Below are 43586 nucleotides of genomic sequence, written 5' to 3'. Positions count from 1 at the left end.
CCCGCTTCATGTTCGTATTGAGGAGAAATGGGGATGGCGGGTCGCCTCCGACACCCCCTCCGGTTCGCTACGCTCACCTACGGGGGTGTCGCCACTTCTCTCCTGCTTCATCCGACAACTACTCTGACACAGGGGGTAACTTAGATTTCCATATTCTGCTGTAATACCCATGTTCGGCTTTCGCAGTTTCAGCTTCCATCTCGATGCCGAGGGGGAAAATCAAGAAAAGCCCTTCAATCAGTGTGTCCCCGGGAATACGACTATCGATAGGACGTTGTGCTGTTTTGTCGGGGTCAAAACTCAGTACTCTCGAGTTCGGGCGGTAGAAAATTCCATGGGCTTCAGTAACTTGAAGGAATGTTGCAGTCCGCCTTAACTCTCTCTTGGCGATTTGTCTGAAAAGATATAACTCATCCTGATCTGCTTCTTCTCCAGTAAAACAGCTCAAATCTTCCCCGGATCGGAAAATCTGTCTATTCAATTTGACGGAACTGAGCAGATGGACTGATCTTCCCAGCGACGGCACCTCAGGTTCTTCAGAAATCCCTATATCGGAGACACACGGATCGTAACCAAAATCATCCTCATCCTTGCAGCCTGACCATACAATTTGTACAAGTTTCTTGAAAACCGGCGCTGTTAGGATAGCATCTGGAACAGAACCCCAACCCCTTGCTCTAAGCGCACCAACCTTGATCAGCACATCAAACGGTTCAATCCTGCGGTAGTCCCGTAAGTTATGCAGAAATATGTCATCATCTATAGATAAGTCCCCCTCCAGTTCAAATAGAGGTTCAAAATGTGGTCTTGCCATGCGATGACAGTGGATTCTAACCAATAACCCTTGATCACAGGCCTCGTTAATGATAGCTTTAAGTTTTTCCCGTACAGGATTTTCTGCAAGTGTCAAGTCCTTGGCACAATTCAAAGCAGAATTATAAAGGTGCAGGATATCATTGCCCCACTGTCTACCAACTCTCTCAGGTTCACCAAACAGGGAAAAAATAGCATGGCCTATTGATTGGTCAAAAGGCACTGGAACCGTAAGCCATTCACTCAGTAGCGTACGGAGTCGGCAGGAAATATCAGTTGCGTCTTCCGCATCCGAATCACTGAGGGCGAATATAATACCCCGCAAAAAGCGCCGAAGTGAGCTGAATGCCGTGGACGCTATCTCGTGCCTGTCGATAGAGACATCTTCATTGCGCTCAAGAAATTCAAAAACCGTAGAAGCGGATTTTGCCATCAGTTCCTTTTACGTCTTAAGATCCTTACGCTAATCCCCCGGGGTACTGGGGAAAATCTGTGATTTGCATTTTGATCGTCTTCGTACCATTGGTACAATCCCTGGATTCTATGCCCCACAGACTCTAAGTCATTTCTTTCTAAGACGCGACTAAATATACCGATTACGTCACTCCGCTGAAAACTTGGCAACCCCAATACCTTGACAAAAGACTTGTCTCCATCGACAACGACTGTAGATGTTACGTGTGCCTTACGGTCAAGGCTTTCGGTTTTGGAGTTAAAAAAGGACATCCGGGAAATTGAGCCGAGATGGGACCAACCTTTAATGGTGAGCAATGTTGGAAGAGGATATTCAACTGAATTAATACGAAATCGGATTGAGTCAATGGATCTGTATGTGGGGATTTTGCCACCAACACGGCCGGCAAGGCAAAGTCCAGAGAACGATTGCCGAAGATTGTCTGGAATCAATTGGGCTGATTCTATGATATTGGTATATATTTCCCTTTTTAAGACGCCTTCTTGCTCATCCAATTGAGGAGGAGGTTCACCTTCTATTTGCCAGTCGAGTGAATATGTGCGATTCTGCCACCACGTACCATCTTCAATGGAATAGAAAAGCTCATTCTTTGCTATGTTACTCCTTTCAGAAATCATATAACGTTTAGCAGGCGTATTACGCCAATTTCGAACCCAACCTGTTGCCCTTTCTGAATATCCACATCTCGCTTTTTTGGGATTGCAGGGCTGGGGACAATTGCGGCAGCTTTGCAGATACTGTTGAGCATATCTTAGTAGTGCATCATAATGGCCATCGACGTTATTAGCCTTCGGATTTCCTAAATCCCTTATGAGAGCGCCAAGTGCAATCAAACCGGCTGCTGCTGAGTCACACGGCATCGAAACAAGTGCGATTCTCCTATAACCCAGCCCAACCTCCTGCCATTGAAAGCCAAAATTGATAAGGAATTGAGCCCACTTGGGAATTGGTTGCCATTTCTCTTTATTCTCGGAAAACATCAACATTACTTACTTTCCAAAATCCGCATTTTCAATTCTTGAGTGGGCCGCAAAAACACAAAGCCCCGTTCTCCTTTGATGGAGTAACGGGGTTTCCCGGCGTTCAGGGATCATTTCCAATTTTCTTTCCTCTCACAGGGTTGAAAGGAGAATAAGAGCGATTGGCATGATTACCACCTATCGTTTATAAAAAAACCTAATGAAAGTCAACATGTTCTGGTTGCTGAATACTCGATACTGGATACCCGATACTGGTCCCCGGTTTGTTGGGTTTCGCTCCGCTCTACCCAACCTACCCTCCGCCATCTGTCCTCGGTTCTCTGACCTCCGACCCCTGACTCCTGATCCCCGACTCCCTGCCTCCTGGTTAGAATACCTTAACATGGGCGATTGTCATATACGGTCACAGCGCAGGAACTTTTTTTCAGAAAAATGCGTTTTTCGTCCCCTAAAGGCGCCAAAATCACGAAGCTGGAAAAGTCCGCCACTTGGGCCTTGCGGGTGAAATAGCGGATCAGGCCGAAGCGCACTCGGCCGGCCACCAGGTTGCCGAAAGAAAGGGCTTCCTCAGAGATATAACTGTTCACTCTTTACCTTTTTTGCCATATCTCGCTTTCGGCTCATCGACTTCAAAACCTATCCGTTTTCTCGGGGGATCGGGCGGCGCCATGAGTTGCCGGATGGCATCGAAAATCATCTGAATCTGTTCATCGTGATCTTTGAGATGAGACTCAAGTTGATTAAGTTTGACGGCGAGTTCTTTGTGCCCTGCCAGCATTTCACGCAGCCTCACGAATGCGCGAACAACATAAACACTCGCCTGGATGGCCCTGGGGGTGTTGAGGACACTGGCTGCCATGATTGCCCCGTGCTCTGTAAATGCATCAGGCAAAACAGCCGAGAATTTGATCCTCGAAAGGTGGTCGCAATTTGCGACCACCTCTGCCTTTTCCTCAGGGGCCAAACGGAATATAAAATCCTCGGGAAATCGATCCCGGTTTCGCCTCACCTGTTCATTGAGCCTTTTTGTGGTCACGCCATAGAGGGCCGCGAGATCCGCATCGAGAATCACCCTCTGGCCGCGCAGAGAGAGAATCGACTTCTCAAGGCGGCTCTATCACCCTGTCGGGGTGGTCCCATGTCACTCTTCACCTTTGCGTGTTTTCCAGACCTCTCTTCACGAGCCCCTTGGCCCCATAATGTGTCTATGGTGATTTTCCTGACGTTGTTGACCGATGGCGGACCTGCAAGCGACGTCCATGCCTTTATGCCTTTCACCACTATAAATGAATTTCCTGGGCCTAACCTTTTCTGCCTGCGCTGTTCTGACCTGGATCATGGCGGGCGGCCCCTGGCTCATAAAGGCCAGGAGACTCCTGGACTTCGCCCTGAGGATCAGGGATTTTCCAGACCACACGGCCGTCTTTCCAGATGGCCACCGGTTTGCCCCGGCGCCGATGATCTTCCATCACCCTGGCCACAGCCTGGCGCAGGGCCGTGAGGGCCATATCTCCGAGCTTCTCAATAGGGAATTCATGAGATGTCATGGCATAGCCCCTCCCAGCATCTCTCGATAACGGCTCTCATCGAACACTTCTATATCTCCTTCTTCTTCCTTAAAGATCATGATGGGTGCCTCGCCGGAATTGTCAAAGAAATACAAGCTGCTTGTCAACTGCCGATACATGTGGAACAGGTTGTCAAGGCTCCTTTTGTAGCGACGTCGAACATCTATTTCCGGAACAGGATGCCCCCCGGCCTCAACCCTCCCATGTATGCGCGAGAGCGCCAGTTCTACATTTGGCACCCAGAGGTAAAATATTCGTATTTCATATCCACTTTCCTTCATCCCGTTGATTTGCCGATAATAGGTGCGGCCTGCCAGGGTTGTCTCAAATGCGAAATCTTCGCGACGGGACACATTGCGTCGAATCTCTTCCAAGACCAGCCGGCCGGCCCTTGTCATGGAACGAGATGGATCGAGAGGCGAGATGCCCTGAGCAATGAGGTCAGGGTTGATGAAGTTGAGGCATCGGACAAACCGCGGCAAAAATTCAAGGGCAAACGTTGTTTTTCCTGCGCCGTTGGGTCCTGCAATGATATAACATTGTGGCCTCATGCCTGTCCCCCCGATCTGGGGGCCAGCATTCCCCACAAACCCCTGAAGCAGAGGAGCTGTTTTTTCATATTGTCAAATATCTGTGGCATACGACTCCTTGTTTCTTAACACATGCAGACGGGTTGCAATATATCCTACGCGTTGCGCCAGCGGTCGAATTCGCTGGGCAGCAATTGAAGGATCTGGTCGCCGGTCATACTGTAAAGATATTCCTTTTTTCGTTTTCATTCAGGTCGCCGAACTGATAGATGTCGCCTTGAAGCGCCCGCGTACCGAAATCCTCGATCAAGATAGAGTCAGGTGCCTCGTCAGGAGACGGAAGGTTCTGCAGGCCCGAGTGCTTGGCCTCAAGATGCGTCCCGAGGCTAGACAGGTAACGGTGCTTATTCTTTTCCGCAGCTTTTTCGGTCCCGGACTTGAAGCTGAATCGCACCGTCACCGGGCCTCTTCCAACGAGGCATCCAGGCAATTCTGAATCGCTTCCCGCACCAACGCATCGCTTATGCTGGCGATCGCCTCTGTGTTGAAAAACTCGCCTTCAATGGGATCCACATTTATCTCACCCCCCGGCCCACAAAATAAAACACCCCGTACTCCACAGTTTTGGAATAACGGGGGTTTAGAATATCTGATGATCATGTTGATCCTCTTTCTTTTTGGGGTTGAAAGGAGGATGCCGGATAAGAAAGCTTGTCTCAAGATTTCATATTCGGTCAGGTCGAACATGTCAACAGAAACATCTCCGGACCCTGGTCGAATACCGTTGAAAAGAGGGGTGATAAACCGTGAAGTCGAGGCTTGGAAGCTAAGCCTCTTTCACGGATGTCATGTAACCGACGCGCCATGGTGAAGAGGTTAAAAAGAGGTGATCGGGCGGCACACTTACGTTTCAGGGTTTCCGGATGGATTGGTAGATCTCGATGTATCTCCTTGCTGAGCGGTCCCATGAAAAGTCCGCCTGCATCCCGTTGGCCATGAGTATTTTCCAATCCTCCGGATCCGTGTACAGATCGATGGCCGTTCGAATGGCGCTCAAGAAAGCAGCGGCCTTGTAAAGGCCGAACTTGACCCCGTTTCCATGTTTGGACGACCTGTCAAAAGAGACGATGGTATCCTCCAGCCCGCCGGTTGCGCGCACCACCGGTGCGGTCCCGTATTTCAGGGCATACATCTGGGTGAGGCCGCAGGGCTCGTACCGGGACGGGATCAGAAATATGTCGGCTCCGGCCATGATCCGGTGTGCGAGGGGTTCGTTGAATCCCATTTCGAGTCCCACCCGCCCGGGATGACGTCCGGCCGCTTCCAGGATGGCCTCTTGAATGTCCTTATCGCCTGAACCCAAGATCACCAGCCCGACGTTCAGGCGGAGGAGATCGTCCAGGATCTCCACCAGTAGGTCGAGTCCCTTCTGGGCATCCAGGCGGGAGATCATCCCCAGGAGGGGGGCGTCTGCCAGAGACGGTTCCAGACCCATCTCCTTTATCAGGGCGTTCTTGCAGAGACGTTTTCCGGCCATTTCCTGAGGGCTGTAGTTGACGGGGAGGTGCTGATCATGGGACGGGTCCCAGATGCGGTAGTCGATCCCGTTGAGAACCCCGTGGAGGGCGTGGCCGCGGTCGCGAAGGATTCCCTCCATCCCCATCCCATATTCCTTTGTCTGGATTTCGCCGGCATAGGTGGGGCTCACCGTGGTCACGGCCTCGGAATACATAATGCCCGCCTTGAGCAGGCTGATGTTCCCCCAGAATTCCAGTCCTCCCATATGGAAAAAATCCGTTCCGGAGAGCATGGTCATCGGGAGCTTTCCGGGGGGAAAGATCCCCTGGTATCCCATATTGTGGATGGTGAACACGGAAGGAATGCCCGAGAACATCGGGTGGTCCCAGTAGGGTCCCTTAACCAGGGCCGGGACAAGCCCTGTCTGCCAGTCGTGGCAATGGATCACGTCGGGTTTGAAGGAGAGGGCTTCAGCGGTTCCCAAAGCGGCATGGGAAAAAAAGGCGAATCGCTCCAGGTTGTCGTAATAATCCCCTGAGGCGTTTCCGTACAGATTCGGCCGGTCATAGAGGTCTTCCCGTTCGATGAGGTAGACCGGAACCTCATTTCCCATTTCCACTTGTTTTACAGAGGCCTTGAGTATGTCCGGCCCGAGGGGCACCTCCAGGGTATCCAGGGCCGGGACAAGGGGAAAACGGCCCTCTCTGACTTTGCGGTACAGCGGCATGGCCACCCTCACGTCCACCCCGTGGCGTTTCAGGGCCAGGGGGAGGGCGCCGGCCACATCGGCCAGGCCCCCGGTTTTGGCAAAGGGGACCACTTCAGAGGAAAGAAACAGAACCTTTAACGATGTATCCATTAGGTTTTGCCGTATCCCGGCCAAGTTCAGGCATTGTCGGCTTCGACCGCTTCCAGCAGGATGCGATCGATTTCCGGAAGACTGTAAAAAACCCTGTTCCAGGAGGGGAGGAGGGTACTCTCCCGCGGCCCTCTGCTCTGCTCCCAGGCGGTCCACAGGAAACCTCTGAAATATTGCGCCGTGAGTTCTTCCTGGTGACGATCGAAATGGAGGTCGTTTACTTCGGCATCGTCGCTGTAGTTCTTTATAAACACAAGGACGTTCTGATAATAGGTATGCAATATCATATCCACAAAGGCATCATCCAGGGAAACGCCGTGGGAACGCATGTAATTCAAATAGAATTTGGCGATGTCCACGACCATCCGGTGAAGTCCCCGGCTGGTATCGTCAGGAGAAAGATCCTGGTGCTTGTGCTCATAGTTTCGGGCCAGATCGATCTGGGCGATTTTGCTGGGGATAAGCCGGTGATAGACCTCTGACAATGTCGCGACTTCCAATCCCCAGTCATAGGCGATGTTGATGCCCCGCGCCAGCTGGGCGGTAAAGCTGAACTCACCGGCCAGAGGGTAATTGAAGGTCCGGTGGTAGCTGAAAAAACGCCATAGCTCATCCATCCCCCGCTCGCGCATGACCCGGGCCATGGCGTCCACGAAAGGGGTCACAAACAGCCTTGTTACCCGACCGTTCATGATCTGTTCCGTGGGAGAAATACGGGGATAATAGCCTTTGCAGAATTCAAAGTCGCTGTTGGGGTTGGCGGTGGGTTCAATCAGTCGACCCAGGAGCATCCGATTATAGGTGACAATATCGCAGTCGTGGAGGGCGATCACGTCGGAATCCCCCCGGGCTATGAGATAGCCGAGGGTGACCCAGACCGACTGCCCCTTTCCCTCGATTCCGGTCGAGATTTCTTTTTGCTGGAGATCCCGGAAAATCTGCTGGATGCGGGGCCCGTCCACCCAGATGATTTTGACATCCCTCCCGGGTGTTCGAAGTCTTCCGAAATACTCCTTTGCCCTCTGGAACCGGGATTCCTCGGATGCACCCCCCAGTGCGACCACAACATTGTGGAGATAGCGGACCTCTTGAATCTCGTCGAGGATCCGGTCCAGCACCTCGGGATTCTCTATCTCGGCGTAGAGGGAGGGCAGCAGGAGGCTGATCCTGGTATGCCGGGCGTATCGCTCCAGTTTTCTTTCAAGGTTTTCCAGATAGATGTCCGGATCAAAGGCCTCATAGAGGCTGTGTAAGGTGGTGATGATGCCTTCCTGATGAAAATCTCCCATCGGCTTCTCCTTTCTATTCCAAAGAGGGTTGGCCCCACAGGATTTCGGCGCAGGGGGAAAGCGGACGCCTCTATTGTATTACCTGGCCAATTCGTTGGCAATAGGCGATTTTCAATCTTTCCTGATTTCAGGGATGTTTCTTTTCCGCGGATTTCCGATCGAGGGGGGGCCTCACCATCCGGTCCAGAACGAAGACCACCAGAAATCCTGCGACCATCAGACCGAAGGCCGCAAAGACCTCTCCGTTGAGTTGAGGGGGGAATATGTTGGCGTCAACAATGGGAACCCTGTTTCCGTGACTGTCCATTATACTTTCGACGGTCTCCTTCCAGGGCCAGATCTTGCGCAGCGAGCCCAGCATGAGCCCGGTCAGAAACGCGACCATCATATCATGATATCTGAGGAGGAGCCATGACAGGAGGCGGGAGAAGGCCGCAATCCCCGCACAGGCCCCTGCGGCCACAATGAAGAGGACGAGAACATCCCTCTGGTTGACCGCCTCGAGGATATATTGATACTTGCCCATGAGGACCAGAATAAATGACCCGGAGATGCCGGGGAGGATCATGGCGCAGATGGCCACGGCCCCGGAGAGAAAGAGGAACCAGGGGGCATCGGGGGTGGTGCCGGGCACCAGACCCACCAGAAGATAGATGCCCACCATGCCTGTTGTGAGCGAAACCGATGTACGGAAATGCCAGGTGCGGATGCGGCGGCTGACGGTCACCACAGAGGCCAGGATCAGTCCCAAAAAAAAGGACCAGATGAGCACCGGGGTGTTGTGGAGAAGCCAGGCCAGGAGCCTGGCAAGGGTAAAGATGGCAGTGAGGATCCCGAAACCCAGGGCCAGGAGAAATTTCCACGAGATGCTCTCAAAAAACGCCTTCACCTTGAAGGTCAGGAGGAGCCTCAGGCTTCGAAGGTCAAACGATTTAATGGCATGGAGGAGTTCCTCGTAGATCCCGAGGATGAAGGCCATGGTGCCCCCTGAGACGCCGGGCACCACATCCGCGGCCCCCATGCAGAAGCCCTTGGATGCCAGGATCACATAATCAAAGGAAGATCGCTCTCTGGGGAGGGTCATTGATCCGTTCTCACGCAAACACTATTGTCAATATCCCTATGGCCCAGCAATAGGGGGCAAAATAGTAAAAATGGCCCCTTCTGACCATCCCCATAAGGAGTTTCAACGCCAGAAAACCGACCACGGCCGAAACCAGAAATCCCACCATGAGCGGGACGGCTCCCACCCGGGTGACGGCAGCCATGTCCAACTGGAGGAGGAGCGCCCCTGTAATCGCCGGTAAGCAGAGGAGGAAGGAAAAGCGGCCGGCCAGGTCTCTGTTCAGCCCCAGGAGGAGGGCACATACGATGGTTGCCCCTGAACGGGAGATCCCCGGCACGATGGCCAGGCCCTGGGCCAGGCCGATGGCCAGGGCAATGAGAACGCTTACGCGATCCCGTTTTCCATGGGCCTCGGGAATGAAACGGGTAATGGCCACAATGATTCCTGTGACCACCAGCATCACCCCGACGGTTGTCACCGACCCGAAGAGGCGTTCGAGGGGGTCCTTGAATACAAGGCCTATGATGGCGGTGGGAATCGATCCGACGATCACCATAAGGGCGAGATTGGCGTGAAGACCGGATCCGGAGCGGGGAGGTTCCCTTCTGAAGATCCATTGCCACACCGCTTGGATCATCTGCCGGAGGTCCGAACGAAAATAGATGCACACGGCCACCAGTGTCCCGAAATGGAGGGCGGTGTCCAGCAGGAGTTCGGGCTCCCTGAATCCAAGGAGATTCTTGCCTACCACCAGGTGCCCCGAACTGCTGACAGGCAGAAATTCGGTCAGACCCTGGATAATGCCTAAGAATATGGTTTCAATCGTTGTCATGGGATGGATCGCATGGTGAAGACGGATGACGACGGATAATGGCTTCCCTTAAATACCCGCGATTACTGCCAGGGAATTCACCCCTGTTTCCAGCCCCAAAACAACCGGGGACCTGATCCAGGGTATTGTCTCGAACAATCTGTTCACCTTGTGCGGCCAGATCGTGGATCTCCATCAGGCCGAGATTGCCCGCAGCCCCTTTTATGGAATGAGGCCAGCCCGCTATGTCACCTGCATTCCTGTCTCTTGCGGCAGATTCAATTCTCGTTAGGTCCGATCTGCAGGTTTGAATGAGGCGCCGGGCCAACTCCAGATATTCATCCTCTTCCAGTCCGAGATTCTCAGCGAGTTGTTTAAAATTCATTTTTACTCCCAAGCCCCCAATCCCAAAATTTCACAATCCCCATATTCCAGCCTTCGGTCAATCCTCAACCCCTCATTGTCCCATGGCCGGTCATAAAACGCCTTATGGGGGCTTCAAGGGCCTCCACGGCCCTGTACCCCATGTCGATGGTCCGGTTGATCTTGTTCCTGTCGCGTGTAATGAATCTTGCCGGGGGCATCGTCTCCGGGGAGATGATGAGGGCCCCGGGCGGGTCCTGCGCAATGAGGTCCCGCAGAAAGGACACCTCTTCAGTGTAGGCCCGGCCCGCCTCGCATATCTTGGTCATCAGCCAATCGTATTTTCTGAAATACCGCCAGAAAAGGGCCCTCTCCAACAGGTTCGGCGGATAGCACACAAAATCGAGAGGCTTTGACAGGATGACCAAGACCCTGTCGAATCCCTGCCCCAGCATGGCCCTGACCGGAAGCGGATGGGCCATGCCGCCGTCTACGTAATCGCCCGTATCCATTGGGACCGCATCGGAATAGCAGCCCGGCACTGCCAGACAGGCTTTAAAAAGCGTGTAGATATCCCCGACCATGGGGTTAAAAAGTCTCAAGTCGCATTCAGGCACCCGCGCTGCAGCAAAGTGGCAGGACATCCTGTTGGAGAGCACCGCATCCAGGTTCAGGGGAAATCTATGCCTGAAGATCTCATACACCAGGTAGTCGATATCCAGAATCGGCCTTTTGACAGAGGGTGAAAAAGGGGCGGTCGGTATGTTTCGGTAACAGACCAGTCTTGGGGTGTTGAGTTCGTTCCGCCATACCTTCTCCATATCTTCGCGCTGGCCCGCAGCAAAATATGCCAGGGTGGGCACGCTGGCTGAAACGGCCAGGGCCGCGTCAAAGCCGGTAAGGCGCTTGTCCATCAGGGCCATGAGCGCACCTGCGACAAACCCGGCGCGCATTCCGCCCCCTTCCAGGACCAGCAGCAACATGTTCAGGACCTCTGCCCATTAACATCGTCTTACTGAATCGATCGCCTTTTACGGATCTCAATCTTCTTTATCCGCCATTCATGCATTCATTAGAATCAGCGTCTTTCCCGAAAGCCCCGCCCGCAAGGGATCTTTCTCCATGGGGGAATCGATTGAAGCGGCCGGCAGCTTTACTTTTCGGAAAGACGACGCCCTCTCCTCCATAGATGGGCCGAGATGCCCGGTTTCAAAAAGCTCTGCTGCATAATTGAAAACGTCGGGGGTCATGGTCAGGAGGATGCCGTCTTGCGGAACAACGCGACCGAACAGGCCGAACCAGGCGATCAGCACCTGTTTGAGGTGGCGCTCCTCTATGGAGGGGAGCGAATCGGAAAGGGCGAGATCGTCGAAAAAACCGTTTAGGGCGGTCGCCTCGCCGAGGGCCTCTGCCAGCGGGGATTTTTCCGCCTTCACTTGAAGCAGCATCTCATCTGCCGACGTCCGGTTTGCTTCCAGTTCCCGCTCCAGGTGGAGAATGAGATGCCATTTGAGGGCCTGTGCTTCGACCGATTCGCGGACATCCTTTCCCTTATGACGAAGGGTATGTCTGATCTCCCATGTAGCATCCTCGCCCACCCCAACAGGCCGGGGGGTATATCCCCTGTTCTGGCTCATCCAGACCCGGTACTCGGCAAGGAGTTTCATGAAATCCTTCGGGGGCTTCAGATCTTCAGGGGGATGTAGGATGTCGATACGACCGTCGTGGTCTTCCGCGTCGCCGGCGGCTTCCATATACCATGGCCGGCAAACAATCAAAGTTTGAAAAGAAGACAATATCGCGTCTTTGGCAGCCAGTGGCAGCCGAGAGTGGGGGAACAGAAATACGCTATCGGTTTTCATCTTCTCAGTATCGCCCGTTGTCATGGTTCAGCATCCTTTAATCCCTTAATTCCCAAATTCCTTAATTCCCAAATTCCTAATTCCTTAAATCCCAACTCCCTCTATAGCCCCTCCTCCCGGTACTGCCGGGCGAGTTCGGCATATTCCTTGTACCCCTCCTGCACCCACCAGAGTTGCTGCTCCGTCGGGGCACCCTTGATCTTGCCTGGAACGCCGACCACAAAAGACCTGTTCGGGATCTTCATCCCCTGGCCGACCAGGCAGCCTGCGCCGATAATGCAAAAGTCTCCGATCTCAGCGTCGTGAAGAATCGTTGCGTTCATGCCGATGAGGACGTTGTTCCCGATTTTCCGGCAGTTCAGGACAGCGCCGTGACCGATAAGAACCCTGTCGCCGATCTCCACGTCGCCCAGGGCAGGGGAGGGGGTGCCCGAATGAATCACGCAGTTATCTTCAACAGAGGTGTTCCGGCCGATCGAAATCCTCCCGAAATCGCCTCGTATCACCGCTCCCGGGAAGACGTTGGAGTCTTCTCCGATCTCCACATCGCCCACGATATAGGCGGCCTCGCTGATAAACGCGGATGCCGCAATCCCGGGCGTCTTGTTGTTAAAGCCTCTTATCATCCGTGTGACCTCGCTCATTTTTTTGCGCACTATACGCCCGGCAACGGTGTTCGTCAAGCCTGCTGAGGGGTGACATCCCGTCCCCCCCTATGCGGGGGGCTCCCCGATGGAACTCCTTGCGTCATCGATAATTTTTGTGATAGGTATTCTCCTGACTCCCGCTGTCAGCGGAAAACAGAATAATCACCTGCACTGGAAAAAACCGCGATGTCCGGAATAACGGAAATCCTCTTGATTGTTGCGATCCTCCTGGGCATCTTCATGCTTCCCAGGCTCATGTCCAGGAAGCCGGATCAGGTCTCACAAGAACGCCACGGGAGCCCGCCGCTTTCAGGACGGATGCGGTTTGCCATCCTGGCGTCGCTGTTGTGGCCGGTGCTTGCGGCATTTTTTCTAAAGCCCTGGAACAGCCACTGGATTGTTTTTCTCTATATCGCCGTGGGCCCTGTGGCCTTGATCTGGGGAATCTACTGGGTATTCTCAGGATTCAGGAAAGAGGGGAAGTGAGGGCTTTCTTCAGGCAATTTCTGAATCCTGGAACCTGTTTTTATAATAGATGTTCATGGCAAAGGGTCGTCGCCCCTGGGGATGAAGACGGGAGAGTTATCCGTTATCAGTTAATGGTTACCAGGGAAAATTACAAACAGCCCCCCGATAACAGATAACCCATAACCGTCACCGGGTGTATTTTCATGTCAATGATTCAGATAACAGAAGATATCGCCATTGACGAAAAGGAGATCCAGGAGGCCTTTATCCGGGCCTCGGGCCCGGGGGGGCAGAATGTCAACAAAGTCGCCACCGCGGTTCAACTCCGGTTTGATGCGGCCAATTCCCCTTCGCTTTCCCAAGATGTTCGCAGGCGTCTCGCTGTGGTGGCGGGAAAACGGATGACGGATGCCGGGGTCCTGATCATTCAGGCCCGTCGATTTCGGACCCAGGAGCAGAACCGTCAGGATGCCCTGGAGCGATTGATCCGCCTCATCCAGGAGGCGGCCCTCCCCCCAAAACGCCGGCGAAAGACCGCACCGACCCTCGCCTCGAGGGAGCGCCGGCTGACTTCAAAACGCCGCCGGGCCCAGACCAAAAAGATCCGTCAGGACACGCCGAAATCCGAGGAGTAAACCCTTTAAGAATCGATGTCCGCAAGGGCCCGGGACAGCCGGCTGCACCCATCCGCCATCTCTTCCTGTGTGACCGTCAGGTGCGGCGCGATCCGGATGACGTTGTTACAGAGCCCCCCTTTTCCGACAAGGAGACCGTTTTTGCGGGCGGCATTAATGAGGTCAACGGTCCGGACCGGGTCCGGCCGTTTGCTCCCGCTGCAGCGGGATTCAACGATCTCCATGGCCTGCATAAGGCCCATCCCGCGGACATCCCCCACAAAAGAATGTTTCATCCGGAGGGCGTTCAGACAGTCTCGAAGACGCCGGCCCTGAACCTCGGCATTTTCAGTGAGACGATGCCTTTCGATATAATCGATGGTGGCGAGTGCGGCCGTCATGGTCACGGGATTCCCCCCGAAGGTGGCGAAGGTAAGCCCCTTTACCGCATCAGCGATTTCGGGCGTGGCAATGGTGACGCCGATGGGGGACCCGTTGGCCGTTCCCTTGGCAAAGGTGATGATGTCCGGATCGACCCCCCAGTGTTCAATGCCGCAGAAGTATTTTCCGGTCCGGCCCCATCCGGTCTGGACCTCGTCGCAGATGAAAACGCCCCCCGCCTCCCGCACCAGGGGGAGGATCTGTTTGAAATAGTCCCGGGGCATGACGATGAACCCGCCCACGCCCTGTATGGGCTCGGCCATGAATGCGGCGATCCTGCCGTCGGTGGTGGTGGCCAGTGTCTCCTCCAGATCCTGCACGCAGAGATCCACAAGTCCCTTCTCATCCAGTCCCACCGGGGCCCGGTAGGTGTAAGGGGCGCGCACATGCCGGATATGGCTGTCAAAGACCCCGCCCAAACGCCATGCGCCGTGTCCGCTAAGACTCATGGTGGTCATGGTGCGGCCTGCATAGGCGTGCCTGAGGGTAATCACCTCTCTGTTGCCGGTGTACATCCTGGCGGCCATGATGGCGGTCTCATTGGCCTCGCTGCCGCTGTTGGTAAACAGGCACTTCTGAAGCCTCCCCGGCGTCAGATCGGCAATCTTGCGCGCGACCCGGACCATCGCCTCATTGATATAGAGGGTGGAGGTATGCTGGACCCTTCTCATCTGCCGGATGGTGCGCTCGGTCACCTCCTCATTGCAGTGTCCCACCGAGACCGTGAGTACGCCGCCGAAAAAATCCAGATAGCAATTGCCTTCGGTGTCCCAGATGACGCTGCCCTTGGCCCGGTCCACGATCAGGGGGTGATCCCCGTAAAAGGGGGTGACGGCGGGAAAGATATACTGCCGGTAATCACCGAGGATTGTTTGGGTGGCATCCGTGGTATTTTGTCCTTCCATCAATGGTTCTCCAGGTTGGGGATGGATGATTCTTCTTTTCCCTGACGGCTATTGAACCAGTTCCTGATACAGCTCAGGCCGTCTGTCTTCAAAGAGGTGGTTCCTGGGGGTGATCCTCTTTTCTCTGGCCAGGGCAGGATCGATCTCGATGATTGATTTCTCTTCCCCTGTCCCTGATCCCTCTATCAGAACCTCTCCTTTGGGATCGGCAATCACCGAATGTCCCGTGAATGTGAGGTCCCTTTCCGTGCCGATCCGGTTGGCAGTGACAATGTAGACCCGGTTGGTCATGGCATGGAGCGGGATCGCTCTCTGCGCCAATCCCGGCAGCACCAGGTTGGAGGGATGGCAGATGATGTCAGCCCCTTTCAGGGCCAGAATCCGCCATACCTCCGGGAAGATCCAGTCAAAACAGACGAGCATTCCGATCCGGAACTTCCCTGTATCAAATACCGGAAGCCCTTCGTCACCAGGAAGAAAATAGTCTTTTTCATTCATGAAGAGATGGGCCTTCCGATATCTCCCCACATAGCCCTCAGGCCCCACCAGCACGGCAGAGTTGTAGAGATGATTCCCTGATCTTTCATTAAATCCCGACACAATGAAAAGATCGGCCTCTTTGCATTTGGATGTCAGATAGGTGATGAAAGGGCTCTGTTCCACCTCTTCGGAGGTGTCCCAGGCCTGATCCCGATCTGCAAAATGATACCCCGAGTTGCAGAGTTCGGGGAGAACGATCATATCCGCCCTCTCTGAACCGTAGAGGAGACGGTCCAGTTTCTCCATGGTGGCGCCGGCGTCGCCGAGGACCGGGGCAAACTGTACGAATCCGATATTCATTGTCATCTCCTGATTCCCTTGTCTTTCCCTGCGGAACATGTTCAAATGACGGCTGTTGACAATACTGAAGATAGACGCAATGTCAACAGCTTTCAAGTTAATGTTTTGGGGTCCCCCCAGGCAATGCCGTATCCATGACCGGAAATGGACCGGGTTGAGACAGCGGATGCCGGGTATTCATAAGGGATCACGGGATCTGCAATCCCTCGACTTCGGGTTTTTATGAATGCATTTTATACATTTTTTGCCGTTGCCCCCAAAGGGATAGAGCCCCTCCTTGTGGATGAACTCAAGGGCCTCGGGGCGGACGGGGTAAAGGCCTCGCGATCCGGCGCCTTTTTCCAGGGAGACCTGGAGACAGGTTATCGGGCCTGCCTGTGGCTGCGCACCGCCAACCGGGTGCTCCTGCCGCTCGCGCGGTTTCAGGCCGAGACCCCGGAGGCCTTGTACGACGGGGTGCGAAATATCCCCTGGGGTGAACATCTCGAACCGGACGGCTCCCTTGCCGTGGATTTGAGCTCATCCCTCTCCCAGATTCATCACAGCCGTTACGGGGCGTTGAAGGCAAAGGACGCCGTGGTGGATCAGTTCCGGGAGCAGTTCGGAATACGGCCGTCGGTGGACCTCTCCAGGCCCGATATCCGGCTGAATGTCTATTTATTGAGGGATGAGGCCGTCCTGAGCATCGATCTCTCAGGAGAGAGCCTGCACAAACGGGGATACCGGAATGAGGGGGGGGCGGCGCCCCTTAAAGAGAATCTGGCGGCCGCCATCCTCATGCGCGCCGGATGGCCGGAAATCGCGGCAAGGGGCGGAGGCCTGATGGATCCGATGACCGGTTCCGGAACCCTCCCGATCGAGGCGGCCCTGATGGCTGCGGATGTGGCCCCCGGTCTTCTGAGGGATTACTTCGGCTTCTTGAAGTGGAAGGGGCACCAGCCCGGGATCTGGGAAAGACTCGTTGACGAGGCCCGGGAAAGAAGGGCCGCTGGCCTTAGGAAACTCCCCCCCCTGGTGGGATACGATGCCGATCCAAAGGCCGTAAAGAGCGCTCTCGCCAATGTGGAAAACGCCGGGTTGCGGGGTGCCGTTCATGTGGAAAAAAAGGATCTTGCCGTCCTGGTTCCGCACCCCGCCATGAAAAAAACGCCGGGGCTGGTGGTCATCAACCCTCCCTATGGAGAGCGGCTCGGAGAGATCACTGAATTGAGGTCGCTCTATAAAGCCCTCGGCACGCGTCTCAAGACCCATTTCAGCGGCTGGCGGGTCAGCCTGTTGACCGGGAATGTGGAATTGGGAAAGGAGATGGGGCTGAGGGCGGAAAAGAAGTATTCCCTGTACAACGGGCCGCTTGAATGCAAGCTCCTCAATTTCCGTGTCGAACCGGAGTGGTTTGTGAATACGGAACATCGCATGCTCCGGCAGGTGACTGCCAAATCCCGGATGCCGCCGGGCCCGGGCGCGGAGATGTTCGCCAACCGGATGCGAAAGAATCTGAAGCGGCTGGGGAAGCGGTTCAGAAAGGAAAACATCACCTGTTTCAGGGTGTACGATCAGGATCTCCCCGAGTATGCGGTTGCCGTGGACATCTACGGAAAATGGGTGCACGTCCAGGAGTATAGAGCCCCTGACACGGTGGACCCTGAAAAGGCCGAGGCCCGGCTGGGCCGGGTGCTGGCCGTGGTCCCGGAGGTTCTTGGGGTCCCCGAAGGAAATGTCTTCCTCAAGGTGCGGCGCCGGCAGAGAGGCAAGGCCCAGTATTCCAGACAGGAAAATCACGGGGTCTTCCACGAGGTGGAAGAAAACGATTGCCGGTTTCTGGTTAATTTTACCGACTACATCGACACCGGCCTCTTCCTGGACCAGCGGAAGACCCGCGCCCTGATCAGGGAACTGGCAGGGAGCAGGCGATTCCTCAATCTGTTCTGCTATACCGGAACGGCAACCGTCTATGCAGCCAAGGGGGGCGCAAAGTCCACGACATCGGTGGATACCTCGAGGGTGTATCTGGACTGGGCACGGCGGAACCTGGCCCTGAACAACATCGGGTCGGACCGGCATTTTTTTGATCAGGCCGATGTCTCGACCTGGCTCAGCCGTGAAAAAGGCGCCTATGGTCTCATTTTTTTGGATCCGCCGACCTTCTCGAATTCAAAGGGACGACAGCCTGTTCTGGATGTGCAGAAGGATCATGTGAATCTGATCCGGTCTGCGGCAAGAATTCTGCAACACGACGGGATTATCCTCTTTTCCACCAACTACCAAAAATTCAAGATGGATGTGGAGGGGCTGAAAGGATTCAGGATGGAAGACCTTTCAAAGGCCACGCTGCCGCCGGATTTCGAAAAACGGGCCAGGATGCACCATTGCTGGAAAATCACAAAAATGGAAAGATTTTAGCCACCTGAAAGTATGGCGCCGACCCGCGGGGATCCTGTGATGTGCTTTATCGGAAGCCCAAGACCAACGGCTGCCACCAGGGTCTCACCCGGTAAGACACCCATTTCTCCGCAGGTTGAAGAGAAGTTGCCGGCACAGGGCCGATTCCGTGGCCGCTGCCCGGGTGGGACTGCAGGGTTCTTCAATTTGTGCGGGTCGGGCATATAAATACTTGACAGGGTTTGGCATATGAAATATCCTTCACGGAATTTCAAAAAAACAGGATCCGATCAGCACAGTCCTTCATGGGTAGACTGCCTGTGGACGGCCCGGATCAGCTAAATAGGGATCCCCCCGATATTCTTTTGATTTCTTTTGAACATATGACAAGCAGATAAAGGAGCAAGGGTGCTGAAGTCACCCAGAAGCGTATCGATTCGAAGATGTTAAAGATGTTGGACAGCGGCATTGACCGAAAGGTGCGTTCTTTTATTAACCACTTCAAAAGGAAGGAGGGAGTAATATGAACAAGGGGGATTTAGTCAATGAGGTGGCCAAGGTTACCAGCAGCAAGAAGGAGGCCCAGGCAGCAGTAGATTGTGTCTTTTCAAGTATCACCAATGCCCTGAAAAAGAAACAGAAAGTGACGCTGATCGGGTTCGGGACCTTCAGGGTAGACAAGCGAAAGGCGAGAAAAGGCATCAACCCTCGGACCAGAGAGCCCATCAAGATCAAGGCAAAAAGGGTGCCCAAATTCGTACCGGGCAAGGCCCTGAAAGATGCGGTGTAGCGGGACGTACCCAGACTGGAACAAATATGGCCCTCATTGGGAAAAGTCTTTCCGGTGAGGGCGTTTTTTTTGGAAGGGAGATGTTATGAAGATTGCGGTGAGCGGAAAAGGGGGCGTCGGGAAGACGACCTTTGCCTCTTTTCTCATCAGGGCACTGGCCGATGAAGGGAGAAAGGTATTGGCGATCGATGCCGACCCGGACGCCAACCTGGCCCAGGCACTGGGTATCAAGAACAGCGATGAAATTGTCCCCATTTCTCAGATGAAGGAGCTGATCGAAGAGAGGACCGAGGCCAAGGTGGGGACCATGGGATCTTTTTTTAAGCTGAATCCCAAGGTCAGCGATTTGCCCGAGAAGCTCTCCATCGAGATAGACGGGGTCAAGGTCATGGTCATGGGCGGCGTGAAAACCGGGGGCGCCGGGTGCATTTGCCCGGAAAGTGCACTTCTCAAGAGGCTCATCGGCCATATCGTGCTGTCGCGGGACGAGGCGGTGGTCCTGGACATGGAGGCGGGTCTCGAGCATCTGGGAAGAGGGACGGCCATGAACGTGGACAGACTCATCGTGGTCGTGGAGCCTGGGCGGCGGAGTATCGAGACGGCCCAGCAGGTGCGGAGACTGGCCGGCGATATCGGCATCGGAAAGCTGAACTTTGTCGGGAACAAGATCCGATCGGAAAAGGACAAGGAATTCCTTTTGAAAGAAATGCCCGATTTTGAATTTCTGGGCTTCATGCCGTATCGCGATGAGATCATCGAAGCCGACCTGAATGGACGGCCCCCTTACGAGAAAGACAGGGAAAGTCTGGAGATCGTCAAGACGATGCTCGACAAGATCAGGGATTGAGGGATTCAGAGATTGAGGAATTGAGGGATTTAGGAATTGAGGAATGGGTGACTGCAATGATTGCGATGCCGGCTCTGGTTGCTGATCGCGGACTCCTGACTCAAGACTCCTGACTTCCGCCTTCCGATCTCTGGTCTTCGTGTGCCTTTATACGTCCTGGGAAACCTCTTTTGCCGGTGTTTCTCCGGGGCGGATTTGTGTGAGTCCCGCATGGCGGGATTAATTGCGGCCCATAAGGCCGCCTCGGGAGGAGAAGTGACATATGGGGAAGAGAATTCATAATTTTAACGCAGGTCCGGCTGCCCTGCCTTTGCCGGTTTTGGAAGAATTCCAGTCGGAACTCCTTGATTACAAGGGTTCCGGGATGTCCATCCTGGAGGTGAGTCATCGTTCCAAGTGGTTCGACGACGTCATTGCCGAGGCCGTCGAAAGGACCGGAAGGCTCCTCGGCCTGGGCGATGCGTTTGAGGTCCTCTTTATCCAGGGGGGGGCCAGCCTCCAGTTCTGCATGATACCGATGAACCTCTCCGTAGGTGACAGGCCGGTGGATTATATCAACACGGGGACGTGGTCCACCAAGGCCATCAAGGAAGCGGAGATCCAGGAAAAGGACGTCCGTGTCATCGCCTCTTCCGAGGACAAGGGGTTTTCATATATCCCCAGGGAATTTGCGGTGGACCGGGACGCTTCATATCTCCATTTTACCTCCAATAACACCATTAAGGGGACCCAGTGGTCCCGATTCCCGGACGCGGGCGACGTGCCGCTGGTTTGCGACATGTCTTCGGATTTTATGAGCCGGCCCTTTGACGCCCGGCCATTCGGGCTGATCTATGCAGGGGCCCAGAAGAACATCGGACCCGCGGGATCGGCCATGGTGATTATCCGAAAAGACATGTTGGAGCGAACGCCCAAAAAGATTCCCACCATGCTCAAATACACGACGTTCGCGGAAAAGAACTCCATGTTCAATACACCCTCCTGTGTGGTGATCTATATCGTCGCCCTGGTCCTGAAATGGCTCGAAGAGACCATCGGGGGCCTTGAAAAGATGGCGGCGATCAACCGGAACAAGGGCGACATCATCTATAATTTCATTGATGCATCTCCTTTTTATCGGGGGACTGCGGATAAGGACAGCCGCTCTTTGATGAATGTGACCTTCCGGCTTCCGAGCGAGGATCTGGAGAAAAAATTTGTCGCCGACGCCCAAAAAGCGGGATTGGGGGGGTTGAAGGGACACCGTTCCGTGGGAGGATGCCGGGCCTCCATCTACAATGCCACGGCCGTCGATGGGGTGAAGGCCCTGGTGGCGTTCATGGCCGAATTCGAGAAAAAGGAAGGGTAGAGAAAAAAGCGAGGTGGGATGAATTGAAACGGACGAGGATCGCCGAGGTGCTCCGATCCGGTCAGATCGGGGGCCGATATACCGTGATGGGCTGGGTCAGGACCCGAAGGGACTCCAAGGGCGGATTCTCCTTTGTGGAGATCAACGACGGGTCCTGCCTCTCCGGTCTGCAGATCATCGCGGACCAGGGACTGGACAACTATGAGGGCGAGGTCCTCAAGCTGCAGACCGGCTGCTCGATAAAGGCGCAGGGGACCCTGTCCGAATCGCCCGGCAAGGGTCAGAAGGTGGAATTGAAGGCCGAATCGATCCGGGTGATGGGATGGGCCGATCCGGATGTTTATCCCCTTCAGAAAAAGCGGCATTCTTTTGAATTTCTTCGAACCATCGCCCACCTGAGACCCAGGACCAATACCTTTGGTGCAGTGGCCAGGGTGAGAAACGCCATGGCCCATGCGATTCACACCTTTTTTCAGGACAGGGGCTTCATCTATCTCCATACTCCGATTATTACGGGGAGTGACTGCGAGGGTGCCGGCGAGATGTTCAAGGTCACCACCTTTGAACTGAACCGTGCGCCTGAAAAAGACGGGGCCATAGATTTTTCCAGGGATTTCTTCGGGGCCCCGGCCAACCTGACGGTCAGCGGTCAGCTGGAGGCGGAGATTTATGCCCTGGCCATGGGAGATGTATATACATTCGGTCCCACGTTCAGGGCCGAGAACTCCAATACCTCGCGCCACCTGTCCGAATTCTGGATGGTGGAACCGGAGATGGCCTTTTGTGATCTGGAGGGGAACATCGAGCTGGCCGTGGCGTTTCTCAAGGAGATCTTTGCCTCGGTTCTGAATACCAGCGAGGAAGACATGGCCTTTTTCAACCGTTTTGTTGATTCGTCGGTGATCGGAACCCTGGAAGGCCTGGTGTCGCAGGATTTTGAGGTGATGACCTACACGGAGGGGATCGATATCCTGAAGAGGGCGACGGGGACATTCGAGTTCCCCGTGGAATGGGGTGTCGATCTGCAGTCCGAACATGAGCGGTATCTCTGCGAAAAGGTGATCAAAGGGCCGGTGGTGCTCATCGATTACCCCAAAGAGATCAAGGCCTTTTACATGAAGGTGAACCCGGATGGAAAGACGGTCCGGGCCATGGATGTGCTGGTGCCCAAGATCGGCGAGATCATCGGCGGGAGTCAGCGTGAGGACGACCATGACACGCTTTTGGAGAGGATCCAGGGGGCCGGGCTCAGGGCAGATGATTACTGGTGGTACCTGGATCTCAGGAAATTCGGATCGGTCCCCCATGCGGGGTTCGGCCTCGGATTCGAGCGGTTGATCCAGTTCGTGACCGGCCTCTCCAACATCCGCGACGTCATCCCCTTTCCGAGGACCCCCGGCAATCTGGCCTTTTGAGATTTGAAATTTGATGCATTCATAAAAAGTCGTCACCCCGTTGAATCCCGCCGAATGGCGGGACGGGGTCCAGAGGTTTTGTAACTGATTGAATCCCGCTGTTGCGGGACTGGATTCCGGCCTTCGCCGGAATGACGAAAAATGACATTTCCTGACTTCTTACGAGACCATCAAATTTGAGATTTGAGATTTGAGATGGGAAAGTGAAGATCGGGTCGGCTGTCTTTGCAGTTCTCCCATTGCGCCTTGAGCCTTCCACTCACCCCTCGGCCGTCAGTCTCTCTTTGAGCCGTGTGTACCGTTTGCGGATCTTATTGTTGTTCACCCCGATGGCCAGGGCCTTCCTGGCGCCGATAAGGATGACGAGTTTCCGGCCCCTTGTCACGGCCGTGTAGATCAGATTGCGCTGCAGGAGCATATAGTGCTGCATGACCAGAGGGACGATGACCGCCAGGTATTCGGATCCCTGGGATTTATGCACCGAGACCGCATATGACAGAACGATTTCATCCAGGTCGTTATAGTCATAGGGGATCTCTCTCCTGTCAAAGGAGATGACGACCTCCCGCAGCTCAGGATCGACCCTGAGGATGCGACCCATGTCGCCGTTGAAGACCTCTTTGTCGTAGTTGTTCCGGATCTGCATCACCTTATCATGGATTCTCAAGACCCTGTCGCCCCTCGCAATCCCTTTGCCTGTCGGATTGAGGGCCTTTTGAAGCGCCATATTCAGGTTTTCCGACCCCACAACGCCTCTGTGCATGGGCGTCAGCACCTGAATATCATCAAAGGGATTCAGCCCGAACCTTTCGGGGACCCTCTCCGTGACCAGTTGGATGATTTCCCTGAGGACGTCATCGGGGTCGTCCCGTTCGATAAAATAGAAGTCATCGAGCCGGTCCTTAGAGGGTTTCCGTGCAGGAAGGCGGCCGCTGTTGATCCGGTGGGCATTGACCACAATCCGGCTCTCCCTGGCCTGCCTGAAGATTTGGTGAAGCTCCACCACCGGCACCGACCCGGAACCGATGACATCGGCCAAGACGTTTCCGGCCCCGACCGACGGAAGCTGGTTGACATCACCCACCAGGATGAATGTGGCTTCAGGCGGGATTGCCCGCAAAAGGTGGTACATCAGGATCGTATCGATCATGGAGGCTTCATCCACCACCAGGAGGTCGCAGCAAAGCGGCGATTTCTCGTTTTTCTGAAAACCTCCCTTTTGAAGGCTGTACTCCAGCATGCGGTGAATGGTTCTGGCTTCGCGACCGGTGATCTCACTCATTCGTTTGGCGGCCCTCCCGGTGGGCGCGGCCAGGAGCATCCGGATCTTGAGCCCCGAAAATATCGTCAGGATCGCGTTGATTATGGTCGTCTTTCCGGTACCGGGGCCCCCGGTGATGACCAGGGCCTTGTTTTTCGCGGCGCTCCTGATCGCCCTGATCTGGTCTGCTGCCAGGGAGATGGAAAGCCGCTGCTGGACCCATGAGACCGCCTTGTCCGCATCAATTTCCCGGATGGATTTGGGGGCGCTGAGGAGGGCCTTCAGGTGTCGGGCCGCCCCGGTCTCAGATACGTGGAATCTGGCCAGGTAGACCCCCCGGGTGGCCTGGGATGTGTTGTCTGCCGGGTTTTTCATATCCTCGATGATCACCCGTTTTTCCTTGGCAACCTCCTCCAGGGCCTCTGCGATCCGTTCCGGACGTATCTCCAGGGCCTCCACGCATTTGTCCAGGAGAGATTCATAGGGGAAGTAGACATGCCCCTCATCGGAAAGCCGGCCCAGCACATAGAGTATCCCTGCCCCGGCCCGCAACACGGAATCCTTTTCAAATCCCAGCTTTTCGGCAATCTTATCAGCCGTGACAAAGCCGATACCGAAGATGTCGGTGGCCAGGCGATAGGGGTTCTCCTGGACGACCTGGATGGACCGGCTCCCGTACTGTTTGAATATCTTGGTGGCGTAGCCTGAACTGACCCCGTGCCCCTGGAGGAAGAGCATGACATCGCGGATCTCCTTCTGGTCTTCCCATGCCTTCCAGATCATGGCGATCCGTTTTTCCCCGATCCCTTCCACCTGGGTTAGCTGTTGAATATCCGTTTCAATAATATCCAGTGTCCGGCCCCCGAATTTTTTGACGATCCGTTTGGCCATGACCGGGCCGATGCCTTTGATCAGGCCGGAGCCGAGGTACTTCTGAATGCCCTGCACCGAGGCGGGCACGGTGGTCTGACAGTGGGTGATTTTAAACTGCTCGCCGTACCTGGCGTGGATGGACCATTCGCCTTTCAATCTGACCACTTCGCCCGGCATGGGCGCCATGAGGTTCCCCACCACGGTCACCAGATCGCGCCGTCCATATACGCTCAATCTGGCGATGGTGTAACCGTTTTCCTCATTGGTGTAGGTGATTCGTTCAATCTGACCTTCCAGGTCGACGGGCATGTCCTCTCCCTCCGGGTGAAAGTCACTGGCCAGCCCTTGACCGAAAACCCGGAGTTCCGATCAAGGAGTTTGAAAGACGAAGTCTTAAATGGGTTATTATCTGAAGCGGGTAACCGCAACCAAAACGGCTGTGTGCTGTCCCGTCATTCCGGCTAGAATCGTGCCGGAATGACGAAAGGCTAAGCGTATAGTGGAAGAATGGCCATGTTTTTTTGTCTTTAATGACAGAATACCAGGTACTCAGACTCTTGATGGTTTCCTCAGCGGAGCTTATAGTTTCCCGCCGGGCGCCACTCAAATTTTTTGAGCAATGCAGGCACTATTTTGCCAGGACTTCCCGTATCTTCTTCGAGAGGGCCGCCATGGTGAAGGGTTTCTGGATGAAGCCGTTGCATCCATGCTTCAGTATCTCTGTTGCCTGGCCGTCTATACTGTACCCGCTGGACAGCAGAACGAGAAGGTCAGGGGCTTCCTGTTTGAGCCTGTCGTAGGTCTCCACACCGGGCATGTCGGGCATAATCATATCCAGTATGACCAGGTCGATGGTGCGCCTGTGGGACCGGCACAGTTTGACCGCCTCTCTACCGCTCCCGGCACTGAGAACCGTGTATCCCAGCCGTCTCAACATCTCTTCGCCCACCTCGATAACGATCTCTTCATCGTCCACCAGGAGAATCGTTCCGCCACCGGGGGTGATTTCAAGGGGCGGATCAATCTCTCTTGTTTTCGTGATCTCTTTTGCCTCAACGGCCGGAAGGAAGAGGTCGAAGGTGGTTCCCTTGCCTTCAGCACTCCTGACAATGATACTCCCGCTGTGATTTTTGATAATTCCATAGGCCGAGGCAAGGCCGAGGCCCGTTCCCTGACCCACTTCACGGGTGGTGAAAAAGGGATCGAAAATTTTCTGCAGGGTGTCTTCATCCATGCCAACACCGGTATCGGTCACCGATAATTTAACGTATTTCCCCGGTCTGAGGCCGGACGGTTTCGGATGATCCCCGGGTATGGTGAGATTCTGAGTGGTGATAATGAGATCTCCCCCCTCGGGCATGGCATGACCTGCATTCACATAGAGATTCATGAGCACCTGTTCGATCTGTCCCTGGTCCGCTTCAATCATCCAGATATCTTTCTGATAGGTGGAACGGATCTTAATTTCCTTTTTCATGCGTGAAAACAGGTCGATGCTCTGTCGAGCGATCTCATTGAGGTTCGTAGGTTTGATTTCGTACTTGCCCGCCCTTGCAAATCCCAGGAGCTGTCTGGTGAGGCTCGCGCCCCTCTGAATATGTTCTTCAATATTGTGAAGTCTCTTTTGATCCGGATGCGAGGCGTCCTTGTCGAGAAGAAGGAGAGAAACATTCCCCTGTATGGCCATGAGGAGATTGTTAAAATCGTGGGCAACCCCTCCTGCCAGGGTACCGATGGACTCCATCTTCTGCGCTTCATAGAACTGGGATTCCAGGGCTTTTGTTTCGGAGATATCGCGGAGAATCACCAGCATCCCTGAAGGGTTCCCCTCGTGGTCATCATACCGGGAGGCGCTGATGCTCACGTCCAGCAGGCGTCCGTCTTTTGTAAACCGTTTGGTTTCAAATCCATGACAAGGGGTCCCGTAATCCACCAGCTCACGAATAATGCGCATGGACTGTTCCTTCTCAGGATCGGGCAGAAACGGGATCCGTTTTCCTTCGATTTCTTCCTGGGTCCATCCGAATATGCGGGTAAACGCGGGGCTCACATATTGGACGTTTCCGTCGATATCGTAGATGACAATGGCATCTGCAGAGGAGTGGAGAAGGGACCCATAGAGCTCCTCACGTCTCTTGGCTTCGTCATAGAGCTGGATGTAGCTCTGCTCGCTTTTCTTGAGGCTCTCCTCCATCCTGGCCTGTTGGGTGATATCTTCACAGGTCAGCAGCAGCTTTCCGGTTTTCATGGCCACGGCCCTGAACTGGATGATCTTTTCCTCTCCGTTTTTGCACCTTACTGTGAAAACACGGGGCTTGACCTCTTCCGCACCGGGGTGCCGGACCACGTCCTGTTTCCAGGCCGCGATCACCTTGTCCCGGTAGGACGGATCCGGATAGGCCTTTTCAAACCACGTCTTCTTGTCGGGGACATCGGTCATCGTGTATCCGAAAATCCGCGTGAACTTCGGATTCAGATACTCATGGCGTTGATCCGTGCCTGTTATGGAGATCCCGAACGGGGCGTCCTCTCCCAGTGCCCGGAACTCCTTCTCCCTTTCCATAAGCCCCTTTTCAGCATCCCTCCGTGCGGTCTCGGTCTTGATGGCCTGCCAGACGATGAACAGGGAGAGGGCCAGGACCACTGCGAGTATACCGGAACATATGGCCACCATTTTACCGGTGATCGATAGGATGTCGGCCCGGATATCCTCCACATATATCCCTGTTCCGATAATCCATCCCCAGGGTTCGAATCCCCTTACATAAGAGATCTTCGGGACCACTCGATCCGGGTTGTCCTTCCATTGCCACATGTAATCCACATATCCGGCCCCGGCGCCTTTCACTGTCTTGACGAATTCCAGAAAGAGATGCCTCCCCTCACGATTGACGTAATCTGAAAGATCCGTTCCTTCCAGATCAGGGCGGTACGGGTGCATCACCAATCTGGGGGTCATGTCGTTTATCCAGAAATAATCTTTCCCATCGGGTCCGTACCGCATTCCCCGCATCCGCTGGACGACCCGGGACTGGGCCTCTTCAAGGGAGAGTTCTCCTTCTCGCACCCGGTCGTGATAGACAGCCAGCAGACTCCAGCAACTATCTGTCAGGTTTCGAATCATCTCCCGCTTCTGGGCCGTCATCTGCTTTTCTATGGACGGAATAAAGAGAAAGAAAACACTCAGGATAAACAGGATCAGGGTCAATCCTACCGGGATAACGATTCTGAGAGAGGCGGATCGAACGGAACCTCCGGCAAGAGGCTTTAAGATATCAGGGGGTGTCATGGTGAAGTTCTCCCTACATGGATCAGCGGGCAATAAACCGGCCACGTCCTCTAATGTTCCTGCACCTTACCCTGCCGGCTAAAATAATTCAACTTGCTTTTGTTCGGGTGTGACGCACAGGTCCGGTCCGGCTACCCCACCTGTGAGGGATCAGCCGTGAATGGAATCAAAGGTGCTGTTCCGGATTGGGAACAGGTGTTTAAAGACGGTAACCGATAAGCGGGAGAGGAGGGACAGCAAAAAGATGGATGACGACAGTTTGGGTTGGGTGCCCCACGCGGATTTCTTGAGCACGCCCGTGTTTTCCCGAAAGAATATCCTTCGGGCCGTAAGGGAGATCGGGACATCCGTGTAGAGTCCCCGGTCAAACAGATAACGGAGGTGTTGTTTGAACTCAGGGCCCCGGGTTCGGGGCAATTCAGACCTCCGGACCCCCAGACACATAAAGATGGCTTTTTTCCCAGTCCCGATGCGTTTCCTGGAACGATTTCAAAAAACACCGTCCCTTTTTGTCGCGAAGATCGTATACCGCATGCCTTAAGATGACGACGGGGATTCCCCCCTTGAGGCTCACGCTTATTTCATACCGCGTAAAACCGGTTATCAGCCCCTTGACGATCTCCCCTTCCATGAGCGTGAAAAAGACCACCTTCCTTTCCTTCATGAGAGGGAAAAGGGATTTGTTTTTGATGTGATATCTCTTTCTCGTGGGGATGATCGGTTCCAACTGAAGATCCTGGACCTTCCGGTCCACCTTGAGGAGCGGCCTGACCGCATCGGAGGACGCGGCAGGATAAACCAGCTTGACGTCGGTCTTGGGAAGATGCATCTCCTCGGTTTCGGCGGTGCGGAGACCGAGGTCATATTTCAGATTCTCGCTGACCGTGCCCCGAAAAATGCGATGACCGTGAAGATGAAACTCATAGGTCTCTTTTGATTCAAACGCGTGATCGAAAACAGATATATGATAATTGGCGTCCAGATATTCCTGGAGCCCTGAAAGAAATCCCATTTTATTCCGGTTTCACAATACCGGCGATGAAGTGCGGTCAGGTTGATGCACGGCGCCGGTTTATTCTTGAAGATCCTGTTTCAGTTTCTCCTCGAATTCCTGGAAGAAGCGGTCTCTCTCTTTCCAGTCAGGCCCGAATCGTTTGCTGAAATAATTGCCCAGTTTATCAAACAGCTTTTCCCAGACCGGTTTTCCTTCACCCAGAACAACGTCTTCAAGATACGAGGCCAGTTCTGATATCTTCTCCTTGGGCAGAAACGAGACCGCACCCAATTTGATCGATTTTTTCAGAGATTCGGGAGAAAGGGCATGGGCGGTGAGCATGACGGTCGGGAATCCTCTGGACACGGCGGTTTTCAGGAGCTCAAACCCATTTACACCCATAATGTCGAGGATGACGATGTCATAGGTGTAACTCAGGAGGTATTGAAGGGCTGTGTCATAATCGGTTGCTTTGTGGACCAGGCACATGTCCAGTTCTTCCTCCACGGTCTCCAGGACATCGGGCTCATCATCCACCACCAAGACAACTTTGTCTTTCAAGGCGCTCTTTTCACTCATCGCAGTTCTTTCCCCCTTTCATTCGTTGTCAACCTGTTTCACCCAGTCTATGTTTATAACAGAGATTCATCTGTTGTCAAAGTAAATTCGTCAAAGCCATGCAAAAACTCCCTGCATCAGAGGCGGTGACCCTCGTCGCCCAGGACACGCAAATAGATTCTGAATGCCTTTGATGATCGCCAAGGGTCAACCCCGGGGAATGGCCTTGATGCGCTCTACATCCTCACGGACGATCGAAGGGGCCTTTCCGCCGGTAAGGACATAGACCCTGGCCGCTTCATCGATCTCTTCGGCAATATCCAGGGCCTCCCGGAAATCCTTTCCCACAGTCACCAGCCCGTGGTTTTGCAGCAGGACGGCCCAGTTCCCCCGGCCTGACAATGCCTTTGTGACGCCTTCTGCCAGATCCGGACTGCCGGGGACCATAAAAGGAAGCATCGGGAGGGGAAAGGCGTAATAAACGAACCCGGGGGTCAGTGCCGGCATGGAACCGGCCCCCGGTGCGAGCAAGGTCGAAGCAGCGATGATGTATGCCCCATGCACGTGAAAGACAACGTTTACGTCGGGTCTTGCCCTGAGAACCCCCAGGTGCATATTCGCCTCTTTTGTGGGCATCTTGCCCTGGATCAGAAGTCCCTCTTCGTCCACAACCGTTATGCTTTCAGGTTGCACGTCCCTCAGAGAACAGCCCGTTGGGGTCAACCATATGTGGGCGCCGCAACGGGCTGCCACATTGCCGCCTACACCGGTCGCCAGGTGACGCTCGTAGAGAAGGTTGCAGAAATGGCAGAAGTCTTTTCTGGAAGCGGAGAAATCCTCTGTTTGAATATCCGTCAAATCCATGTTGAGGCCGTGACCCTTTCAGAATGGCAGATTGGGACGATTGCGGCAATGTAGCCCGTTAGGAAGATGTTTTCAAGGGTTTTCAAGCTTGACCCGAGGCCGTTCCTGTGTGATAAGAGAGAGGCCATGTCCTGTTGCGAAGATTGAAGCAGAGAATTGTTTAAATCCAAAGGAGATCCTGCATGACAGATGACAGCGGCCCTGGCGGCCTAAACACGATTATTGGCACCATTGAGAATGAGAAGGATCCGACACAGCGCATCCTTATTCAATACCTGAGGGAAGAGAATGCCTTTGTGACATCGGGAATCAAGGTCCATTTCGATGAAAAGGAGATACTGATCCCTGCCCACTTGGTGGTTATGGACCTCCAACGGATGGGGGCTATTGTTTCAGCTATTTTGGAGAAGCTCTCCCAGGCCCATGACAGGGAGAGTACCTTCCGATATGCCTCTCGAATCGATGCCCTTGACAGGGCCTACACCCTGGTGGAACAGGGAGATTATATGAGTCTGTCAGAGATGGGCGTGCAAAATGATCTGAAGTGACTCAAGTCAAAAGTGACACCAGGGGAGAAGCTCAAAGCTGCAAGCAACCAGGAACCGCAGAGGTCGCCCCGGTGAAACAGAAGAAAAAAGGGTTTCAAAGGGCAAGGAAATCAGAGGGCAGAAGTCAGATGTTGGAAAAACCCAGAACCCCGCAACCCGCAACCCGCAACCAGTAACCCGCAACCAGAGGGTTTCACCATGAAGATTGCCCAGTTTTACCATGACGACCGGATCCGGGCCGGCATTGTAGAGGGCGACCGGATCGCTCCCTTCAACATGGGGGGAGACATGATCGATATGATTTCGAATGGCAATCCGGACGGATATGAGCGGGAGGCACCCATTCCTCTTGCCGGGGTCAGGTTCGCGCCCCCGGTGACGCGACCATCCAAAATCATTGCCCTGGGTCTCAACTACCAAGACCATGCCAAAGAAAGCAAGGGGAAGATCCCTGAAACACCTCTTGTCTTTGCCAAGTTTCCCAGCAGCCTGATCGGCCACGGAGATCCCATTACGTGGGACAGGACGGTTGCCGGAAAGGTCGATTTTGAGGCCGAACTGGCCGTGATTATCGGAAAGACTCTCTACAGGGTCAATGAAGAAGATGCCTTGAAGGCTGTTTTCGGCTACACCTGCGCCAATGATGTGAGCGCCAGGGACCTCCAGTTCGGAGACGGTCAGTGGGTGCGGGGGAAATCCCTGGATTCCTTCTGCCCGCTCGGGCCGTGGATCGTTACGCGAGATGATGTGCCGGATCCCCACTCGCTCGGCATCCGGTGTCGGGTCAACAATAGGCTGATGCAGGACAGTCACACCGGGCAGATGATATTCAGGATACCCGAGGTGGTGAGCTTTCTCTCAAGGCATTTCACCCTGAACCCGGGGGATGTCATCCTGACCGGAACGCCGCACGGGGTGGGGGCCTTCCGTGACCCGCCGGTCTATCTTTCGAATGGGGACGGGGTGGCAGTGGAGATCGAGGGAATAGGCCGGCTGGTGAACCCCTGCTCAGTGGTGGATGGCTAAACCTAACCAAAGATATTTGAAATTTGGCTAAATTCAGGATTTCAGGGATGCAGGGATTTTTGAGAATGCCTCTTCATCATGCAAAATCCCGAATTCCTCAATTCCTCAATCCCTATTCTCTACGCAAGGGCCTGCTCAAGATCGGCAATCATATCCTCTGTGGATTCCAGGCCGACCGAAAGACGGATGAGACTGTCGGCGATGCCGAGGGCCTCACGCTCCTCCGAAGACATACCGGCATGTGAGGTGGCGGCCGGACGCGTGATCAGCGCTTCCACCCCACCAAGGCTCGGTGCAAGGATCGGCAGCGTTGTCCGCTGCAGGAACCGCTCCGCAGCCTCCAAGCCGCCCCTTATTTCAAAACTCATCATTCCACTGTAGCCATCAAAGAGTTCTGCCGCACGCGCATGTCCGGGATGTGTTTCGAGCCCCGGATAGTTGACTACCGCAATTGAGGGATGCCCTTGTAGAAACTGGGCGATTTTGAGAGCGCTTTCATTCTGATATTTCACTCGAACCGCCAGTGTCTTCATCCCTCGATACAGGAGGAAACAGGCATGGGGGTCCAGGGAACCGCCGAAATGAGCCAGTTTGCGTGCGATTCGGTCAATCAGTTCGGAACGGCCGATAACCGCGCCGGCCACGATGTCCGAATGGCCGTTCAGGTATTTGGAGCAGCTGTGGATGGAGAGATCGAACCCCCATTCCGGAGGGCGGAAATTGACCGGGCTTGCAAAGGTGTTGTCAATCATTGAAACAAGGGCCGATTCCCTTGCAAATTGGACCACCGCCTTGAGGTCGGCGACCTGCAGGAGGGGGTTTGTCATGGTTTCAACAAGGATGGCTTTGGTATTGGGCCGGCATTTTGATCTCCACGAATCCGGGTCGTTCCCGTCGACAAAATCGAATGAAATACCGAGGTCGGGCAGGTCGGTTGCAATAAAATCGTGGGTTCCGCCGTAAAGGCAGTCCTGGGCCAGCAGATGATCGCCCGATGAAAGAACGGCTAAAAGCGCTGTTGAAATGGCGGCCATTCCACTGGCCGTCACAAGCGCAGCCTCTGCATTTTCGCAGTCAGCCAGTTTCCGGTGAAGCGTTACATGATTCGGGGTATTGTTAAGGCGGATATATTTGAGATTGTAATAGCCGGGTTCACCAATGGCCTCAAAGGTGGAAGATTGAAAAACGGGCAGGCTGACGGCGCCGCAGATCAGCGGGTCAGGCTCACCAGAATGAATGAGTTTGGTCTCAAGATTTTTGTACCTTTTGGTCATGCCACGGGTCCTTTCATGGTTCTCACGGTTGCCACACAGGTGTCGTGGAAATCGATTCGGAGTTGAGCGCCGCCTCTTGCCACCAAGGCGGCCAGCCTGATCGTAAAAGAAACCTGAAAATCAAGTTTACATAATTCAAGCTTCATACGAGGAGTTCACGTCTTGCTGGGACATTGACATATATCAGAAGATTGGATTTTTCAAGAGGAATGCAGCCTTTGGATGGGGATACAGGAGGGTCGACGTGCCCCGCATTCCCCATTTCCCATTCGATCTTCCAAGTTTATGTTTTCCCATGTCAACACAAAGCGCCGGCGGCTATTCAGTGTAATGGGACAGCTCGTGGAGCCGCTGACTGAATTGGGACAGTCTTTCGGCTGCGGGTGAGAGGTCGTCTTCTGATTCTGTGGATTTTGCGAGGATGTCTTCATTGATCATCCGGAGGGCGTTCTCAAAGCTGAGACTGGAGATGGCTTCCAGATGGTTGATAATGCCCTGTTTGTGAAATCTCTGACCTAAATAATTCATATTCTTTAAGAGTTCGGATTTATTCCTTCCGCTCTTATCTTTCGCGATAACGGCGCGTGTGGCGATCCAGTAGGATTCAAGGAAGGTCTTTGTAAAGGCCGCCCAGATGGGCAACTGATCAAAACCGAGTCGGGTTACCCTGAATCCATCCCGGGAATCGCTCGGGGCAATATATGAGGCCTCCATAAAATAGTCGTTCGCCTCATTGACCTTGTCCTGAACCGTAACCCCTTCGTCATAAATAAACTCGTATCGAAACAGCTTTTTGAAGAAATTGTAATCGTCCAGGATCGACCGGGCGCTCTTTACCTCCTCCTTCCCGGTCAGGAGGGAGAGGGCCACAAATGCATGCGACATGAAGCAGTGGACAATGTTGTTCTTGTAATATTCCAGCTCTCTCTTTTTTTCATCATCCACATAATAGAAGACCTCTGATCCGTCCGTGTCCTCCAGTGCGTTGACCACATTGGTCTTGATCAAAATGGCAAGGGCCTCTTGGATGGCCTTATCATGGCTGGATAGGCTGGTGGCAACAGGCACCCGGTATCTTTCAAAAAAATGCATGAGGGTGCCCACGGTTTCCATTATCTCCTGCAGGTGAAATCCACGACGATGTCGGGTCAGGATAACGGATGCCAGGAGGGCCATGGGGGTTACCAGGCTCGCGCCGTTAATGGCGCGGATGAGATGAAAGGCCAGACGTTTGTGGGTCTTGTCTCCAAGATCGCCATTTTGGTCCAGATAGTCCTTCAGCAGGAGGGGCCGGCCGAACCGGATATAGATCTTTCCGTACTTTTTTTTGAGGAAATGCCGGGTCCGGATCACCTGTCGAAAGCTCTCCTTTTTCTTCTGGCCCCCACCGATTTCCTTGAGATAAGACTGTTCTTCGATGATGCGGTCATAAGTGATGGAGGCAGGGACAAAGACCAGATCGTCGCAGTGCCCTTCCTTGAACGCCTGAATCAGGATGGAGAGGAATCCGATTTTGGGGAGGACCAGTTTGCCGCTGCGGCTTCGGCCTCCCTCGATGAAAAATTCCAGGGGATGCCTCTCCTCAAGGAGGGCCGTGATGTATCGGGTAAATACGGTGGCGTAGAGCCTGGCGCCCTTGAAACTTCTGCGGATAAAAAAGGCCCCCGATTTTCTGAAAAAAGGCCCCATGGGCCAGAAGGAAAGGTTTTTGCCCGCAGCGATCCGGGGGACATGCATGTGGTTCAGATAGAGGGTATGGTTGAGCACCAGGTAGTCAATGTGGCTTTTGTGGGATGGGACATAGATGACCGGGCCTTTTCTGCCGCATTCTCTTACGGTCGCCAGTTCCGTTAAATCCACGTCAATGCCCTGAAACATCTTCTTCCAGAGCCACGTCAACACGATGTTGGCGAACTGGATGTAGGCGATATTGTAATCCGCGGCGATCTCATCAAAATAGGCGGCTGCCTCTTTTCTTGCATGCTTCAACCGGGCCGCGTTTTCCGAGCATTTAGTTTGAATAGCGTGTATAACCGTTGGGTCTTTAAGAACTTTCTCCTTAAATTGCTGTCTCGACTTGATGACCGGGCCCAGGATCACCCGCTTCTGCTGATCAATGCTGTCAAGGAGGAGTTGTCTCACTTCAGTGGCCATCGCCTCCGGCGGGTCTTCCTGCGTGCGGGTATCCATCCAGCTCTTTAAATCGAGAGGGGTCCCGAAGTCGATAAAGGCCTGGCGGTTGTGCCTGAAGAAGAGGATGATTTTTCTGATGGTCCCGGGCTTGTCCTTGAATCCAAAAAAGATGTCCAGAAGGTTCGGGTGGTCCTTTTCCGGGGTTTTCTTGTATAGGACAAGCTGGGGTACCAGGTAGATGGGCCGATCGGATTTTTTCTGTGTCTCAATGAGGAACTGCAGCGGGTCCTTTTCCGCGTGTATGAAGTGCCTGGCGAATCCCTTGGGGTCCACCAGACAGATCAGCGATGAGGTGCCCTCTTGAATGGCCGATTCAAGAAAGCCGGTTCGATAGGGGTCGGGCAGTGATCCGTGCTTGAAGAAGAAGCCGATCTTGAATTTCCATACCCGGAAGAGCTGCGAAAGGGGGAGAACCAGGGACATATCCAGGTCGAAAGCGATTTTGGGGTAGGGGAGGCGGCTTTTCCGGAAACGGTAATGATAGAGAAGGTAGTCTAACTGCCCGCTGTATTTGATGGCATAGACAACCGTCCCCTGCCGGTGCATTTGCTTCAAGGGCTCCGTCATGTTCGTATTAAACTGAACACGCTTGAAAAGCCCGTAAAGAAGCCTGTCTAAAAAGAGGCCAGGCTTATGGTCGAGAATGAAGGGATAAAAAGGTCTATCATCCAGCATGTTACTTTCCTTTGAGGCGAATTCTCAGAGCGTTTGGGAACGGGAAACCGGCTTCAAGTCGCCTATTTGGTTTGAATTTTTTTTGGGAATGGCTGATATTACAACGCCGGGCAATCCTTGGCAAGCAACAATTCCGGGGATTCCTTAGAGCGTCCGATTTGGGTATTGTTCAGAATGGCAAGTCGGATGGCCTCCTGAAGGGTAAGGACATTATCGCGGCATTCGGGCGAGTGGGGCGATTGGCGATGCATGGCGGTTGACAAAAGAAATTGTATGGTTAAAAATAGCTGTGTGCACATAGGATAAGGCATTCCGACAGATTGAGGGGGTAATTATGTATACACCTATGATAATATCCGGATTGACAGTGGATCCTGTCACAAACAGTCCTATTGTCATCCTAAAAGAGGTGGATGGGGATGCCACACTGCCCATATGGATCGGATTGTTGGAAGCAACTGCCATTGCCAGTGAACTGGAAGGCGTTAAATTTTCCAGGCCCATGACCCATGACCTGCTCAAAAATATGATGGAAATGGTGAACATAGAGGTTAACAGGATAGAGGTCTGCGATCTCAGGGATAACACCTATTATGCCCTCATCCATTTCAAATTCAATGGAAAAGAGATGTCCATCGATTCCAGGCCGAGCGATGCCATTGCCCTTTCCCTCAGACTGAAGGCGCCGATCTTTGTGGCGGAAGAGGTCATCAGCAAGTCCAGCAGTATAGACTTGAAGGCCGAGCCCCAGGACAAATCGGAAAAAGGGAAGAAATGGCAGGAGATTCTGGAAAGCCTCAATCCGGAAGATTTTGGAAAATACAAGATGTGATCGTCCCCTGTAAGCGCCGCTTTTTATGGTCATTGCGATTCGGGAATGCGAAGTCGCAGACACTTGGAACGAATCAGGCATTTAATCCCTTAACCCTGAAATCGCAATACCGTCTCTTTCCTTCGCAATTCATCGAAATATTAAAGCGTCATCATATTCAACTTTCCAAAGATGTCCTTCCTCTCACGAGCGGGGCGACCTTTTTATCTTGCCCCGGTCCATGCCCTGGCCAGACCACTCAAATGGATAAGGTCCTCCAGTTATGAATGCGCTTCCCAGAAGACAGATCTTCAATTGCCTCGGAGGGGCTGTTGTTGTCCTCTGGTTGGTGATGATCGGGCTGCTGATCCACAAAGTTCACTTTAAAAATTCAGCACAACTATTAGAAATATCAGATAAAAAAGTTGCGATCCAAGAAACGAAGCGTGACTGGATGGAGATCTATCTCAAGGATTCAAAGGTCGGATATTCCATGACCCAGATAGGTCCCCTCGGAGAAGACTATCTCATATGGGAAGAAGTTGTACTGAACCTCAACCTCATGGGCCAGGCGAGCGCCATGCGAACGAATATCCGGTGTGTTGTGGATCGTGAATTCAGATTGAAACATTTTACCTTCAGAATCGACTCGGGCATTGTCCGGTTTGAGATGTCTGGAAAGACGGAAGGACGCCGGATGATAATAGAGACCGGCAAGGGGGCGCGAAAGAAGATCCATACGATTCAGCTGGCAGGCCCCCCAGTGACCGGCTCAGGTATGACGCTCTTTTTCCGGGGACGGCCGTTGAACACAGGGGACTCCTTTGAATTCCTCATTTTTGATCCGTCCACGATGGCCCAGAAGGAGATCGTCGTGACGGTTGCCGGGCGAGAATCCATTGTCATTAACCGCATTGCATACCGCGCCTTTCGACTGGAAACAGAGATGTGGGGTCAGAAACTCATATTCTGGCTGGATGAAGCAGGAGAGGTATTGAAAGAAACGGGGTTCATGGGACTTACCTTGATTCGCTCGAGCGCTGCCGTTGCCCCCCGGGATCTGAAGGGAGAGGAGGCATATGATTTTTATGAAATGGCCTCCATAGAGGTGATGCCGAAACTGAGACACGCGGAGAGACTGACCTATCTGAGCCTCAAAGTGGACGGTCTGGAAAAGGCCCATTTCGATGCTGGTATTCTGAACAGCGGAAGACAGCGTTTTTCAGGCGATACATTGGAGATTGTACAGGAGAAAAGTCCGCTGAAAGGGGATTACCTGCTGCCTTTGACAGATGTGTCAGAAGCCATAAGGCCTTTTCTCAGCCCGGCATTCAATATCCAGAGCGACGACCCGGAGATCACGGCACAGGCGCATCGGATTATCGGAGAGACCAGAGATCCGGTGGCCGCTGCCAGAAAGTTGATGGCATGGGTCTACACCCATGTGGAAAAAAGACCGACGTTGAGCCTTCCGAGTGCCGCAGAGGTCTTGGAGACCCGGACCGGAGACTGCAATGAGCATGCGGTGCTTCTGACCGCCCTCTTGCGGGCAGTAGGCGTCCCGGCCCGCGAATGCGTGGGCCTGGTATATGCCAATGACAGGTTCTTTTATCATGCCTGGACAGAGGCGTATGTGGGCAGATGGATATCCTTGGATGCCACGCTCAACCAGATGCCGACGGATGCCACCCACATCAAGCTGCTCCAGGGGGGACTGGACCGGCAGACGGAAATCATCCCCCTCATCGGAAAGCTTACGCTTACCGTCATGGATTATGGATATGATTCAACTGATTAATTTAACAAAGCAATACCGGGCAACAAGAGCGGTTGACCGGATCAACCTGGAGGTAAAGAGAGGCACCCGCTTCGGCTTTTTAGGGCCCAATGGTGCGGGAAAGACCACAACCATCAAGATGATGGCCGGGGTCCTCAGGCCTACAGAGGGACGGATCCTCATCGACGGCCAGGACCTGGCCGTATCGCCGTCGGCCGTCAAACAGGGTATCGGGTACATCCCGGACAGGCCGTTCATGTATGAAAAGCTGACAGGCCTGGAATTCCTCGATTTTGTGGCAGGCCTTTACCGCCTTGATCCGACGCCATTATTGAGGAAGCGGATGGAGGATCTTCTGTCGGTTTTTGAGCTGCAACACTGGGAGGATGAATTCATCGAGAGCTATTCCCATGGCATGAAGCAGCGCCTGGTCATGTGCGCGGCCCTGGTTCACCAGCCAAAGGTCCTGATTGTGGATGAGCCGATGGTGGGCCTTGATCCCAAGGGGGCAAGACTCGTCAAAGACATCTTCAGAGATCAGGCCCGGAATGGAACTACGCTTTTCATGTCCACCCATTCCCTGGAGATGGCCGAAGAGGTCTGCGAAGAGATCGCCATTATCCAGGCCGGCAGGATCATCGCCTGTGGGACCCCATCGGAGCTGAGGAAACAGGCCGGAATGGACGGAAAACTGGAGGACGTATTCCTGAGGCTGACCCAGGAGAAGGGTATCGCGGGACCATGAGAGAGGCCAAAGGGCAGGGAGCAGGGAGCAGGGAGTAAGCAGTAAGCAGTAGGGAGTAGGGAGCGAAGGGCAGAGGGTGAGAAGATGAGAGGATGAGAAGGTGAGGCTCCGAGGAGTGCTCTCATAAACCAGTAACGAGTAGCCAGTAACCGGCAACCAGGAACCAGGAACGAGCAACCAGCAACCAGAGATATCCGTGCAGGATCTTTTTCTCCTTATTCGACCCAGGCTGCAAGGCCTGAGAAATCAGATGACCCGTTCAGGGAGTTCGGGAAAAAAACGGGCTTTGATCATGGGTGCGCTGGGGCTCGCCTTTGGTGCAGGGCTGTTTGTGGTCTTGTGCCGGGTCTTGAATTATTTTCAGTCTGTGGAGATGATCGGGGATCTTCTGGCGCGACAACTCCTCTCCATGGTGCTGTTGACTTTTTTCTTGCTCCTTATTTTCAGCAGCATCATCACGGCCCTTTCAAACCTATATCTTTCAAAAGACCTTGAGCTCTGCCATTCCATGCCTGTGTCCATAGAGACGCTCTTCATCTCCAGATCGGTCTACACGCTTGTGGACAGTTCGTGGATGGTCATATTTTTCGGCCTGCCGGTTTTTCTGGCCTACGGCTATGTGTACAGGCCGGGATATGAATTCTATGTTTCCCTGCTTCACATGAATGCGGCCATGGCGGTGATTGCGTGCAGCAGCGGGATCTTTCTGACCATGGTCCTGGTGCACATCTTCCCGGCGCAGCGAACCAGGGATATAATCCTCCTCCTCTCCATACTGATGGTGGTGGGGCTCTACCTATTGTTTCGGTTCCTCAGGCCCGAGCGGCTGGTGAATCCCGAGGCCTTTTTCACAGTGGCACAGTATATGACCGCCCTCAAGGCCCCTGATTCTCCGTACCTGCCCACCCACTGGATTGCCGAGACACTGTGGGGGTATCTAAACGGGGTTAATAATCGTGGCTATCTATTTGAAATAATGCTGACATGGAGCACGGCCGGAGCTGCTATGGTGATCAATGTCTGGATGGCCCGGCGTATCTATTTCGGGGGCTTTTCCAAGTCCCAGGAGGCCAGTAGACGACGGCCCGGGACACGATATCTCCTTGATCTCCTGATCCTCGGTGTATCGAGGCCTTTCGACAGGGACCTGGCGGCGGTCATCGCCAAGGACCTCCGCGTTTTTTTCAGGGACAATACCCAGTGGTCCCAGTTGCTCCTGTTGGGGGCATTGATGGTTGTTTACCTCTACAATTTCAGCGTGCTCCCATTGGATAAGAGTCCGATCCGTTTGGATTTCCTGCAGAATCAACTGGCTTTTTTGAATATGGGGCTGGCAGGGTTTGTGCTGTCAGCCATCTGCGTCCGCTTTGTTTTTACGGCTGTGAGCGGCGAGGGAGAGGCATACTGGATCATCCGAACATCGCCCTTGAGACTGAAGCGATATCTGTGGGGAAAATATCTCTTCTTTGTTTTTCCCGTATTCCTTTTGGCCGAGTTTCTGATTGTCGGCACCAACCTGCTGCTTGAGGTCACCCCATTAATGATGGCCCTTTCAACGATTACCATCGGTCTTATGATCTTGGGGATCGTGTCATTGGGCGTTGGATTGGGCGCTATGTATCCCAGATTCGAGCACGAGAATATCGGTCAGGTGGCCACCGGTTTCGGCGGGTTTCTCTACATGGTGGTCAGCTCCCTCTTTATCGCCCTGGTCATTATTCTGGAAGCCGGGCCGGTTTATATCCTGTTCATGGCCGGGGTGAGAGGGAATGTCATCTCCGGAATGCAATGGCTTTATATCATTTTCTCTTTTGCAGCGGTCCTGCTGATCAACTGGGCAGCCGTATCCCGGCCCATGAAGATGGGGTTGAAGGCCTTGCAGGGATATGAGTGAGGGATAAGGCGTGAGGCATGGGGCGCAAGGCGCAAGGTAGGAAAGTGCTTAAAGTGAGTCCCGAAATGCTGCATGCCTAAAGTTCAAAACCGGGAACCCGCATCGAGCTGAAAGCTCAAAGGTCAAAGCTGAAAGCTGAAAACAATGAGGAACTTGGGATCAGGAGCCAGAGATCGCCCCGGTGAAACAGAAGAGGAAAGGGTTTCACAGGGCAAGGAAGTCAGATGTCAGAGGGAAGAAAAGAGGGGGAACCCAGTATCCAGTACCGATCAATGGGTAGCGAGTAACCCGTATCCGCTATCCAGAATCGAGCATCCAGTATCCAGTATCCCAGTAACGAGTAACCAGCAACGAGTAACCAGTAACCAGAGGCATGTGATGGGCAGCAACCGATCTGACAGTGAATTTGAATATGTAGGGAATCTTCATATCCATTCCCATTACTCGGACGGGGCAGGGTCTGTAAGCGAGATCACCCGGTCTGCGAAGAAGGCCGGGCTCGATTTTATAATTCTGAATGATCACAATTATATGGCAGACTCCCTTCACCTGGAAGATGAGGGGATCTATGATGGTGTGCATCTCTTGATGGGTCTGGAGATCGGCCGGAGATACCACCACTATCTGGCCTTTGATCTGCCGGAAATGGTGAGAGGAGACGGGCTGGCGCCACAGGGGGTCATTGATCTTGTAAATCGGAAGGGAGGCATCGGCTTTCTGGCCCATCCCTTTGAAAAGGGAATGCCTTTCCGGGAAAACTCCATCGCCTATACCTGGAACGATTTGTCCGTTACGGATTATACAGGGATCTGCATCTGGAATTTTTCGTCCCGGTGGAAAGAGCGGGTCAAAGCCCCGCTGCACGGCCTGATTTTTCTCCTGTTCAAGGCCTGGACACTGAAGGGCCCCAGCCGGAAAACCCTCGTATTCTGGGACCGGCAGTGCCAACAGCGACGGGTCGTGGCCATCGGCGGATCAGATTCCCATGGGGCCGGTTTTAGATGGGGCCCCTTTAAATTTATACCTCTGTCATATGATTATACGTTGAATTCGATCAACGTGCATCTCCTCTTAAAGACCCCCCTGTCGAAGGATTTCTCCGAGGCAAAGAACCAGATATATCAAGTGATGAGAGAGGGGCGTCTCTTCATCGCCCATGAGAACCTGAAATCGGCCGCTGGATTCCGGTTCTTCTACAGAGATGAGAAGGGTCTCCAACTGTCAATGGGGGAAGCGGCCCCATTTAAGCGGGGAACCCTGTTTGTGAAGACCCCGGCAAGGGGAACGATCAGGCTCATGAAAGATGGCGCCCTGCTCAGACAGTGGAGAGGAAATCGGGTCTCTTTCACGGTGGACGAAAAGGGTGTTTACCGCGTGGCGGTTTACCGCGGTATCCCCTTTTTCGGCCTTCGGCCGTGGATTTTTTCAAATCCCATCTATTTGAGATAAATCCTTGTTCTACAATAACGTCTTGACAACCCTTATCCTGAAATATAAGAATAAAAGCCGTGCCTGGGTGGCGGAATTGGTAGACGCAAGGGACTTAAAATCCCTCGAAGCTTAGCTTCGTACGAGTTCGATTCTCGTCCTAGGCACCAATAAAAACAGCAAGTTATCCATCTTTTTGAATCCGGTTTCGATTGCGCGTTTTTGCCGACTGTGACTGTTTTGTAACCGTTCCGCCCTTCGCCATAAGAAGAAGGTTCAACATGAAAAGCTGTAACTCCGATGTCACTACTTCGACTTCAGTTTGTTTTCCGTTCCTGTAATTTTCCAGTTTTTGAGCGGCTTCTTTCAGGTCTGTCTCGGTCCCGATGTTGTATCGATTGAACGTGCTCTCGGTCTTATGCCCGGATCGCATCATAGCAACCTACCCAAGCCTATACCAGTATATTGACCTCAGCAATGGGCAGGTCTTCCTCAGAATGAATGGCCGGATCAACAAGGCGACGTGGCACAACTGGGCGGATGGGATA

Annotated in this window: 39 protein-coding genes and 1 tRNA gene; 15 read left to right on the top strand and 25 right to left on the bottom strand. The window is 53.7% G+C overall.

Features of this window, described 5'->3' with window-relative positions; translation table 11 throughout:
- Positions 1 to 118: 118 nt before the first annotated feature.
- From K9N21_09600 to K9N21_09530, 15 genes are all read right to left on the bottom strand, one after another.
- Positions 119 to 1246: a hypothetical protein gene (locus K9N21_09600; protein ID MCF8144161.1), complete on the bottom strand. Its 1128-nt coding sequence runs from the start codon at positions 1244 to 1246 to the stop codon at positions 119 to 121.
- Positions 1246 to 2274, bottom strand: a complete 1029-nt coding sequence (locus K9N21_09595) for a hypothetical protein (GenBank protein ID MCF8144160.1) — start codon at positions 2272 to 2274, stop codon at positions 1246 to 1248. The genes K9N21_09600 and K9N21_09595 overlap by 1 nt, the downstream gene beginning before the upstream one ends.
- Before the next feature lie 371 nt (positions 2275 to 2645).
- On the bottom strand, positions 2646 to 2855 hold the full coding sequence (locus tag K9N21_09590) for a hypothetical protein (protein MCF8144159.1): 210 nt from the start codon (positions 2853 to 2855) through the stop codon (positions 2646 to 2648).
- Positions 2852 to 3364, bottom strand: a complete 513-nt coding sequence (locus K9N21_09585) for an ORF6N domain-containing protein (protein ID MCF8144158.1) — start codon at positions 3362 to 3364, stop codon at positions 2852 to 2854. The genes K9N21_09590 and K9N21_09585 overlap by 4 nt, the downstream gene beginning before the upstream one ends.
- 205 nt (positions 3365 to 3569) lie before the next feature.
- A complete protein-coding gene (locus tag K9N21_09580) occupies positions 3570 to 3815 on the bottom strand; it encodes a hypothetical protein (protein MCF8144157.1) in 246 nt (81 codons plus the stop codon).
- Positions 3812 to 4387: a zeta toxin family protein gene (locus K9N21_09575; protein MCF8144156.1), complete on the bottom strand. Its 576-nt coding sequence runs from the start codon at positions 4385 to 4387 to the stop codon at positions 3812 to 3814. The genes K9N21_09580 and K9N21_09575 overlap by 4 nt, the downstream gene beginning before the upstream one ends.
- 193 nt (positions 4388 to 4580) lie before the next feature.
- Positions 4581 to 4826: a hypothetical protein gene (locus K9N21_09570; GenBank protein ID MCF8144155.1), complete on the bottom strand. Its 246-nt coding sequence runs from the start codon at positions 4824 to 4826 to the stop codon at positions 4581 to 4583.
- A 450-nt stretch (positions 4827 to 5276) separates the two neighbouring features.
- Positions 5277 to 6743, bottom strand: coding sequence for a glycogen synthase GlgA (gene glgA / locus K9N21_09565; GenBank protein MCF8144154.1), 1467 nt, complete (start codon positions 6741 to 6743; stop codon positions 5277 to 5279).
- A gap of 26 nt (positions 6744 to 6769) precedes the next feature.
- Complete coding sequence (locus K9N21_09560; GenBank protein ID MCF8144153.1) at positions 6770 to 8032, bottom strand: glycosyl transferase; 1263 nt, start codon at positions 8030 to 8032, stop codon at positions 6770 to 6772.
- A gap of 127 nt (positions 8033 to 8159) precedes the next feature.
- Positions 8160 to 9116, bottom strand: coding sequence for a DUF368 domain-containing protein (locus K9N21_09555; protein MCF8144152.1), 957 nt, complete (start codon positions 9114 to 9116; stop codon positions 8160 to 8162).
- 10 nt (positions 9117 to 9126) lie between these two features.
- Positions 9127 to 9930: an undecaprenyl-diphosphate phosphatase gene (locus K9N21_09550; GenBank protein ID MCF8144151.1), complete on the bottom strand. Its 804-nt coding sequence runs from the start codon at positions 9928 to 9930 to the stop codon at positions 9127 to 9129.
- The gene (locus tag K9N21_09545) at positions 9917 to 10294 is read right to left on the bottom strand and encodes an Hpt domain-containing protein (GenBank protein ID MCF8144150.1); all 378 of its coding nucleotides are present in this window, start codon (positions 10292 to 10294) and stop codon (positions 9917 to 9919) included. Before K9N21_09545 ends, K9N21_09550 begins: the two co-directional genes overlap by 14 nt.
- Positions 10295 to 10358: 64 nt before the next feature.
- Positions 10359 to 11255: a hypothetical protein gene (locus K9N21_09540; protein MCF8144149.1), complete on the bottom strand. Its 897-nt coding sequence runs from the start codon at positions 11253 to 11255 to the stop codon at positions 10359 to 10361.
- 78 nt (positions 11256 to 11333) lie between these two features.
- Positions 11334 to 12158, bottom strand: coding sequence for a hypothetical protein (locus tag K9N21_09535; GenBank protein ID MCF8144148.1), 825 nt, complete (start codon positions 12156 to 12158; stop codon positions 11334 to 11336).
- A gap of 77 nt (positions 12159 to 12235) precedes the next feature.
- Complete coding sequence (locus K9N21_09530; GenBank protein MCF8144147.1) at positions 12236 to 12760, bottom strand: gamma carbonic anhydrase family protein; 525 nt, start codon at positions 12758 to 12760, stop codon at positions 12236 to 12238.
- 207 nt (positions 12761 to 12967) lie between these two features.
- Here K9N21_09530 and K9N21_09525 point away from each other — a divergent pair, with 207 nt between their 5' ends.
- Complete coding sequence (locus K9N21_09525; protein ID MCF8144146.1) at positions 12968 to 13267, top strand: hypothetical protein; 300 nt, start codon at positions 12968 to 12970, stop codon at positions 13265 to 13267.
- Between the two features lie 191 nt (positions 13268 to 13458).
- Positions 13459 to 13884: an aminoacyl-tRNA hydrolase gene (arfB, locus tag K9N21_09520; GenBank protein MCF8144145.1), complete on the top strand. Its 426-nt coding sequence runs from the start codon at positions 13459 to 13461 to the stop codon at positions 13882 to 13884.
- 5 nt (positions 13885 to 13889) lie between these two features.
- Here the strand turns inward: arfB and K9N21_09515 are convergent, their stop codons facing one another.
- Both K9N21_09515 and K9N21_09510 read right to left on the bottom strand, forming a co-directional pair.
- On the bottom strand, positions 13890 to 15209 hold the full coding sequence (locus K9N21_09515; protein ID MCF8144144.1) for an aspartate aminotransferase family protein: 1320 nt from the start codon (positions 15207 to 15209) through the stop codon (positions 13890 to 13892).
- 48 nt (positions 15210 to 15257) lie between these two features.
- Positions 15258 to 16049 (bottom strand): carbon-nitrogen hydrolase, encoded by a 792-nt coding sequence (locus K9N21_09510; protein ID MCF8144143.1) that lies wholly within the window; start codon positions 16047 to 16049, stop codon positions 15258 to 15260.
- Between the two features lie 222 nt (positions 16050 to 16271).
- Here K9N21_09510 and rlmKL point away from each other — a divergent pair, with 222 nt between their 5' ends.
- The 5 genes from rlmKL (at position 16272) to asnS (ending at position 22828) form a co-directional block, all read left to right on the top strand.
- A complete protein-coding gene (rlmKL, locus tag K9N21_09505; GenBank protein MCF8144142.1) occupies positions 16272 to 18449 on the top strand; it encodes a bifunctional 23S rRNA (guanine(2069)-N(7))-methyltransferase RlmK/23S rRNA (guanine(2445)-N(2))-methyltransferase RlmL in 2178 nt (725 codons plus the stop codon).
- Positions 18450 to 18951: 502 nt separating this feature from the next.
- The gene (locus K9N21_09500; protein ID MCF8144141.1) at positions 18952 to 19218 is read left to right on the top strand and encodes an HU family DNA-binding protein; all 267 of its coding nucleotides are present in this window, start codon (positions 18952 to 18954) and stop codon (positions 19216 to 19218) included.
- An 85-nt stretch (positions 19219 to 19303) separates the two neighbouring features.
- The gene (locus K9N21_09495) at positions 19304 to 20065 is read left to right on the top strand and encodes an AAA family ATPase (GenBank protein ID MCF8144140.1); all 762 of its coding nucleotides are present in this window, start codon (positions 19304 to 19306) and stop codon (positions 20063 to 20065) included.
- A gap of 262 nt (positions 20066 to 20327) precedes the next feature.
- Positions 20328 to 21413, top strand: coding sequence for a 3-phosphoserine/phosphohydroxythreonine transaminase (gene serC, locus K9N21_09490; GenBank protein MCF8144139.1), 1086 nt, complete (start codon positions 20328 to 20330; stop codon positions 21411 to 21413).
- Positions 21414 to 21436: 23 nt separating this feature from the next.
- A complete protein-coding gene (gene asnS / locus K9N21_09485) occupies positions 21437 to 22828 on the top strand; it encodes an asparagine--tRNA ligase (protein MCF8144138.1) in 1392 nt (463 codons plus the stop codon).
- Between the two features lie 259 nt (positions 22829 to 23087).
- On the opposite strand, the gene K9N21_09480 is transcribed toward asnS, so the two are convergent.
- From K9N21_09480 to K9N21_09455, 6 genes are all read right to left on the bottom strand, one after another.
- Positions 23088 to 25271 carry an ATP-dependent RecD-like DNA helicase gene (locus K9N21_09480; GenBank protein ID MCF8144137.1) on the bottom strand — a complete coding sequence of 728 codons (2184 nt, stop codon included), beginning with the start codon at positions 25269 to 25271 and terminating at the stop codon, positions 23088 to 23090.
- A 319-nt stretch (positions 25272 to 25590) separates the two neighbouring features.
- Positions 25591 to 28251: a cache domain-containing protein gene (locus tag K9N21_09475; protein MCF8144136.1), complete on the bottom strand. Its 2661-nt coding sequence runs from the start codon at positions 28249 to 28251 to the stop codon at positions 25591 to 25593.
- Positions 28252 to 28401: 150 nt separating this feature from the next.
- The gene (locus tag K9N21_09470) at positions 28402 to 28668 is read right to left on the bottom strand and encodes a hypothetical protein (GenBank protein ID MCF8144135.1); all 267 of its coding nucleotides are present in this window, start codon (positions 28666 to 28668) and stop codon (positions 28402 to 28404) included.
- Between the two features lies 1 nt (position 28669).
- Positions 28670 to 29263, bottom strand: a complete 594-nt coding sequence (locus K9N21_09465) for a hypothetical protein (protein MCF8144134.1) — start codon at positions 29261 to 29263, stop codon at positions 28670 to 28672.
- Between the two features lie 60 nt (positions 29264 to 29323).
- Positions 29324 to 29824 (bottom strand): response regulator, encoded by a 501-nt coding sequence (locus K9N21_09460; protein ID MCF8144133.1) that lies wholly within the window; start codon positions 29822 to 29824, stop codon positions 29324 to 29326.
- 186 nt (positions 29825 to 30010) lie between these two features.
- Positions 30011 to 30667, bottom strand: a complete 657-nt coding sequence (locus tag K9N21_09455) for a class II aldolase/adducin family protein (protein ID MCF8144132.1) — start codon at positions 30665 to 30667, stop codon at positions 30011 to 30013.
- Between the two features lie 182 nt (positions 30668 to 30849).
- On the opposite strand from K9N21_09455, the gene K9N21_09450 reads away from it, so the two are divergent.
- Positions 30850 to 31215 (top strand): hypothetical protein, encoded by a 366-nt coding sequence (locus K9N21_09450; GenBank protein MCF8144131.1) that lies wholly within the window; start codon positions 30850 to 30852, stop codon positions 31213 to 31215.
- A gap of 198 nt (positions 31216 to 31413) precedes the next feature.
- A complete protein-coding gene (locus tag K9N21_09445) occupies positions 31414 to 32241 on the top strand; it encodes a fumarylacetoacetate hydrolase family protein (GenBank protein ID MCF8144130.1) in 828 nt (275 codons plus the stop codon).
- Between the two features lie 119 nt (positions 32242 to 32360).
- On the opposite strand, the gene K9N21_09440 is transcribed toward K9N21_09445, so the two are convergent.
- Positions 32361 to 33515 (bottom strand): PLP-dependent aspartate aminotransferase family protein, encoded by a 1155-nt coding sequence (locus K9N21_09440; GenBank protein ID MCF8144129.1) that lies wholly within the window; start codon positions 33513 to 33515, stop codon positions 32361 to 32363.
- 318 nt (positions 33516 to 33833) lie between these two features.
- Positions 33834 to 36383 carry a 1-acyl-sn-glycerol-3-phosphate acyltransferase gene (locus tag K9N21_09435; GenBank protein MCF8144128.1) on the bottom strand — a complete coding sequence of 850 codons (2550 nt, stop codon included), beginning with the start codon at positions 36381 to 36383 and terminating at the stop codon, positions 33834 to 33836.
- A gap of 334 nt (positions 36384 to 36717) precedes the next feature.
- Between K9N21_09435 and K9N21_09430 the strand changes: the two genes are divergently transcribed.
- The 6 genes from K9N21_09430 (at position 36718) to K9N21_09405 (ending at position 43208) form a co-directional block, all read left to right on the top strand.
- The gene (locus tag K9N21_09430) at positions 36718 to 37215 is read left to right on the top strand and encodes a bifunctional nuclease family protein (GenBank protein ID MCF8144127.1); all 498 of its coding nucleotides are present in this window, start codon (positions 36718 to 36720) and stop codon (positions 37213 to 37215) included.
- A 433-nt stretch (positions 37216 to 37648) separates the two neighbouring features.
- Positions 37649 to 38992: a transglutaminase-like domain-containing protein gene (locus K9N21_09425; GenBank protein ID MCF8144126.1), complete on the top strand. Its 1344-nt coding sequence runs from the start codon at positions 37649 to 37651 to the stop codon at positions 38990 to 38992.
- A complete protein-coding gene (locus tag K9N21_09420; GenBank protein MCF8144125.1) occupies positions 38976 to 39716 on the top strand; it encodes an ABC transporter ATP-binding protein in 741 nt (246 codons plus the stop codon). Before K9N21_09425 ends, K9N21_09420 begins: the two co-directional genes overlap by 17 nt.
- A 250-nt stretch (positions 39717 to 39966) precedes the next feature.
- The gene (locus K9N21_09415; protein MCF8144124.1) at positions 39967 to 41610 is read left to right on the top strand and encodes a hypothetical protein; all 1644 of its coding nucleotides are present in this window, start codon (positions 39967 to 39969) and stop codon (positions 41608 to 41610) included.
- Between the two features lie 378 nt (positions 41611 to 41988).
- Entirely contained in the window at positions 41989 to 43059 is a 1071-nt protein-coding gene (locus K9N21_09410) for a PHP domain-containing protein (protein MCF8144123.1), read from the top strand.
- Positions 43060 to 43120: 61 nt separating this feature from the next.
- Positions 43121 to 43208: transfer RNA gene (locus K9N21_09405), tRNA-Leu, on the top strand.
- Positions 43209 to 43586 lie beyond the last annotated feature (378 nt).

Source organism: Deltaproteobacteria bacterium (assembly GCA_021737785.1).
Classification (GTDB): Bacteria; Desulfobacterota; DSM-4660; order Desulfatiglandales; family Desulfatiglandaceae; genus AUK324.
The sequence above is the reverse complement of the archived record's forward strand: the minus strand, read 5'-3'. Positions and strand labels throughout refer to the sequence as shown.

Coding starts and splice junctions, on each gene's coding strand:
- K9N21_09445 (MCF8144130.1), top strand. CDS start 31,414: ATGAAGATTGCCCAGTTTTACCATGACGACCGGATCCGGGCCGGCATT.
- K9N21_09535 (MCF8144148.1), bottom strand. CDS start 12,158: ATGACAACGGGCGATACTGAGAAGATGAAAACCGATAGCGTATTTCTG.
- K9N21_09465 (MCF8144134.1), bottom strand. CDS start 29,263: ATGGGATTTCTTTCAGGGCTCCAGGAATATCTGGACGCCAATTATCAT.
- K9N21_09530 (MCF8144147.1), bottom strand. CDS start 12,760: ATGATAAGAGGCTTTAACAACAAGACGCCCGGGATTGCGGCATCCGCG.
- K9N21_09580 (MCF8144157.1), bottom strand. CDS start 3,815: ATGACATCTCATGAATTCCCTATTGAGAAGCTCGGAGATATGGCCCTC.
- K9N21_09595 (MCF8144160.1), bottom strand. CDS start 2,274: ATGTTGATGTTTTCCGAGAATAAAGAGAAATGGCAACCAATTCCCAAG.
- K9N21_09575 (MCF8144156.1), bottom strand. CDS start 4,387: ATGAGGCCACAATGTTATATCATTGCAGGACCCAACGGCGCAGGAAAA.
- K9N21_09435 (MCF8144128.1), bottom strand. CDS start 36,383: ATGCTGGATGATAGACCTTTTTATCCCTTCATTCTCGACCATAAGCCT.
- K9N21_09480 (MCF8144137.1), bottom strand. CDS start 25,271: ATGCCCGTCGACCTGGAAGGTCAGATTGAACGAATCACCTACACCAAT.
- K9N21_09500 (MCF8144141.1), top strand. CDS start 18,952: ATGAACAAGGGGGATTTAGTCAATGAGGTGGCCAAGGTTACCAGCAGC.
- K9N21_09460 (MCF8144133.1), bottom strand. CDS start 29,824: ATGAGTGAAAAGAGCGCCTTGAAAGACAAAGTTGTCTTGGTGGTGGAT.
- K9N21_09450 (MCF8144131.1), top strand. CDS start 30,850: ATGACAGATGACAGCGGCCCTGGCGGCCTAAACACGATTATTGGCACC.
- K9N21_09475 (MCF8144136.1), bottom strand. CDS start 28,251: ATGACACCCCCTGATATCTTAAAGCCTCTTGCCGGAGGTTCCGTTCGA.
- K9N21_09440 (MCF8144129.1), bottom strand. CDS start 33,515: ATGACCAAAAGGTACAAAAATCTTGAGACCAAACTCATTCATTCTGGT.
- K9N21_09430 (MCF8144127.1), top strand. CDS start 36,718: ATGTATACACCTATGATAATATCCGGATTGACAGTGGATCCTGTCACA.
- K9N21_09425 (MCF8144126.1), top strand. CDS start 37,649: ATGGAGATCTATCTCAAGGATTCAAAGGTCGGATATTCCATGACCCAG.
- K9N21_09495 (MCF8144140.1), top strand. CDS start 19,304: ATGAAGATTGCGGTGAGCGGAAAAGGGGGCGTCGGGAAGACGACCTTT.
- K9N21_09545 (MCF8144150.1), bottom strand. CDS start 10,294: ATGAATTTTAAACAACTCGCTGAGAATCTCGGACTGGAAGAGGATGAA.
- K9N21_09420 (MCF8144125.1), top strand. CDS start 38,976: ATGATTCAACTGATTAATTTAACAAAGCAATACCGGGCAACAAGAGCG.
- K9N21_09510 (MCF8144143.1), bottom strand. CDS start 16,049: ATGAATATCGGATTCGTACAGTTTGCCCCGGTCCTCGGCGACGCCGGC.
- K9N21_09410 (MCF8144123.1), top strand. CDS start 41,989: ATGGGCAGCAACCGATCTGACAGTGAATTTGAATATGTAGGGAATCTT.
- serC (MCF8144139.1), top strand. CDS start 20,328: ATGGGGAAGAGAATTCATAATTTTAACGCAGGTCCGGCTGCCCTGCCT.
- K9N21_09540 (MCF8144149.1), bottom strand. CDS start 11,255: ATGTTGCTGCTGGTCCTGGAAGGGGGCGGAATGCGCGCCGGGTTTGTC.
- K9N21_09515 (MCF8144144.1), bottom strand. CDS start 15,209: ATGGAAGGACAAAATACCACGGATGCCACCCAAACAATCCTCGGTGAT.
- K9N21_09415 (MCF8144124.1), top strand. CDS start 39,967: ATGACCCGTTCAGGGAGTTCGGGAAAAAAACGGGCTTTGATCATGGGT.
- rlmKL (MCF8144142.1), top strand. CDS start 16,272: ATGAATGCATTTTATACATTTTTTGCCGTTGCCCCCAAAGGGATAGAG.
- arfB (MCF8144145.1), top strand. CDS start 13,459: ATGATTCAGATAACAGAAGATATCGCCATTGACGAAAAGGAGATCCAG.
- K9N21_09525 (MCF8144146.1), top strand. CDS start 12,968: ATGTCCGGAATAACGGAAATCCTCTTGATTGTTGCGATCCTCCTGGGC.
- K9N21_09600 (MCF8144161.1), bottom strand. CDS start 1,246: ATGGCAAAATCCGCTTCTACGGTTTTTGAATTTCTTGAGCGCAATGAA.
- K9N21_09550 (MCF8144151.1), bottom strand. CDS start 9,930: ATGACAACGATTGAAACCATATTCTTAGGCATTATCCAGGGTCTGACC.
- K9N21_09560 (MCF8144153.1), bottom strand. CDS start 8,032: ATGGGAGATTTTCATCAGGAAGGCATCATCACCACCTTACACAGCCTC.
- K9N21_09455 (MCF8144132.1), bottom strand. CDS start 30,667: ATGGATTTGACGGATATTCAAACAGAGGATTTCTCCGCTTCCAGAAAA.
- glgA (MCF8144154.1), bottom strand. CDS start 6,743: ATGGATACATCGTTAAAGGTTCTGTTTCTTTCCTCTGAAGTGGTCCCC.
- K9N21_09555 (MCF8144152.1), bottom strand. CDS start 9,116: ATGACCCTCCCCAGAGAGCGATCTTCCTTTGATTATGTGATCCTGGCA.